The organism is Polynucleobacter sp. Tro8-14-1 (genome assembly GCF_018881655.1).
GTDB lineage: Bacteria > Pseudomonadota > Gammaproteobacteria > Burkholderiales > Burkholderiaceae > Polynucleobacter.
In genome coordinates this window covers 228,456-269,473 of sequence record NZ_JACVPX010000003.1, presented here as the reverse complement: position 1 = coordinate 269,473, position 41,018 = coordinate 228,456, and the positions used below count along the sequence as shown (strand labels likewise).

The following is a 41,018-nucleotide window of genomic DNA, read 5'->3' as shown; positions in this document are numbered from 1 at the left end:
GTTGCACGAGCAAGGCCGGCACGAACCGCAGCCTCACCTTGGCGAACGTGACGGGCAAGGCGTAAGGACACTAGGCATTGCGCTATTTCAGCGGATTGGCCAAGTTGCTTTGATGCTAGGGTCAGTTGTTGATCTACGCGCATAGTTGCCTCATGCTCTTCATTAAGTACGAGACACTAATATACCTGTTTATACGTCATTGGTCAATAAAAATGACTCATAAATAAGTCCTTAAGTATATTATGGACTCATTTATGAGTCATTAATTTATTTAAGGTATCTAATTGAAGGAGCTGCCATTTCGTAGGAAAAAGTGAGGATATGTTTAAAAATGTAAGAATCCATTGAAATATGTAAGAAAAAGTGTGAGGAAATAGTCATTCGAACGAAAAAGTGGGTTTGAGGGAAATATGAGCGATGCTGGGCGCTCATCATGCTTTGTGCCAGTCGGGTGCTTTAAAGAATGGCTTGCTATTGCCAGTATCTATTGCGATGAAGCGCAATGACACATCGGGCATCAACCTTGCAAAGTGTCCAGCCTATTCGGGCGTGAACAGCAACTCTAGGGGCGCCATTAGCCAATCCTGAGCAACCTATGGATAGGATTTCAGCACCCAGAAAATATGAGAATTTGATATTTATATTAATAAAATCAATTAATTAACATACTTTATTTATTATTAACATATGATATGTTAATAATTAAAAATAATGTTAAAATAGATGCATGACGAATGCATATGAGCTATTTAATCAAGCAGGCATCTACTTGCAGCAAGTCCTAGGAGAGGATTTACTGCAGGAGGGCGCTTGGGAGAAAGGGGTGCAATTACCACGCTATCTTGCCCAAACATACGAAATCGGCAAAGCTAAGTTGGGTGGGATCGAGGTTCTCTTGATGGCCAATAAGGATGGGGCTCAAGCATTGCCGGCGTTACTTAAACAAAGGGCACTTATTCAGAAAGAGGCTGGGATGCCGGTCATTTGGGTTGGAGATGCTCTTCAGGCTTATGCGCGTAAGGAAATGGTTGCAAGGCGCATGCCTTTTATCATTCCTTTTAAACAGGCCTACTTACCTCCATTGGGAGTGGAGTTCCAAGAACGCGCATTGGCAACAAGGGTCGAGGCCAAAGAAAAGCTACATGTGGCAACCCAAGTATTTTTGATTAATACGCTGCTTGGCAATTTGCCTGACATATTAAATCCAAAAGAGATTGCCATGTACTTGGGCTATAGCCTCATGACTATGACTCGTATTAAAAGCGAGTTGATGGAGCACGGTTGGTTAGATATGGATGCTTATAGAGGAGGACGACTCTGGCGACTGAAAGTTGAAGGGGGCGAGCTCTGGAAAGCCATTAAGCCTTATTTACAAACCCCGGTGCGAAAACGCCTGTGGATCCGAAATCCAAATCCACATATTGAGGGCTTGCCTCTTGCAGGATTGAGCGCCCTGGCTGAGCAAACAATGCTTGGAGAGTCTCAAAATAGTGTGCGGGCAATTGGAGAATTGGACTGGCGCAAATTAGAGCGCGAGTTGGATGCCGACCAAATAGTCCCAGAGGCGATCGATGGCGCTTTGGAATTAGAGGTTTGGCGCTATGCACCACAAAGAATTAAAGCCCTAAATGCCAAAGAGGGTGATGCGAATAACGGCATCGTAGATCCATACTCTTTGTTTTTAAGTCTTGAGGTCATGGATGATGATCGAGTTCAAGTGGCGTTAAAAGAATTATTGAGAGGGATAAATTAATGGCATCGCAAGTAGGGCTGAAGGTCTTTGAGGAAGCGTTTAAAGGGTTTGAGGATCAGTATGTGCTGATAGGCGGTAGCGCTACGCAGTTGGCTATGGAGAATGCCGGGGAGCTATTTAGCCGCACCACAAAAGACTTGGATATTGTTGTGATTGTTGATGCACTGACCCCTGAGTTCATTGAGAAATTTTGGGAATTTGTGAAGGCGGGTGAGTATGAGATTCAGCAAAAGAGCGACTCCGCTAGGCAGTTTTACCGCTTCAAAAAACCTAAGACCGCAACATACCCATTCATGCTTGAACTCTTTTCAAGAAAGCCAGACTTTCTTCGGGAGAAGGATGGCGGCGATATGCGGGCGATTCCTCTAGCGGAGGATGTTTCAAGTCTTTCCGCGATTTTGCTGGATGATGACTATTACGGTTTAATAAAAAGAGATAGAAAACCTGGTTTTATCTGGGTAGATGCCCCCGTTCTGATTCCGCTGAAAGCAAAGGCCTGGCTTGATCTCAGTGAGCGCAAGCGTGCTGGTGAAAAAATTGATTCAGATGACATCAAAAAGCACTTGCGGGATGTGTTGAGGTTGGTATCAATTCTGCCTGTTGATTTTCAATATGAATTGCCAGAATCAATAAGGCAAGACATGGTGAAATTTTTAGACCAAGCCAAGGATGAATCTATTGATCCGAGCGGCTTAAATCATCCAAAGGGATCAAATTTAGCGGATGTCTTGAGTCAGATTAAACGAGCCTTCCTATAAGGGAGGTTGTTCACACATTCAAAGAGTGATGCAAAGTATTTAGCCAATACACTCGAAAAAAATTCCGTCAAGGGCACCCCAAAGGGGTGGCTTGCGCACCCTTGACGGCCACGACCAAAGAAACGCTCTTTTATGCCCAAGGTGGCGTAAAGACACATTGGGCATAAAGACCCATAGCGAGTTCATTAAGTAACTCAACAAAAAACCCACAAATATCCCAAGCCCCTATCCGTCACGCCAATAATTGATCTCAGTGCTTCACACCATCGCGTTAAAGCTAGAGTCGCGACTAGCAGCGTAGCAATGGATAGGTTCACGCTCTATCAATTGGAATGAAGCCAACCAATTCATAAATAGATAAACACATTGATAGGGGTGGCATATGCCAATTTCAAATACAGACTTGCAAGAGTTAGCCAAGGTTTCCTTAGATGAGTACCTCCGCAATCTACCAGTCGATCAAATCGCGGTAGAGAGACCTTTCCTTAAAAAACTCATGGAAGGACGCAAAAGTCTATTAGGGGCCAAACAGAACGTAGTCGAGAACATCCGTAAAGAACACGGCAGCAACTTTAGCTGGGCCTTTGGGGAGGAGACGGTCAAGTTCAATAAACGCAATACGACTGAGCAAGCCTCCTTCCCATGGCGCAGGGCAGTAGATGGCCTCTATATCGACTATGACCGCCTATTTAGTAACGGTATCAAGGTACGCGAGGGTGGGGCGCGAGGGTTTCAATTGGAATATAACGAGCGCGTACAACTGATCAATCTCTTGGATGAGCAGTTAGAAGTTCTTAGGGAAGGCTTTCTCAATAAGCTGGACCTAGAGTTACACCGCGACGGCTCACACGGCGGAGATGCAGTAGTTGGCTTGGATAGCTTAGTGAGCCTAGCACCAGATGCCGGCACAGTTGGTGGCATCGATCGAGCCAAAGCAAGCTACTGGCGTAACTATGCAGTCAAAGACATCGCCTCAACATCGCCAGGTAACTTAGTAGGTGAGATGGAGACCGCATGGCGCCAATGCATTAAGCATGGCGGTAGTCCAGATTTCATCATTGCTGGTGGTAAGTTCATTGATACCTATCGTAAGCAGGTTACGGTGACCCATATCGCTAGTTCAGGTGAAACCAAGTACATCGATGCTGGCGTAGGGGCAGGAGTTAACACGGGCCTCGCGTTCAAAGGTGTAGAGATCGTCTGGGATCCCCAGTTTGATGAACTCGATGCCATGGCAAATAGGACAGTGGAGTGGAGCAAGCGTTGCTATTTCCTCAATACCCGCTTTATGAAGCTGCGCGATGACGACCTAGACATCGTTGCCCCAATTCGTCCGCACGATACCTTGGCTATGTACGCAATGGTGAATCTACGCTGCGCTTTATCCATCTCACGTGCTAATGCCCATGCGGTATTGGCTATTCAATAAGGAGGATCGAATGAACAATAGCGTGAACCATAAAGAACTTATCCATAGTGACTTCCAAATTAAAGAGGTGGAAGCAGTAGTGCGCAGGGATGCATTCACAACTATCCATGTGCATGTACCACCGTATGAGACCAACATCCTTCGCAACCTGTTTGGGCGCGAGAACGTCACGGTGTTCGAGCGCCCATCCAAGACCACCATTACGCCAGAGCAAGAATACGACCGTCTCTGTGCCAAGTATGGCCATGAAGTTGTTGCCAAAGTTTTTGGCGAAGACGATGGCGACCGCCTCATGGAGATCGTAGAAGGCTTGATGAAAGAAGGTCAGCTCCCAGCACAAGAGAAGGCATTAGAAGGAACTCTTGGGCAAGCAACACCTCAACCAGAGCCATTCGAAACTAAAGGAGCCAAGAAACGCTAGCAGTAGGGGAAGACCACCGCTATAGTCCTCTGGATTCTGAGTCGTGGTAAAAACCGGGTTCAGAGAGATTGGCAATACGACGTGCCGTAAAGCTAAATTTATCCGCCATTCGGCATCCCAAACTCAAGCAAAAATCACCTCTTTTGAACTCATCTTTAATCAACATATTTTATTGAATCTCAATGGGTTACATGGGAGTGTGGTTACAAAGAAGCCATATTGATGATGGGTCTAATGATGGAGTTTGAACCCTCATTTGTACCCACCATGCAGAAAAAAAATAGATTAAATAGATTAAAAAGTTAACCTTTTGTTGGTTATTCGGCAGTCGAACTCTCTAAGGTTTTAACGATGATTTTTTTCCCGTTTTTCACCCATCAGCAAGACATAGTCTCAGGTGGATTTAGGTGGTTTACTCGGGAGTAGGGTTACCCTTTAAAGCCATATAATTCAAGGGTTTATGGATAATGGTAGATTTCATTGGAGAGGCAAAATCTAGACACCTCTTCCGCCAATTTAAATGTAAAAAGCCCAGCAACTACTTGCTGGGCTTAAGTCTTTCTAGCTCCTGGAAAGGAGCAATTAAAGAACCACTGTATTTCTTAATTACTTCTTAGCTGGTGCGCTTACTACTGCAGCAATAGCTTCTGTGTAAACCACTTTTACTTGATCGTTTACAGCAATATCTTTCAACAAGTCAGGATTCTGAACCTTAACCTTGATGATGTTTCCTTGCGGACCCTTCAAAGAAACGATATTTTTAGCTGCATCAATCGCTTCAACATTAGCGGTTGCAGTAATGGTTTTGGTAGTAATCATGCCTGGCTTATCGCCTTGTGGGGCAGTTGTAGTACTAGTACTAACTTGTTCGCTAGTTGTGCCTGGATTTTTTACCTTAACCAACTCAATAGCTACAGCAAGTTCATAGACAACGTCGAAATGGTCGCCCACTTTAATTTCTGCAAAGTTCTTTACTTCAGGACCAGCAACGATAGAGGTTTCACCATCTTTGTTCTTGAGGGTAACTGTGCGAGTTGCAGCATCAATTTTAGTCACTTCGCCATCATAGATAAGCGCGGATTCTTGAGCAGCTACGCCAGCAATAGGAGCCTTTGGTTTAGTGAGGAATAAGTAGCCGGCAACTGCGATTGCAGCGATGACGACAGCAATGATAATTTTTTTCATAACGTTTGATCCTTAAGATGTTTAAAGTGCATCACCAATAGCGGGTAATGCGGTAATTGGTAAATACTATCGAAATAGTATTTGTGAACATTATTACTCATATTAATAATAGGAATCAACTTTCAGCCCCGTCCTTGTAAATATGGTCGGGGCGTTATTTCTCTTCTTTATAAAAACAATCCCACCTGTATGCTCAAGGAAGTGGTTCCTGAGCTTGTTGAAACTGTAGGCTGCAGGCTACCCACGTCATCGTATGGGAATCCATAAGCAAGTCCATTGGTATTAAATTGATGAAACTTTTGCGCCCAAGTATTGGATGGTGAGCTGGCATAGTTTCCGCCTAATGGAGGCGAAAAGCCCGCACCAAGCGTGTCATTCAATGAATAATTGGCATTGGCCATAGTTCCTCGTTGAAAGGCGGCAGCTAGCATCTTTTGCACATTCTTTTGATCACCAGTTCCACTGGCTAAAGAATTGGCGCATTGCCATACATCATAGGATGTGATTTGAGCATTCGTAAATTGAACGCTGCCACCACTGTTCCAACTGGAGGCGTTTGCAAGATTTCCTGTTTTAAAGGAAAGTACTCCGCCACTAACCATGCCTGAGTAGTAACCAGAGGCCGCATCATAAGTAACAACAGGAGTGCTTGTCCAGTTTGAATACCAAGCTGCAATAGTGCTAGTAAAGAAAGTGTCACTTACTGTGGCAACTGTTTTGGGTGAGACGGCCCGCAACGTATTTGCGGTGTATACGCTAGATGGGTATGCGTCTGCACTTACGCCATTGGTAGGTACAGCAACTGAGCTGTTGAAAAGTGAGTTAGAAAGGCCTGCTAAATTGGCCATGATAGAAGAGCGGCTTGTATTTAGTACACCTTGCTCTCCACCAGTCATTCCAGTGCCGGTCGCAGACATAGAGATAGGGAATCCAAATTGATCTACTTGGGTTGTATTGATATTCAGTGCTTGATTGCTATCAAATGAGAACTCTAACCAGTCATATAAACAAAGAGACCCAGGAGTTCCGGATGCTAATGCGGGCGCTGTGTAGCCGGTTGCCGGGTAACCAGTTGTTTGATTGGTATTCACTCCAGCAAGAGGAGTAAATGGAAGAAGTGGTTTTCCAACAGAAATATAAATTCGTCCACTAAAAGCGTTGGTGCCAGTCCCAAGGCCAGGCATATTGCTACCATTAAAACTAGCTAGATCAGCGACTAAGGTGGCGCAGCTGCGATCAAGAGGGATAGAGTAGTCAGCCCAAACGGTAGGGCAGTTAGTCAAAGCGCTAGAACCGCCTGTGGTCATCCCAGCGCATGTGCCTGCTGAGTTGGTATTGTCGGCCGTTGGATTCATCGGGACCGGCTTATTTTGTCCGGTAGCTGGGTTGTAACGATAGTATGTATTTCCCCCGGCGGCAGTCAAACCAACTATATAGGCATACATCGGAACGGTCGCTGGAATGCCGGTTGCACTGACGCTCGCATCAATTGTTAGTGGAATGCTGGCCGATGCACCTGAGCATGCTGGTGCACTTGCTCCTTTAGAGGATGTTCCACCAGTACTTCCGCCGCTAGAAGAGCTGCCAGATGAGCTGCTTCCACCGCCACAAGCGATCAAAATTCCAGAAGTTCCTAAGGCACCAACACCTTTTAATATAAGACGACGATGTGGATTGATGTTTGTCATGAACTTCTCCTGAGAACGGATCGATATATATGAATTAGCTATAAGGCTAATCTTGATCATCCTCTTCTTATGGGCAAGGGTCAACGAGCAACTTGATATAGATCAAGTCTGCATGCAATTTCGGGCAATCTAGAAGCTAGCAGCTAGGCCAATAGAGGTTCCGTGCACATTTTGACCAAATTGATACCTAAATACGACTCTAATGCGGGTAAAAATGGGGTCAGAGGCGCTGCGGTCTAATTCAATGCCGGTACCTACGGAGGAGAGGGAGTTAAACCCTAAGGCTCCTCGTAAATCGCCCAGGAATTCGGTATGCGCCACTTCAAATACCGCTCGTAATGGTCTATCTAACAATGTAATTGGGGTTGGGATACGACTGCGAGCCCAAAGCGCCAGACTTTGCGAATCAGCTGAACCTTGAACTGCAGTAGAGGTGTCAAATGTTTGCACCGGAATATTGGTGTAACGCAGCTCTACATCAATTTCTTGATCGGGTTGGTAGTTCTCGTAGTCCAGCATGACTGAGCCACCCAAACCATAAGAATTCATACGGCCGCCATTGAGAAACTGCAAGTCCACGCCTTTCTGATTTTGAATGACTCTAGACGCAATCGAAAGGTCGCTTTCTAAATGACCAAGCATGACATTGGCAATAGGGCGGAAGCGCAATTCATTGGTAATTGGAAAGTCCCAACCAATACCGCCGGTGCCTGTGATGCTGTTCCAATGAAGTGGTACCGTAACGGATGTATTGGCGATGCCATCGCTAAACGTTGGGTTGTAACGATTAACCGCTAAGGTACCCTCTAAATACAGGGGAAAGTTTGCGCTAATTCGATCACCACCCCCTAGAGAAACCATTTGCAAGTCGGAGTTATCGCCACCATTGTTACGGATCGATAACGAACCTGTTGTTACGTCTGGTGTAAGCGAATAACCCGTAATCGTCATAAAAGCATCAGCGCGCTTTTTGAGATAGTTGTTAGCAGCGTTATAGAACGCCGATTGAGCATGAGCAAAGCTAATCCCAGCGACTAATAGGGTGACAAAGAAAAGGAACTGGGATCTACTAAAAAGCCGCATGACACGCATTTTAGCGAATCAATTCAGTGGATGTACCATAGCAAATATGAAGCTGCTCATTTCTATCTACTTCTTTATTCTGGCCATCATTCAGATGGGCCTATTTTTTGGAATCTATCACTATTACCGCTCTCAGAACCTCCTGAGACCCAGTTTGTATTGGATGTCATCCCTGCTAGTGAATGTGGTGGGCTTATTTATTTTTGGTACGGGAATTATCACTCTTCAAAATATTGCAAATCCAGAATTTAATTTCACGGTAGCCAATACCTTCTTCTATGTAGCAACGATGTTGCAAGCTTTATTTTGTCAGTCTCTCAATCATGAAGTTTCTAAACGAGTAAAGATAGCTGCCTCAGTTTCGGTTCTCATTTTTATTGCCGTATTTGATTCCATGCGTCTGTATGGATCTTTTGAAAGTCGTACTGCAGTAATGGCAGGACTTGCTAGCCTTTTTTATTGCTGGCAAATCTATGAGCTAGGCAAGAAGAAAAAATCTTCCCCGTCTAAGCAATTGGTTTATATGCAATATGCCAATTTTGCTGAAATGTTTTTTGCTATGGGGCGATTCGTCATCATGGTTGCCTCGGCCTTTACCATTCGTCAAGTTGATCAGATCCCACAACTGCTGATTCTGTTTACCATTTCCCAGCTCGTGATGAATACCTTGTCATATATTGCGATTGGGGGATATTGGGCCGAGCAAATTACTATTGCGAATATCAAAACAGCGAATGAAAGTGAAGCTACTAAAGCCCATTTACAGGAACGAGAGCTCTTGATTGCCTCTCTATTAAAGGCCAATAAGACCGCCAGCACTGGGGCTTTGTCAGCTTCCATTGCACATGAGCTTAATCAGCCCTTGGGCGCCTCTAGTCTGAATATTCAATTTTTGCAAAAGAAGCTATCGGAAGGAGAATTGAATCCTAACTTACAGAGAGAAGTATTGGATTCTTTGTTGGCAGACAATCAGCGTGCAGCAAGTATTATCCGCTCCCTTAGATCGGTATTCGCTGATGAAAAGATGGCATCTGCCAAAGTTGACCTTACTGAATTAATTAATTTAGTACTCACCATTGCCCGCCCAGAAATTGTTAAGCAGAATATTCAGATGGTTCTCAAGTTAGATAAAAACTTGCTTATCACTGCTAATAAGGGAGAACTTCAACAAGTCCTATTGAATTTAATGAACAACGCAATTGATGCATTGAAGTCGATTGAAAATTTAAATAAATCAATCACGATTCGAGGCGAGCACACTAGTGCTGGCGTTCAAATATCGATCGCAGACACAGGCTCAGGAATTGATGAAAATGTGCAGGCACACATGTTTGAGCTACTTTCAACTACCAAGGGTTCCGGTATGGGAATTGGTCTTTGGTTGTGTAAGCATATTGTGATGAGGCATGGTGGATCTATCTGGTTTGAGTCATTCCCTGGCAAAGGAACTACGTTTTTTGTAAACCTACCTCTCGTGGCGGCTTACTCAATCTAGCTATCTATTAGCTATAGGGCTAATTGCCATGGTTTACCTCAAACATATCATTGATGTAATCAAAAAAACTTTTACTTAAGGCTTTTATGAAAATCAAACTCACACAATTTTCTATTGCAGCTGTATTAATAAGCTCAGGTTTTGCTATGGCGGCGGGGGGTGGTGGTGTGGTTGCTGATCCTGGCGCTATGCAGGGGAAGCATTTTGATCCAAAGGGTAAGGCGCCATCAAGCTATACAGTTGAGCTGCAAAGTGAATTGCGCAAGACGCTGCCTTTCGAAGATCAGCGTGATTTTGAGGAATCTAAAAAAGGATTCATAGCAGCACCTGCTTATAAAACCATCATGGCAGATGCAGGCAATGTGGCATGGGACATGGGTAGTTATGAGTTCCTTCTACAAGGCAAAGACTTTGATAGTGTGCATCCTTCACTGCAACGTCAAGCCATCCTCAATATGGGCTATGGCTTATATGAAGTTGTGCCTGGAAAAATTTATCAGGTTCGTGGCTTTGACTTAGCCAATATTAGCTTTATCAAAACAGATACGGGTTGGATAGTTTTTGATCCACTAACCGCTAAAGAAACTGCACGCGCAGCCCTAGAGCTCGTCAATGAGAAGTTGGGCAAACGTCCAGTGGTAGCTGTCGTGTATTCGCATTCGCATGCTGATCACTTTGGTGGTGTGCGTGGCGTAGTTGATGAGGCAGACGTGAAGAGCGGCAAAGTCAAGGTCATTGCGCCAGCTGGTTTTATGGATCATGCGATTGCTGAAAACGTCTACGCAGGCAATGCTATGACCCGCAGAATGTATTTCCAGTACGGTGTGTTATTGCCTCGCAGCCCATTTGGTCATGTCGACCAATCCATTGGTAAAAATACTGCTGCTGGTAATTTAGGTCTGATTGAGCCTAACGTCTATATCAACCAACCGTATGAAAAAATGACGGTTGATGGCGTGGAAATGGAATTCCAAAATACTCCAGGCACTGAAGCTCCTGCGGAGATGAATACCTACTTCCCACAATTTAAAGCCTTCTGGGCAGCAGAAAATATCACCGGCACCATTCATAACATATACACCTTACGCGGCGCCTTAGTTCGCGACTCACTGGCATGGTCCAAGAACATTAACAACGCTTTATATCGTTATGGCACTGAGAGTGAGGTCATGTTTGCATCGCATACCTGGCCACGCTGGGGTAATGAGCGTATTCAAGAGGTGATGCGTACCCAACGAGATAGTTATGCTCACCTGCATAACGAAGTGCTCCATTTAGCAAATAATGGCGTCACTATTAATGAAATCCAAAATGTATATAAACAGCCTGATAGTCTAAAGAGGCAGTGGGCAGCCCATAGCTATCATGGTTCCGAAGAGCACAATAGTCGTGCCGTGATAAATCGTTATCTAGGTTATTGGGACGCAAATCCAGCAACATTAGCGCCACTATCGCCAAAAGATTCGGCACCACTTTATGTAGAGATGATGGGTGGCTCAGCCAAGATCATGGCCAAGGGTAAAGAGCTTTATAAGCAGGGTAAATACCGTGAAGCGATGGAAATCGTTAACAAGTTAGTTTATGCGCAACCGAACAATACGGCCGCCAAGGACTTACTGGCAGATATTTTTGAGCAGATTGGCTACCAAAAAGAAAGCCCAAGTATGCGCAATAGCTTCTTGGGGGCTGCTTACGAGCTACGTCATGGTATGCCTACAGGAGCCTCGCCAAAGTCTAATGGCCCAGACATGATTAAGGGTATGACAACCGAACTCTGGCTCAATGCTTTGGCTATCAGTATGGACAGCAAGAAAGCAGCAGACATGAACTTTGTAATTAATCTTTCTACACCAGACAATGGTGAAAAATTTGTAATTGAGATGAGTAATTCTGCTTTGACCAACATTAAAGGTCAGCAGGCCAAGAACCCAAATCTCACTATCACCTTAAATCGCAGTGATCTCGAGCAGGTGATGGGTGGACAAACAACTTTTGAAAAGTTGCTGGCTGAAGGAAAGGTGAGGTTTGATGGTGATCGCAAATCATTCGATCAACTCAGAAGCACCTTGACGGTCTTTGTCCCTGATTTTGAACTCATGCCAGGCACTAAAGGTAAGGCCGCTCCTAAGCCAGCTGCTCCAGCCAAAGATCCATTTACGGCACAGGAGATGGCTATTACTGGTGGCGAGTAACCAGAGCAACCATGGTGATTAGGCTTCTCTAAAATTAAATAGGACTCTGCGGAGTCCTATTTAATTATCTTTTTACTTAATCATTATTTTTATTAAGCTGCAAACTAGGGCGCAAAAGCGCCACCCGCTTCAAGAGACTTCAGTTCATCACCCGCAATACCAAGCTCGGCAAGAAGCTCGCTCGTATGTTCACCCAATAGAGGAGGGTGGCGATACACCTGTTGTGGCGTGCCATTCATTTTGACGGCAAAACCAATATTGGGTACCTTGCCTTCAATAGGATGATCAATTTCCATCCGCATCTTACGATGACGGCCATGCTCACTATCGAATGCTTCTGGATAGGTATTGATGGGGGCTGCAGGGATGCCTGCGGTCAATAAGGTGTCTACCCATTCATCCGCAGTTTTGGAGATAAACGTTTTCTCAAGCTCAGAAGCCAGCTCCAAGCGATTGGCTAAGCGCAGTGGATTTGTTTTGAAGCGGGCATCTTCAAATAATTCAGGACGCTCAATCTTGTCGCATAGCAACTTCCACAGTTTTTGATTGGTTGCACCCATCACAAAATACCCATCAGCAGCTTTCATGGCTTGGTAGGGGGCGCTCATATGATTGGCCGTGCCAAGCTTATAAGGTTCAACTCCGGTACCCCAGTATTGAGCGGTATCCCAAATGGAGAATGCCAAGGCAGAATCAAAGAGTGACGCATCAATAAACTGACCTTCACCCGTTTTAGTTTTGCCGATGTATGCCGACAATATTCCGTATACCGCAAAAAGTGCGCAGCCAATATCAGCTACCGGAACGCCAGCTTTAACTGGAGGACCATCTGGATAGCCTGTAACGCTCATGACGCCAGACATTGCCTGAGCCATGAGATCAAAACCAGGGCGATCTGCCCACGGACCAGTTTGGCCAAACCCAGAAATACTGGCATAGACCAAACTAGGATTGATATCTTTTAAAGAGGCGTAATCGATTCCTAGTTTTTTCATAACGCCAGGTCGGTAGTTCTCCACCAAAATATCTGCAGTCTTGACCAGCTCGAAAAACACTTTCTTACCAGCCTCAGTTTTGAGATTTAGGGTGAGACTGCGTTTATTGCGGTTCATGTTCAGAAAGCCCATGCTGTCTGAGCCCTTCATCTTGAATCCCATTGCGCCGCGCGTCTGATCCCCTGTTCCAGGAGGCTCGATTTTGATGACATCCGCACCTAAGTCCGCCAACAGCATGCAGCAGTAAGGACCAGCCATAACCTGGCTGACGTCAAGCACACGGACTCCTGAGAGCGGTAATGGCCTTGATCCATCTCGCACGCTATTTAAAGCGTCATTTCTAGGTGTTTTCGTCATTGTCTCGTTGCTTCTTATATGTTTAGAATTAGCCTCTAATAGTATCAAACACAATAAAAACAATTTTGGAGACTTTATGTTGCTTAAATCGCCTCAGTGGGCTGTTCGTAGTTTGCTCGCAATTACGCTAGCCACGAGTTCTTTCTTTGCTTTAGGTCAGCAGTCTTACCCAACAAAACCAATCCGACTGATTGTGGGTTTTGCACCAGGTGGCGGTACCGATATTGTTGCTCGAGCCCTTGCTCCAAAAATGGGTGAGATTCTCGGTCAAAGCGTGATTGTGGAAAATAAATCAGGTGCAGCGGGCACTATTGCAGCCGATCAAGTTTCCAAGTCGAATCCAGATGGCTACACCTTGCTGGTAGGGCACTCCAATTCCAATGCGATTGCACCATTTGTTCTTACTAACGTTCAATACAATCCTGCAACGGATTTCACACCTATTACTTATTTGGGATATGTTCCTAACGTTTTATTAGTAAAGGCTTCATTGCCTGTGAACTCAGTATCACAATTGATTTCCCTTGCAAAAGCAAATCCAGGTCAGATGACTTATGGTTCGTCTGGTATTGGCAGTACTCAACACTTAGCAGGCGCTTTGTTTGCCAAGATTGCCGGCATTCAGTTAAACCATGTGCCCTATAAGGGTAGCGGTCAGGCCATCATTGATTTGCTAGGTGGTCAAATTACGATGAACTTTGATACCTTGCCACCGAACTTGCAGCAAATTAAAGACGGCAGCTTGAAGGCTTTGGCAATCTCCACTCCAAAACGATTATCTATTCTTCCTAACGTACCTACGTTTAACGAAGTGGGCATTACAGGATTTGACGTCACCAACTGGTACTCCATTATGGGTCCAAAGGGTATGGATCCAGCAGTAGTGAACAAGATTGACCAGGCTGTTAAAGCCGCCATGGTCGATCCACAAATTAAAAAGACTCTAGATTCTCAGGGCTTACAGCCTGAGGGACCGGCAACACCTGCTGCATTTAGTTTGTTCTTGGCTGGCGAACTGGCTAAATACCAGCGTTTAGTAAAGAGTCTGAATATTAAAGCTGAATAAGCGTTTTATGACTGAACAAAATAAGGTGGGCAATATTGCACAGGTCTCACTAGAGATGCGCGGCAATGTTGCTTACATTACCTTTGATCATGTGGCGGCGCGCAATGCGATGACCGTTAGCATGTATCAAAGTCTAAAGTCCATCTGTGAAGATCTTGCCAAGAACCCAGCTGTACGAGTAGCAATTTTTCGTGGTGCTGGTGGCAAGTCCTTTGTTTCAGGTAGTGATATTGCTCAGTTTGCTAATTTTCAAACCGGTAGTGATGGGGTGCGATATGAAGAGGGTATTGATAACTATCTAGCCCCACTAGCTGCATTACCCATCCCAACAATTGCCGTTATCGATGCTATGGCTGTTGGGGGCGGATTAGCAATAGCCAGTTGCTGTGATTTCCGAATCTCAACTCCTGATGCAAAGTTTGGCGTACCTATAGCCAAAACACTTGGTAACTGTTTATCTGCTGCAAATATTGCTTGGTTAGTCGCTCATTTAGGAATCAACATTGTTAAACGTATGCTGCTTCTTGCGGAAATGATTACTGCAAAAGAGTTGCTCCAACAAGGATATCTTTTAGCAACATACGAACAAGAGCAGCTAGGTCAAGAGGCCGTCAATCTCGCAGAGCGACTGAGTAAGTTAGCTCCCATTACGCAAAAATCTAGCAAGCTAGTATTGGCAAGATTAATTAAAAATAATCTGCCCGACTGTAGTGACCTCATTAGTGAAACCTATGGCAGCAATGATTTCCAAAACGGAGTTGCTTCATTCCTAAAGGGTGAGCCACCTATTTGGACAGGTAGCTAGCGCTCAACGCACAGCAGCCAAAACGGTTTAATCCAAAAACAGCTCTTGAAGATTGTTGAGGTAGCGCATGCCTAGTGGTGTAGCTTTAAGCTGACTGGGATTCTCATCCAGCAATTGCTTATTACTTGCCTCAGCTAAGCCTTTGCTAATCACGTTTAAAGGCAGACCAGTTCTCTCGCTGAAAGTATTGGTAGCAACCCCATCTGTCAGTCTTAGGGTATTGAGCATGAATTCGAAAGGCAGATCCTTAGCTTCAAGAACCCGAGATTCAATCAATGCATTACCTTTGGATTCCATTGCTTGCATATAGCTTTCTGGATGACGTTCCCTTACTTGGCGAGTAATTTTGTCTGGAAAAGAGATCTTTCCATGAGCGCCTGCGCCAATGCCAATGTAATCACCAAAGCGCCAGTAGTTCAAATTGTGTTTGCACTCTTGGTTTTTCTGCGCATAGGCAGAGACTTCATAACGTTTGTAGCCTGCCTTGGTAAGTAAATCTAAATTCTGCTCAAAAATGGCATCCACTTCATCATCGCTAGGTAATTGCGGAGGAAAGTTTGCAAAGTAGGTATTCGGTTCCAGCGTGAGATTGTAAAAAGACAGATGGGGCGTTTTAAAAGAAAGCGCGGTCTCAATATCCGCTTTGGCTAACTCTAATGTCTGCTTTGGGAGTCCGTACATCAGATCCAGATTCACCGATTTGAAGTGTTTCAGGGCAATGGCTATTGCGCGCTTGGCTTCCTCGCCATTGTGTATACGTCCCAAGGCTTTGAGCTGTTCATCCTGAAAGCTCTGAATTCCGATCGACACTCGATTAATGCCTGCCTTTGCAAATCCTGCAAATTTATCGGCCTCAATGGATCCTGGATTTGCCTCCATCGTAATTTCAGCATCGGGCTCAAGGTTCACTCGAGCGCGAACGGCACAAAGCAGTTGATCCATGCCTTCGGCAGATAGCAGGCTTGGCGTTCCGCCACCAATAAAGATGCTGTGGACTTGACGCCCCCAAATATTAGGAAGTTCGGTTTCTAGGTCAGCAATTAGTGCATTGATATAACGCTGTTCGTCAAACCCAGCCTTACTAATACCCTCTTTAATTTGATGTGAATTGAAATCGCAATAGGGACATTTCTTTTCACACCAAGGAAAGTGAATATACAAAGCCAATGGAGGCAATGCAGTCAGCGTTACTTTGGTGAGGCTCGAATTAAGCACGGCTTTTGAGTTGTGCAATCAGTTCACGTAGTGCTTGACCGCGATGACTGATTGAATTCTTTTTTTCTGGCTCTAGCTCAGCAGCAGTACATTGTTGCTCGGGCAAAAAGAAGTGGGGGTCATACCCAAAACCATTGTTACCAGATGCATGATCAATAATTTGCCCATACCAACGTGCTTGAACAATGATGGGTTCAGGATCATTTGCGCTATTTACGAAAACCAATGCGCACACATAATGCGCGCCTCGATCTGCCTGATCTTTTAAATCTTGAATGAGTTTTCGATTGTTCGCAGCATCATCACCTTGCTCACCCGCAAAGCGAGCCGATAAAACGCCAGGCTGGCCATTTAGAGCATGAGCACAAATTCCGGAGTCATCAGCTAATGCCGGTAAGCCTGACGCAGCGCTTGCATGCCTTGCCTTAGCAAGGGCATTTTCAACAAAGGTGAAGTGAGGCTCTTCTGCAGAAGGTATGCCCAATTCACCCTGGGGAATCACTTGAAAGTTTAAGGGCGCCAATAGCGCCTCAAACTCTTTGACCTTGCCGGTATTATTGGATGCGAGAACGAGCTTTTGCATGTCGATCTTTATTTCAATGCATCGCTTTGCATTTGGGTGAGCTCTTCAATACCTTGCTCGGCCAGATCTAGGAGTGCATTGAGTTCTGCTCGAGAGAAAGCGGCACCTTCTGCTGTGCCTTGAACTTCAATCATTCCGCCTTTGCCGGTCATGACCACATTCATATCGGTATCGCAAGAAGAGTCTTCTGGGTAATCCAAGTCCAACACTGGAACACCTTGATAAATGCCAACTGAAATTGCAGCAACGCTATCGATAATGGGGTCCTTGCTCAGGACGCCACTTTTAAGCAGTTGGTTTACTGCATCACGAGCCGCAACATAGGCGCCAGTAATAGATGCAGTACGTGTTCCGCCATCAGCCTGCAGTACGTCGCAATCGAGGTGAATAGTTCTTTCGCCCAATACTTTTAAATCAAAGACGCTACGCATGGCACGACCAATGAGGCGTTGGATTTCTTGGGTACGGCCTGATTGTTTGCCGCGGGCCGCCTCACGATCACTACGGGTATGGGTGGAGCGGGGCAGCATGCCATATTCAGCAGTAACCCAACCTTCGCCAGAGCCTTTCTTATGTGGAGGCACTTTTTCGAGAATGCTGGCAGTACACAGTACCTTGGTATCCCCAAAGGCGATCAATACTGATCCTTCAGCATGTTTGGTGAAGGCTCTAGAAATGGTAACTGGGCGCAAATCGGTGGGCTTACGGCCGCTAGGGCGGGCAATATTGGTTGGGTTTGCTGTGCTCATGGAAAGGGGGTCCTGTGGGGTTAGGGTCTGGATCGGGTCTAGTTCAATAATGAATCTACAATGTCCATATGATATCGAGCATGACTGGTTATGGCAGCGCTTCTCGCCAAGTCTCCCTAGGAGCTGGTGTAGTTGCTGATCTGCAGGTGGAATGTCGGGCTGTTAACAGCCGCTTTCTAGATCTAGGATTTCGTCTTCCGGACGAGTGTCGTGGGGCAGAGCCTGCCTTGCGAGAGCTGGCTACCCAAAGCCTATCGCGCGGAAAAGTCGAATTTAGAGCGGCATGGCGAGTCAATAGTGCCGCAGCAGGTGCTGCCAAAAGTAATCCCCATGCCCTAGGTGCGATTAGTCGAGATCGTCTTGATGCCCTTTATACCCTTCAAGAGAAAGCCCAAGAAGCTTTTCCAAAAGCACAAGAATTGAGTATTGCTGAAGTGTTGCGTTGGCCAGGCATTGTTTCCGAGCCTCGCGGCGAAGAGGATAGTTGGATTACTGCCACTGTCGAGGCTGGGCGTGCAGCCCTAGCGGCCCTCATGGAGAGTCGTCACGCCGAAGGTAAGGCCTTGGTTGGTGTACTTACCAATATCACTGGCAAGATGCGCGACATCGTTAAAGTAATTGAGCCCAAAGTTCCTGAATATGTAGCTCAGTACCAAGAAAAGCTTACAGAGCGTCTCGCTGAAGCGCTAGCTGCTCAAGAGCAAGCCAAGGCAGGTGCTGAACTGATGGAGCGCATTCGTCAAGAGGTTGTGCTCTATGCAGTGCGCATCGATATAGCCGAAGAGTTTGCGCGCTTAAAGACCCATCTTCAGGCAGTAGATAACGCACTTGCAGGCAAAGGTCCTGTTGGTAAGCGCTTGGATTTTTTGATGCAAGAGTTGAATCGCGAAGCTAATACCTTGAGTTCTAAATCGGTATCAGAAGAGTGCACACAAGCGGCTTTGGAGCTCAAGCTGTTCATCGAGCAAATGCGTGAGCAAGTTCAAAACCTCGAGTAATCCATACTATTGATTTATGACTACCTCTACACCGACACCATCTTATCAAGGCAGCATGTTGATGATTGTTGCGCCCTCAGGCGCCGGAAAATCCTCCTTAGTTAATGCCTTACTTAAGGACGAGGCCGGATTGAAGTTATCTTTATCAACCACTACGCGCACTCCACGACCTGGTGAAGTAGATGGCAAGGATTACCGCTTTCTGGCAAAAGAAGATTTTCTGCAAGAACGTGATCAGGGACATTTTTTAGAGTGGGCAGAAGTCCATGGTCATTTTTATGGGACTTCAAAGCCTTGGATTGAATCTCAAATGCAAGCGGGTAGTGACGTCATGCTGGAGATTGATTGGCAGGGCGCTCAACAAATTCGAAAGTTAATTCCCTCAGTGCAGTGGATCTTTATCTTCCCGCCATCCATAGAGGCTTTAGAAGAGCGCCTACGTAAGCGTGGTCAGGACGATGAAACAACGATTCAACGTCGCTTGGCAGCTGCCCATGTAGAGCTTTTGCATGCTCATGAGGCAGATTACATCGTGGTGAACGATTCTTTCGACCAGGCTTTGGTCGATTTAAAGCACATATTAGCTTCCAGCCGGCTGCGCTCTGGCCCAAGTATGGCCAGAAATCCAGCACTTTTGAAGCGCCTCGGGGTCTAATCAGTTATCCTATAGGTATTGAAGCTAAATTAAGTGAGTCCAGCATGGCACGTATTACTGTAGAAGATTGCCTTAAAACTATTCCAAACCGTTTTGAACTGGTTTTGGCTGCGACATATCGTGCTCGCCAATTAGTACAAGGTCACTCCCCACGCGTTGAGTCCAGAGATAAAGCTACCGTAGTTGCATTACGTGAAGTAGCTGCTGGTGTGACTGACCGTGACATGTTGACCAAAGTACCCCTCTAAGTAAGGAGTTCCGGTGTGGAGCTCCCTTTAGGACTAGCCAATACATCGGAAAAAGTAGGAAGCATCTCGCCTAAGGATGCTTCGCTTGATCCTAATCAAGCACAGTTGTTGGATAAGATTTCCGACACACCAATTCAAAGTGGTAAAAAATCCATCATTGCGAGTTTATTGGCGCAATCGAGTCGTCATTTGTTCGGCCCGACATCTGCGCCGATATTTCCGCTCAAACATCAAGTAGTTTCTATTGAGGGATTGCTGTCTAAGCTTTCCTATCTCAAGCCTGAAGAAATTGCACAGGTTAAAAAGGCATTTCAGTTTTCTGATGCTGCTCATCTAGGTCAATACCGTCATAGCGGCGAACCTTACATTACCCATCCAGTTGCTGTGGCTGAACTATGTGCAACGTGGCGCTTGGATGCGTCATCCATCATGGCCGCATTGATGCATGATGTGATTGAAGATACCGGCTGTACTAAAGCAGATTTGGTTGAAAAGTTTGGCAATAAGGTGGCAGAGTTAGTTGAGGGCTTAACCAAACTCGATAAATTAGAATTTCAAAGTCATGCGGAGGCGCAAGCAGAGAGCTTTCGCAAGATGTTTATGGCCATGGCGCGTGACGTTCGTGTCATCTTGGTCAAGCTTGCTGACCGCACCCACAATATGCGCACCCTGGATGCTGTACCCATGGAGAAGCGCCGTCGTGTAGCCGCTGAAACAATTGAAATCTACGCACCAATCGCCCATCGTCTTGGGTTGAACATCATTTACCGTGATCTACAAGATCTCAGCTTCCGATACTCCATGCCCATGCGTTTCCGAGTCATTGAGGGGGCTGTTAAGCGTGCGCGCGGCAACCGCAAGGAAATGGTTGAGAAGATTTTGCAGGCATCACGCATGGCCTTTGCTAAGGCCAATTTAGAGGTTGATCTGCGCGGTCGTGAGAAGACGCTCTTTAGCATCTATACAAAGATGCGCTCAAAGCATTTAAGCTTTTCGCAGGTGTTGGATGTGTATGCATTCCGGGTTACCGTGCATTCCATTGATGAATGCTATCGCGCACTCGGTATCTTGCATTCTCTATACAAGCCCATGCCAGGGAAATTTAAGGATTACATTGCGATCCCCAAATTAAATGGCTATCAATCTTTACACACCACTTTATTGGGTCCTTCAGGAGTGCCAGTAGAGTTTCAGATTCGCACAACTGAAATGCATGCGGTAGCTGAGGCTGGAGTAGCTGCGCATTGGGCCTATAAAGACGGCTCCCCTGATATGAGCGAGGTGCAAAACAGAGCCCACCAATGGCTGCAGTCCTTGATTGATATTCAGGATAGCAGCGGTGACTCTCAAGAATTTTTAGAACATGTCAAAATTGACTTGTTCCCAGATGCGGTTTATGTGTTTACCCCCACTGGGCAGATCAGGGCCTTACCAAGGGGCGCAACTGCTCTAGATTTTGCTTACTCTATCCATAGTGATCTGGGTAATACCTGCGTAGCTGTCAAAATCAACGGCCTGCAATTGCCCTTGCGTAGTGAGCTTAAGAATAGTGACATTGTTGAAGTCATTACTTCAGCAAGCTCACAACCTAATCCAGGTTGGTTGGCATTTGTGCGTACCGGAAAAGCACGTGCCTCCATACGACATTCCCTTAAAACAAAACATTATTCTGAATCACTTCAACTTGGCGAGCGTCTTTTAGCAAATGCTTTACGTCAGCAGGGCGTTGACGCTGCCTTATTAAGCCCAGAAATTTGGGAAAAGCTAACGCATTGGACGGGCGACAAAACCCGCGAAGAAGCGTGCGTCAATATTGCTTTAGGTAGGCGCTCTCCACAAGAGCTGGCAATTCGTCTCAAGATTTTGATTGATGATGAGGGTGGTGCAGAGCAAATGCGCTTGGGTGTTGCTGATTGGGTTGCGCCTAATCAAGAGACAAGTCACCATCATCAACGTCAAGCCATCCTAGTCGATGGGCGTGAGGGTAATTCGATTCATTTCCAAACTTGCTGCCATCCCATTCCGGGCGATAACATCATTGGTTATCTAGGTAAGGGTGAGGGATTACAAGTTCATACCAACGACTGTACAGTGGCATTGCGCATGCTCTCAAAGGATAGTGATAAGTGGGTCGAGGTTGAATGGGGCAAAGATCTGAATCGTGAGTTTGAATTGGATCTAGCAATCGATACGCGCCAGGGCAAAGGTGTTTTGGCTAGAGTGGCGAGCAGTGTTACTTCGGCAGACTCCAACATCATGAATGTATCCATGGAAGATCGCTTCAAAGAAGACTCGGTAACTATTCGCTTTACGATCCAAGTTTATGACCGATTGCATCTTTCTAAGGTGATGCGCAGTTTACGTGCCAATCCCGATGTCATGCGTGTAACCCGCACTCGAGCTGTTTGAGTTCTACAAGTATCGAACGTCTAAGATTTCAATTTCAGCGGGGCCGGTGGGTGTTTGTATAAAAACACAGTCTCCGATCCGAGACTTGATTAAGGCCTTGGCTATAGGTGAGACCCAACTGACATGCCCTTTATCGAGGTCAACCTCATCAACGCCCACAATTGTGATGAAGGTCTTCTTGTTGGCTTCGGGTCCTTCCAGGGTTGCGTAGGTCACAGTAGCCCCAAAGAACACCTGCTCAGAGTCATTTTCTCCTGATTTTCGAGCAGAATTATCGACAACCACGGCAAATTCTAGGCGTTTATTCAGGAAGCGGATGCGTCTATCTATCTCCCTTAAACGCTTTTTCCCGTAGATATAGTCCCCATTTTCAGATCGATCGCCATTGCTGGCAGCCCAGTGCACAACCTTGACAACCTCCGGTCTATCAAGGTTTAAGAGCTGAAGGAGCTCGGTCTTAATGCGTTCGTGACCAGCGGGGGTGATGTAGTTCTTCTCTTCCATGGCATAATTATGGCTGTTGCGGCTGTAGCTCAGCTGGATAGAGTACTTGGCTACGAACCAAGGGGTCGTGGGTTCAATTCCTGCCAGCCGCACCATACTACATAAGGGTCTCCCGTCAGGGAGGCCCTTTCTATTTGCATAATAAAATGAATTTTGCATAATAGAATCTACTTTTTAGGTCTCTATTGCCTAATTTACCGCCTGCAGAGCCATATAGAATATGAGCCCTCTATTAATCTTGCTTTAATTGTCTTGCATAATAGAATTAATCTGCATTTTAAATTTCCCACAATTATTTTCTTCAATCTCCCAAGAATTAAGTCCCATGCTTTGGTGATTATTTTTGTTATTTTTAATTGCATCACGACTACATATGGCCGCTTTTGTATCTACAGCAGTCTTTCAAAGTAGGTGATTTTTAGGGTTCTGACGGGCAGAGAACGGCCATTAGGAGTCCGTTAGTCAGTTATGCGTTTAATTGATAGCTCTCGCTTCGGATTTTGATTCAAGGTGATGTAATAAATGAACTCTGCAGCAGATTTATATAGGTCCTTATCATGTTGAGATTTTAGTAAATCTACCGATACTGATCCATCTGAATTTACTTCGCTTTTAAAAAAATAAATTGAGAACCCATTTTGAATGGAAAATTCAAATAGGCTTGGACTTATGTACCTAAACTTTTTTCCATCTGAGTAATCAACTGAGCAGACGCATAAATTGCCCTTTGTCATTGAATCCCTCAGGCGTATAAAGGAAAATAAGTCGCTCGGAATTACCTCAATATTTCCGCTTGGGCCTGAACGCGTCAATGTATCCCTGATTGATTCATCCGAAGAAATAATAGATATTTTTCGATTAAATTGAGCCATGATGCTAGGCAAAAATGCAAAGCCCGTATGTACGCCGCAAATAGTGGCCGAACCATTTAGCCGACCAAGCTCTTCAAATATTTTTTTATTGGAAAGGTGAATTATTGGATATGAATCAAAACCTTGCCGCCTAATGATTTGGATAATTAGGAGTAGTAATAGCTCATTTTTCGTTAACTGTGTATCGCAAAAAAGATTGCCATTTGGTAGAAGTTGGTGAGCCTCTAGATTATTGCCAACTAATTTCCAGGTCGCCGAAAATAGCTCTCCTCTAGCGGGGGTGGGGTTAGTTGAGAGTGCGCTACTTACTGCAGTCTCAATAATTGCAATAAGGGAGGAAAAGCCTTGGTAAGGATCCATGGGGCCTTAGATTACAGTGGTTTTAAATTATTCAGTAAGTCGCCTAGTGTGGATTTATCAGTCAAGCGATCTATATCTATAGTTAACTTACATGAATCTTCAAGTGCAACAGATAGGCTAATTAATTGCAATGAGTCAATTTCTAATTCTGAGATAGATTTCATAAGCGCAGCACAAGCTGGAATGCTGATCACTTGGGCTTGATCTACAATTTTTAAAAGCAAATTTTGATCAATACTTTCTTCTAATGACATTTTTATCTTAAGGTAAATGTTAAGTTAAAGTCTCTGGTGTATTTTACTGCGGCTATTTTTGGGTGACGCTCCACAAATAAAGACCATTCAGCAAAAAAAGAGTTGATAACTGCTGTTGAAATCACTTGGCCAATGCAAGTATGAGCGCCTTTTCCAAAAGAAAAGGAGTTGTTGATGTTGGCTTGATTCTTTGCATCCATATATCTATGTACTAAGGATGGACAAACATAGATCTCCTGGTTCTTTGATATCGTAAGATTGCCTATTGAGAAATTCTCCAGCGCTCTTCGTCCTATAAAATTTACAGCAGCCGCTTCTCTAAGCAGACTTTTTGCTTCCCAAGTTCCGCGGGATGCTGGCTCCTTCGTTAGCCCATACATCAGCGTTCCTTCAAGTGCTTCAAAGCCTGCAACGATAATTGCTAAAAGTATCCAAACCTCAGAGAGATCTCTCCCTTGATGCAACATAGTTTTTTCTAGATACTCTTTGAGCGCTCTTAATCTATCCTCAACGTCAATAACCTTGGCTAGCGGATGAGTCAAAAAGAAAAGCTTTGGCGGTAAAGATGGGATCTCGCTGACACTAACGCCTAAGTCTGTGGCTAAAATAGTACGAAAAATTCCTGCAATATAGTTCGCTACCAATTTAATTGGATTAATTTCTTCATCACCCGGGACTAATGAAAAAAACTCGGACGTAAAGCTTGGGAGCCAGTTTTGTAAATTTTCTTCAATTAGCTTATATTTTTTGGAAAAAGTCTTTCTCGACTGTGAATGTTCATCCCCATGAAGAAGCACGGGCGAGCACATAAAGATGGCGTCAATTGTTGGAAGGTTTTGATTGGATAGTTGAAGTAATTTTTTATAGTACTCGATGAAATTGGTTGGGGCGACCTTATCTGACTTGAGTAATGCAATGGATAGATCTTTGCCGTACACCAAAATTGCAGGGTGAGTAGACTTATCGAGCATTACCCACTCTTGACTCATGTCTAGTGATTCAGGGTGGTTAATAAATTGTCTAAGTCGCAGTAAGTAAGACATGTATTCGTGTATTAATTTAAAGGCTTTTATATATTAAAACTTCATTCACCAATTCTTCGACTGACTTATTCTTTGTAAATAATTCAATTTCTGGATTGCTGGGTATTTCATAGGGCGCATCTATACCTGTAAAGTTTTTAATCTCACCTTTAAGCGCCTTGGCGTAAAGCCCCTTAGGATCTCTTTGAATGCAAGTCTCAAGGGGGGTATTGATAAAAACCTCTAAAAATTGCCCTTTCTGAAAAAGCTGTCGCGCCTTTAGTCGATCCTGGGCATAAGGTGAAATCAACGCCACAATCACCATGTTTCCCTCGTCTAAGAGTGATTTGGCCAGCGCAGCTGTACGGCGCATGTTTTCTATACGATCTTCTTTACTAAAGCCAAGGTCTTTATATAGAGTAGCTCGAAGGACATCGCCATCCAAAATACTTACTGGGATATTTTTAGATTGCAATGCTTGTTCCAATCCTTTCGCAATAGTGGATTTTCCGGCACCTGAGAGTCCAGTCAGCCAAATGACTGTAGGCTCGGAACTGAGTAAATTTGCAGCCATGTGGGTTTATGCGCCTAAAAATCGAGAATTGAGGTACTTTTCATTGGTATTATTACCCTTAAAGCTTATACGACATTGGGCATACTTTGCATAACAATAAAACAATTCACTTTATCTCAGGGCTACCTCGCTCCGGCTCCACTCTGCTCGCTGCTCTTTTAAATCAAAATCCGCAGTTTCAAGCCAATATGAGTGGCCCGGTAGCGGGCATGGTTGGAGCTCTCTTAGAAAACATGAGCGGCAAGAATGAGTACTCTGTTTTTATTGAGGATGTTCAGCGTGAGCGAATTATCCGTTCTGTGATTGAGGGTTACTACGCTTATAGTAAAGCAGATGTTATTTTCGATACTAGTCGCGCTTGGTGTGCTCGCATGCCACTTCTCAATACCCTTTATCCAGCATTCAAAGTCATTGCTTGTGTACGACACATGCCTTGGATTATTGATAGCATAGAGCGCTTAGTTCAGCGGAATGTCTTTCAGCCTTCATCGATCTTTAATTACTTAAGCGGGGGTACTGTGTATTCCCGCGCCGATGGAGTTGCTGGTGGGGATGGTATGGTGGGTTATGCATATAACGCACTTAAAGAAGCCTACTTTGGAGACTATGCAGCCAACCGATTAATGTTGGTTCAGTATGAATCATTGGTCAAAGATCCCCAAAAAACATTGGCTGCTGTTTATGACTTTATTGGACAGCCACTATATAAACATGACTTCAATAATGTCGAATTTGATGCGTCTGAGTTTGATAAAAAGGCTGGTACACCTGGATTGCATGAGGTGAGAAGAAATGTTGCTCAAAATGAGCGAACTAGTATTTTGCCGCCTGATTTATTTAAGCGATTTGAAAATGATGCCTTTTGGAAAAATCAGACAGTTCACCGTAGTGGCATCACTATTGCCTAAAAAGCATTCAACACATTAAATCTTCCCATGAATAAAACGTATCGCCTAATATTTAATAAATCACTTGGAGTGATGCAAGTTGTCTCAGAGTTAGCTAGATCAAGAGGTAAAAAAGCAGCTGGCAGATCATTTTCTTCCAAAAAGAAGAGTGTTGCAGTTTCAATTCCATTCTCAATTAGGGCTATTCCCTTAGCCCTAGCAATTGGTTTTGCATTTATCTCGCCTCCAGTCATGTCCCAGGCCGCAAATGGAACAGCGGCAATTGGTGTCAACCCAGGCGTGGGTGGACCTGGGGTTATGGGCGCGGGTAGTGGTGGCAACGCGGGATACTACAACGGTTTTGCTGGCGGTGGCGGTGGTGCAGGTGGTAGCTTGGGTAATGGCTCTGGGGGTGCTGGCGGAGCCGGCAATGGTCGAAATAGTGCTGGAGGGGCTGGTGGTTCTGCGGGTGTTGGTGGACCAAATAGTCTGGGTGCCAATGGTGGCATAGGCAGTTTTTCACCTTCGAGCTCAGCTCAAGGCGGTGGAGGCGGCGGCGGTGCTGGTTTTGTTGGAAGTGTTATTTCAGGAAATATTACAGGAGGTAGCGGGGGTTCCGCCTCCGCACCTGACGCGGCTGGTGCAACTCAAGTTGGAGCAGGGGGTGGAGGTGGCGTTGGGCTCTTAATTATTGGAACCCCAACCTTAATCAATGCCTACAACATCGTTGGAGGAGCGGGAGGTAATGGTGGGATTACAAGGGGAGGACTCTCTGGAGCCGGCGGTGTTGGTGTAGATGGGAGCGGTTTTACTCTAACAAATAGCGGAAGCATTACTGGTGGCGCCGGTGGCGCAGGTGTAGCTGGTGCTGCCGGAGTTTATGGCAGCAATTTCACATTAATTAATAGTCAGAGTGGGGTCATAACCGGGGGCGCTGGTAGTTCTGGAGCTCAGCTGGGGCCAATACGTGGTGCAGACGCAATTGGGGGTAATGGTTTTTCACTATTAAATAGCGGAAGCATTACTGGTGGGCTTGGTGCTAGTTATGGAGTTGGTGGGTCCGGTGTATCAGGCACTAATTTCACATTGACAAACTATGGAACGGGAAATATCAACGGTACTTTTGGGGGCGCAGGCGTAAATGGAAATAACTTTACATTAACCAATAGTGGAAATATTACCGGGGGTGCTTCCAACTCGTATCCTGGCGCAGGTATTTACGGAAGCAGCTTTACAGTTACCAATAGCGGAAACGTGTTCGGTGGCGCTGCTCAAAATAATGCCACCGGTGGCGCTGGTATTTTTGGCTCGAGCTTTACGGTGGTAAATAATTTAGGCGGAGATATTGCTGGCGGCGTTGGTGCTAGCGGTTCCTTGGGCGGTTCCCAGGGTGGCGCGGGCATTAGCGGGGCAACAATTACGGTAAGCAATAACTTAGGCGGCACCATTGCTGGTGGTGCAGGCGGTCTTGGAGCGAGTGGTTACAGCGGCGGTGACGGCGGGTTTGGATTATCAGTTACTGGCGGCACATTAAACAATATTTCCAATCATGGAAGCATTAATGGTGGTGCAGGTGGCCCTGGCTATGCTGGTTCTGGATCTAATGGTGGGGCTGGCGGCACGGCGATAAGTGGTGCTGTATTTAATCTAGATAATGCCGTTGGAGGGGTTATCACAGGTGGTGCGGGAGGCTATAGCCAAAGCAGAATAGCGGGCGTAGGCGGCATTGGCGTATCCATTCTTTCAGGCAGCAGCGCATCAGCTATTAGCAATTCTGGCTCAATTGTTGGCGGTACAGGCGGAACATCTTTTGGCTGGCTAGGCGGTAATGGTGGGATTGGTTTGAGTGGCTCCAATTTCTCATTAACAAATTATTCTGGCGGATCTATTTTAGGAGGCTCTGGTGCCATTTCCTTGGGTGGAAGTGGCAGCGGTAATGGCGGTGTAGCCCTTAGTGGTAGCAGTTTTACGTTGATAAATTCCGGGGGTATCACCGGTGGGGGTGGCGGAAATGGTAGAAGCAATGTGCTTGGATTTCCTTTTCTCCAACAAATAACAACTGCTGGCTATGGTGCGGCTAGCATATCTATTTCTGGAGCGGGTGCAATCATCTCCAATGCTGGCTCGATTACTGGTGGTGCAGGTGGTGCTGGATACCAAGATCCTTCTGTAAATAGCTGGGGTGCAGCCGGCGGTGTTGGTATTGGTATTTCTGGATCGGGAACCACATCCATAGCCAATAGTGGCTTAATTACTGGCGGCGCTGGTGGTGCTGGATACACTACATCTGGTGGAGGAGGAGTTGGCGGAACTGCGGGCGCTGGTGTATCTGTTGCAGGATCAGGAAGTACGACCATAAACAACAATAGCGGAGGCTCCATTACTGGTGGCGCTGGTGGGGGTGGTTATTTTCCAGGGGGTAGCGGAGCTGGTGTAGCTATAACTGGAAATGGGGCAACAACAATTGTCAACAGCGGCAGCATTACTGGTGGCGCTGGTTACTCGGGTGGCGCTGGCATCAACATTGGATCTGGTGCGGGTGGGTCGATCAATATTATTAATCAAGGGATTATTTCCTCTGGCATGTCATCACGCGCTAGCCAAGCTGCAAATATTGTTAATAATTCATCTTCACTCACATCCTTTACGCTCTCAAATGCACAGTCAGACCTCACTTTCTCAGGTAACCTCCCTAAAAACTACAACATTATTCTTGGGACTAACGCCAATACTTACGGCAAGTTAGCTGCTTCCTCCGTAACTAATTGGGATGGCGGTACTGGTACAACTAACTTTGGAATTTATAGTGGACTGGTTAAGTCAACAAGCTATTTGGATGTCATTTCCGGTGTAAGCGCAAGCTTGTTCACGCCATCGAGCCTCACGGGCAACTATGGCGGATATCAATATAATTTAGTTCTAGAAGCAGGAACTGCTGGGACTACCAATATGTGGGATTTGCTATTCCCCGCATATGTTGCCTCTAGTAACATCGTTACTAATTCTGGAAATTATTTGAGCGATGTAGGCAATACATTAAATCCCGTCTTTGCAGGCGGAACTTTAACTTTGCTCAATGGCGATAACTCCAACCAAGCTTTTGCAGTCAATTCTAGTGGCGGCACAATTACCTCACCATCTGGCGGCTCAGCCACTTTATCTGGTGTGTTCTCGGGCCCTGGTGCAATGACTTTCAACGGTACTGGCACTACGTATATGAATGGTGTTAATACTTATACTGGTGGCACCACAGTAGCAGGCGGCACTTTAAGTGTTGGCTCTTCAGAAGCAAACAATACAGCACGTTTGGCTGGTGATGTCACTGTACAGGCGGCGGGCACTTTAGCCGGTCATGGCGGAATTGGTGGCAATGTCACCAATAACGGCAGAGTAGCTCCTGGTGGCTCTATTGGAACCTTGAGCGTTGCTGGCAATTATGTGCAAACAGCGGGTGGTACTTTATCCACCTCTATTACACCAACAGCGAATAGTGTTTTAGCGGTTGCAGGAACAGCAAGTCTTGCTGGTGGTTTTGTGATTGATGCCAGTAGCGGCACTTATACCAAGAGGACCTACACGGTTCTGACTTCATCTGGATTGACTGGCAAGTTCTCTGGTCTCACTGGCAATCTGGTCAGCTATAGTCCTTTGAACTCAGCGCTATCGTATGACCTTAATAATGCCTACCTCACCTTGAGTGCCGGTACAGTCGATACGCAACAATCCTTAGTCAATACCGCTGCTGTTTTGCAAGGCATCTACACACTACAAAACTCCGTATTAGCTAATAGCTTTGCTTATGACTGCAATGTCTTTGGTGCTAATGATGTGTGCGTTTCTGTTGGTGGACGCACTACCGCTGTGCAAGCAGAAGGAATTAACAATACGAGCGGTTTATTAATTGCGGCGTATCGCCCCCATGCTAATTACCGAATTGGTGCGTACGCAGATCAAAACCTTTCAACCAATAGCCCTGGTGGCACAGTCAAATTAGGGAATAACACCCCATTGATCGGCCTCTTTGGTGCTTGGAGTGAGCGCTTGGATGGTACCGGTACAGAGGTGAAGGTCTCTGCTGCTTATGGGCAAAAGAATGCAACTGTGACCCGTTCAGTAGTGGGAACTTCAGATCCTGGCGCTGGCTCGTCTAATTTGATAAGCCAAGGTGCTCAGATACAAGCCAAGTATGGTTTTGCAGTCCTGCCAGAGGTAATTGTTAGCCCGTATGTTGGCATGCGTTATACCCAAAACAACATGGGCGGCTACACCGAAGGTGCATCTTCAACGGTGACTGCCCCGCTGACTTACTCAGCCCTTAATACCAATGCCACTACCGCATTAGCGGGACTAGGTGCTTCATACCGTTTTATTCCTAGGGCAACGGTATACGCTAGTGCTGGTGTCGAGACTGACACCAATACTGCTAATGGTACTTACTCTGCTACTGGAGTAACTGGATTAACTCCAATCAACTTTAATGCTAATCCCGTTAAAACCAGACCTACCGCTACTATTGGTGCTTATTACGATGTAGAGAAGAACCAACGTGTAGGTATCAATGGCATTTATCGTCAAGAGCTATTCCAAGCGGTATCGACAACTACTGTGATGGCGACTTATACGATTGGCTTATAAGGAAGTTCATTTAGACTTAAACAAGAACCTGCTGCGGCAGGTTTTTTGTTGCCCCGAACGGCAGTTGTGGGTCGGACTCTGCCGATTAGACTTGGATAGGGTGATGGCCTGCTTTGGATTTAAAAGCCGCCCGATGTATTCTTTGCGCGTCCAACATTGAGTGTGAGTCTGAAGGAAAGGGCTAACTCTTACTGCCAATTTAAATGCACTAAAGAAAAGGGAATGCTTGCATAAAAAAGTGCTCTAAATCTGCATAATAGAACTAGTAGCAAACCAATAGAAACAAGGGGTTACGAGCCCCTGAGCGCCAATTCTATTATGCAAATTACTACTTGTAAGTCATTGATTCATATAGATAAAGTGTCACTCAAGAACATTGGCTACGAACCAAGGGGTCGTGGGTTCAATTCCTGCCAGCCGCACCAACCTACATAAGGGCCTAGTTGAAAAACTGGGCCCTTTTCTCTTTTTAGGCTTTTCTCGGCGCTTTCACAGAGATACCTTATAGTCTGCATATGAGCACTTCTGACACCATTTCTGCCGTTTCTGACTCCCCAGTGGCGGTTTGGTTGCAGATAGATGCCAACAATGCCAAAGTGCTTCTGAGTGGCAATGTGAACGTCTATTCCTTGGGTGGTGTTTGGACTCAAATCCGCAATGCTCAAGATATATGGCTAAAGCAGGGTGATGGTAAGAGTAAGTCACTGACATTTGATGCATCCAAAGTGACATTCTTGGATGGTGCAGGCATTGCATTTCTGATTGGAGTTGAAGAAGCGCAAACAACAGCTGGTGCAAAGTTCAATGTCGTTGGTTTGGATACCCGCTATGAGCCGTTATTGGGTGAGTTCAATCCGATCAGTAATTTATTTCCTCTGCCCGTTGTAAAACCCAAAAGAAGTTTTGTGGTCAGCACTGGAATGGCAACGCAAAATTTAATTGATGATGCCGCTGGATTAATTTCATTTACTGGACATCTTGCGGCTGATTTAGCTTGGTCTATTCGTTATCCCAAGCAAGTGCGCTGGGGTGATTTTGTAAATGCTGCAGTGCAGGCGGGTATTGCAGCATTGCCCATCGTTGGGTTGGTGGCGTTTTTGATTGGCGTCATTCTTTCTTTCCAGGCCGCCATCGGCATGCAGCAGTTTGGCGCAGTATCCTTTGTTGGTCCATTGGCGGCCTTGGGTATTGTGCGAGAAATGGGCCCATTAATTACCGCCATCTTGTTAGCGGGACGTTCCTCAGCCGCTTTTGCCGCTGAGATTGGCACGATGACAGTAAATAGTGAGGTAGATGCACTTGTTTCTGGTGGCCTAAGCCCCATTCGTTTTTTAGTCGTGCCACGCGTTTTGGCGGGTATTTTGGTTGCGCCTATTTTGACTTTGTTTGCCGATATAGTCAGTATTTTTTCCTCAATGTTGACGATGTTGATCTACGGTATTCCTTTTGTGAACTTCTACAACGGCATGCTCTCTGCTGTAGATATCGAAGACATTGGATCAGGTTTAATTAAAGCAACGCTTTTTGGCGTTGTTGTTTCAGCTGTTGGCTGTCTGCGTGGCATGCAAACCGGAAATGGTGCGGCTGCAGTTGGTATTTCAGCTACAAGAGCGGTTGTCAGTAGCATTGTTTTGATTGTGTTGGTCGATGGTATTTTTGCCTTCATTTCCTATAAGACAGGTTTCTGATGGACACGCCAAATAAATCACAATGCGCAATTGATGTTCAAAACCTCACTGTAGGTTATGGCTCTAACGTCCTGATGCAAAATCTGAATTTCAAAGTGAATTATGGAGAAATTTTTGTAATTTTGGGTGGTTCAGGTTGTGGCAAATCCAGTTTATTAAAAAACTTGTTCGGCCTCTATCAGCCCCTGTCTGGCGATGTTCTGATTGAAGGACAAAACATCACTACCGCAGTTGGAGCAGAGCGCCAGAAGATCATGACAAGCTTTGGCGTCATGTATCAACAAGGCGCCTTATTTGGTTCCATGAATTTGCTCGATAACGTGACTTTGTTTATGCAGGAATACACACAGCTAACACAAGCGCAAATGGATTTACTGGCGCGCTGTAAGCTAGATTTAGTCGGTCTGTTGCCTTATGAGTCTTATATGCCCAGTGAAATTAGTGGAGGCATGCAAAAGAGGGCGGCGATCGCTCGCGCCATGGCACTGGACCCCAAAATATTATTCTTAGATGAGCCATCTGCCGGCTTGGATCCTATTACGTCTGCCGATCTCGATAGCACGATTCAGGATTTATCAAAAAACCTAGGCATTACCTTTGTCATCGTATCCCATGAGCTTGCTAGCATTTATGCCATTGCTGACAAAGTGATCATGCTAGACAAAGGTGCTAAGGGAATCATCGCTGAGGGAGATCCAAAAGTATTGCGCGATACCAGTAAAGATCCACGGGTGCATCAATTCTTCAATCGTATTATGAGTAAGGACGCAGCATGAGTAATAACTCAAATCCCAATTATTTTCGCTTAGGCGCTTTTGTGCTCGCCGCAATTGGTGTACTGATTGCTGTGATCCTCATTTTCGGCGGAGGCAAATTCTTCCAAAAATCATTTATGGTCGAAACCTATATCAAGCAGTCTGTAACAGGCTTGGATGCAGGGGCGGCTGTACGGTTTCGCGGAGTCAAGATTGGTCAGGTCACATCGATTGGCTTATCTGGTGATATCTACGAAAGAGATTTACCTTTTCATGATCGCCGTCAGTATGTTGTCGTCAGAATGCAAATTTTTGGTGACAAAGTAAATGAAAATCAAATTAGCGAGTTTGTAAAAAATAATTTGCGAGCTCGCATCAAATCTATGGGTATTACGGGGGTAAATTACGTTGAGTTTGATTTTATTGCTCATGCATCCGATACTCCCGCCCTCCCTTTTTCTTGGAAGCCCGAGTATCCAGTAATCCCATCTATGCCAAACCAAGCGGATGAAATTATTTCGGGCATTCAGAATCTGATTGGTGCCTTGAATAATATGAATATTGATGGCACACAGAAAAAATTGGATGCCTTGCTAGGTAATCTTAATGTGCTGATGGCAGGAGATGGCAAAGGTAATGAAGGCGTTATTGAATCCGTTAAGCAGTTAAACGTCATCATGGCTCGCATTAATAAGGCAACCGATAAAGAAGAGCTAGGTGTTCTGATGCGTGAATTAGTGGCGGCCACCTCTTCTTTGCGCCAAACTATTACGAGTGTGCAGGGTGACACTGTTTTGACGATAGAAAATATTAAGCAGGCAAGCGAGAACTTGAACGAATTTAGCCGTATTGCCAGCCAATCGCCATCAAGCCTAATCTGGAGTGATCCGCCAAAGAAAATTACACCCACTAGTAGCGCAGGTCAGTCTGGAGCTCAGAAATGATGAAGCGTATTTTATTTACCTTTGCCATCTTAGGGTTGGCCTCATGTACCTTTCCCACGAGGCCACCAGTAGGGCCGACTACCTGGATGGTGTCCCCAGATAGAACTGCGGCACCGCGTCAAGCTCGCACAGATATTTGGTTGAAGATGGGTTCTGTATCGGTTACGCCACCCTTTGATGGCAGATCTTTGGTCTACCGTACTGGCGATCAACGTTATGAAAAGGATTTTTATAACGTCTACACAACTATTCCTGCTGAAATGATTGGCAATGCTGAGCGCCAGTGGATGAATAAGGCGAATATTTTCTCCTCAACAGTAGGTCAAAGTAATAGCCTCTTTCCTTACTATTATTTACAGGCAACTGTAGAGGAGTTTTATGGTGATTATCGTAAGCAACCAGAGGCGGTAGTGAGCGTGGAGTTTTTCTTGAGCGCTACTAGTGCTGGCAAAGTTAATCCCTTGATTGGTGCAAACCGCTACACTAAGCGAGTAGCCCTTAAGGACAATACTCCTGAAGCGCTGGTATTGGGCCTGCAAGAAGCACTGGCTCAGATTTTCCAGGAGTACGAGGCGCAACTTTATAAATACGCCGGCAATTTACCAAAACCTTTAGGTCAGTAACTTTATGAAATCCACTTCAGTAAGTATTATTAAATTCGTTGGCGCAACATTACTGATTGCCGTAAGTTCACTTACTGCGGTCCAAGCAGAAACTTTCCCTAATAAGCCTATTCGCTTAATCGTTCCATTTGCACCCGGTGGAAGTACAGACATCATTGCACGAGCCGTTGGTGATGCTTTGGGTCGTCAGTTAGGTCAACCGGTGATTGTCGAGAATAAAGCGGGCGGTGGTGGTTCTATTGGCGCGTTGGAAGTGATGCGCTCACCAAAAGATGGTTACACCATTGGTATGGCTACCGTTTCCACCACAGCAGCCAATCCAGCGATTAATCCAAAGATTGGCTACGATCCTGTTACGGACTTCACGGCCATCAGCAATATTGCTGCGACACCAAATATCGTTGCAGTAAATCCATCATTCCCGGCAAAGGATTTCAAAACTTTTATGCAGGTTTTGAAGGCTAACCCTGGAAAATATTCTTATTCTAGCTCTGGCACTGGTGGTATTGGCCACCTTCAAACTGAACTTTTTAAGAGTTTGACTGGGGTATTTATTGTGCACATTCCTTATCGTGGAGCTGGTCCCGCATTGGCCGATACAGTGGGCGGTCAGGTTTCGATGATCTTTGACAACTTGCCATCCTCCTTACCTTTCATTAAAGACGGTAAGCTAGTGCCGATTGTGGTGGCTGCACCTAAGCGCTTGGCTCAATTACCGAATGTACCTACTTTTGCTGAAGTGGGTTTAGCGCCAGTTAATCGGATGGCTTATTACGGTCTATTGGGACCTGCAGGAATGCCAAAAGATATCGTAGATAAATATACGGCTGCTTTACAAAAAGTAGTGACCGATCCTGCGGTTAAGAAGCGTATTGAAGATACTGGCTCAATCATCAATGTGAACGGTTCTGAGGCGTTTACAAAAGAAATTAAAGCCGAGTACACCGTTTACAAAGAGGTAGTTGCCAAGCAGAAATTGCAGTTAGATTAAAAATATAAAAATCAGTTTTTGGAGACGAGATGGACTTAGGATTAAAAGGTAAGGTTGCATTGGTCATGGCGTCTAGCCGTGGCTTGGGTCAGGCAATGGCTGTGTCATTGGCTAAAGAGGGCGTAAAGGTAGCCGTTACCGGTAGAAATGCTGAGGGTTTGAGTGAATCCGTAAGATTGATAGAGGCGGCAGGCGGACAGGCTTTGGCACTGAATTGGGATCTATCCGATTCTTCTGTGATTGATAGCTTGGTATCAAAAGTGGAGCAGGAGCTTGGCCCCATCGATATTCTGATTAATAACACTGGTGGACCACCGCCAACACCAGCAGCCGGTCAAGATCCTGCGCTCTGGCAAAAGAGTTTTAACGATATGGTTTTATCGCTCATTGCCATTACAGATCGTGTATTGCCCGGCATGCGCGAGCGCAAGTGGGGCCGCATTATTACCAGCACCACTTCAGGCGCAATTGCGCCGATTAAAAATCTAGCCATTTCCAATACCTTACGCGCGGCATTGCTGGCGTGGTCTAAAACATTGGCTGCAGAAGTAGCTGCTGAAGGCATCACTGTTAACGTCATCATGCCCGGAAGAATTGCAACTGCTCGTCTGCGTCAGTTAGATGAAGCGCGCGCAAAGCGGGAAGGCACCAGCTATGAAGATGTTGTTAAAGCTAGCTTAAGACAAATTCCAATGGGTAGATATGGCGATCCCAAGGAGTATGGCGATGCCGCTGCATTTTTAGCCAGCCAAAATGCATCATTCATTACTGGTACCGTCATGCGTATTGATGGCGGGCAAATACAGGCAATTTGATTAAACCATTACTTCGTTTCTTGGGTGGTTTGAGACGTGATTTACGTTCAAGCGAGTTAGCTTGGCTATTCTTTGCCTTAACTCTTTCGGTAACAGCGTTATCTAGTGTCACTTTTTTAGCAGATCGAATGCAAAGGGCTTTTGCATTCGATGCCCGCCAACTCTTAGCTTCGGACTTGCTGATCGTTTCTGACCAGCCTTTACCCAATCTCTTTTTAGATGAGGCAAAGAGCAGGGGCCTACAGCTAGCTCAGACGATCGTGTTTCCGAGCATGGCAACTGTGGGCTCACATAGCAAACTCGCTTCACTTAAGGCGGTAAGCCCTCAATATCCTTTGCGTGGCGCTTTGCAGGTTCAATCCAAGGCCCAAGACAAGGCATTCAGTACTGGGCCCGCCCAAGGATCTGTTTGGGTTGATCCTGCAATGTTGGCGAGCTTGCATTCAAAGGAAGGTGATTCGATTCAGCTTGGTCAAAAAGTCTTTGTGATCGGTGGAATTTTAGAGCGCGAACTCGATCGTGGGGCAGGGTTCATGAACTTTGCCCCTCGAGTCATGATGTCAATCGCTGATCTCAGTGAGACCGGTCTCATCGGCCTTGGTAGCAGGGTGACCTATCGATTGTTATTGGCAGGTTCTGATAAGCAAATCCATTCTTATAGTGAATGGGCAAGTCAATATATTGAATCCGAGAGCATTAAGGGTGTTCGCATTGAAACTTTAGAGAATGCACAACCCTTGATGCGCAAAACACTTGAACGCGCAGATCGTTTTCTCTCCTTGATTGCTTTATTAACTGCGATGGTATCTGCGGTTGCTATTGCTTTATCGGCTCATCGCTATACCCGCAAACAGGCAAATACCTGTGCTGTTCTGAAATGCCTTGGAGCCAGCTCTACCATGATCCTTAGGCAACAAGGGCAGACTCTTTTAGCGCTTGGCTTCATAGCCGCATTGATGGGCTCTATTTTGGGTTACCTTGGCCAATATGTATTAACTCTTCTTTTGGGTAATCTAGTCTTAACAGAATTGCCCCCCGTCTCTTTTGGGCCAGTTCTTTGGAGTGTGCTGGTGGCCTGGTTTTTATTGTTTGGTTTTGCTGGCCCGGCAATGTTCAGTTTGGTAAAGGTATCCCCAATCAGATTGATTAGAAAAGAATTTGATGGCCTCGGCATCCCTACTATTTGGACTGCTCTATGTGGATTAACTGCGGCGGTGATATTGATCATGCTTGCGGCACGCGATTGGAAGCTAGCGTTATGGACATGCCTAAGTTTTGGGCTTGCTATTCTGATTTTTGCCTCTGTATCTTGGGGTATCTTAAAGTTTCTTTGCAGGATACGCACCCAAGGTTTTTCTCTAGGATTTGTTATTCTTGCTCAAGGCAGAAGAACAGGTCTTGCAGTGGTGCAAATTACAGCGCTCGGTATTGCTTTGATGGCGCTCTTATTGGTACTGCTCTTGCGAGCTGATTTCTTAAGCGCCTGGCAAGGCAATATACCGAGTGATGCGCCTAATCGCTTCATGATTAATGTTCAAGGCGATCAGAAGCGGGGGCTTACAGAGTCTCTTCAGAATGCAGGCGTTTCGGCTCCGCAGTTTTATCCAATGGTACGTGGCCGCTTGATTGAGGTGAATGGCAAAGACATCACGCCTAACGACTATGTAGAAGAAAATGCAAAGCGCTTAATCGATCGAGAGTTCAATTTATCGTATACAGATCAATTGCCATCAGGTAATCAAATCCTAACGGGTAAGTGGATTGAGGGCGATGCGCCGCAGATTTCCATGGAAACTGGCATCGCTAAAACCTTGAAACTGAAATTGGGCGATCAGTTAACCTTTGAGGTTGCCGGAGAAAAAATTGTTGCCCCAATTACTTCCTTGCGAAAGCTTGACTGGGGTTCAATGCGCGTGAACTTTTTCGTGATCATGCCGCCTGCCCAGTTGCAATCATTGCCGCAATCTTGGATTACCTCTTACTACCAATCGCCCAAACAAGAATCTTTGGATTTTGATCTAAGCCAGGCCTATCCTAATTTAACTATTGTGGATGTTTCAGCCTCGCTGCAACAAATACAGGAAATATTGAATAAGCTTTCCTCAGTATTGGGTTTGCTATTGGCATTTACGATTGCAGCAGCGTTCTTGGTTTTAATGTCAGCGATCGCAGCTACTCAAGATGAGCGTTACAAAAATGCAGCCCTATTAAAGGCTTTGGGAGCCTCTCGAAATACCTTAGCTCAGATTGCGAATATTGAATTAGTCATGATTGGCTTGATAGCAGGGTTGCTAGCAGGCGTAGCCTCTGGTGCTGCAGCTTGGGCTTTAGGCTATTTCGTGATGGAGATTCCATTTAATGCCTTTGGAGAGGCCTTATTCATGGGTGTCGCATTTGGAATTAGCGCTTGCCTTGCTTCTGGATATCGCTTTCAGAGAAGAATTCAGAAGGCTACTGCAGTGGAATGTTTACGAGAAGCTTGAGTTAGAAAATCAAGACGCAGCTCTTAATTCAAGGTAACGAGGTTTTTGGGGAGCTCAACCAATCGTGTGCCAGCGAAGCGGTCTGGAAGGCTTTGTCGATATAGAAAACTCTGACGATCTAAATAGATGCTGAGTGGCCAAATTAACAAGGCTACAGTGAATAGCATTTCAATAATTTGCCATCTCTCCAAATGAAATGCCCATTGCAATAGCATGCAAGGAATAAGCCAGAGCGAACCATAGACATAACGCCAAAAGGCTTGTTGTTTAGTGAGATTGAAACCGCCGCGCCCAACAAGGCGAACCCGCCATGTTTGCATGGCGAGAGTTTGACCAGATTTAGTCCAGTACCAAACAAAATAAATCCCCAGTACAGCATAGAGATATAAAAATGTTAGCCAGCTGGGTAATGAGATGCCAAATAGCATACCTAAGCCCAGATTAGGGACTAGAAAAGTAAAGGCAATGACGCCAAGCAATACAAGCTGTTCATAGAGGCAGCAAGACACTCGTCGCCAAAATTGAGGTGAGGGTAAGGCGTCTAATTCAGCAGGTGTCATGCGACCGCTTAATAAGGGGAGCCGGCTTCTGCATTAGAACCGGCACCATCTGCTGGCGCAGGTGCGCTCGGAGCAATGACGGCGGCGGGGAGAGCAGCCTTAGGTGAAATAGGATGTTGCTGAAGTGTTGGGGCATTGGCGGCAGTAGGCTTTTTCTTGAGCTCAGATTCAGCCAACTTTTTCTTTTGCTCATCACTCAGTTTTTGGTAGGCATACCATGCCTCCGCTTTTTTCTCTGCAGGGAATTTGAGGCTGGTGAGGTAGTTTTCCCGAGCAATGCGACGATCCTTCTGCGAAAGATTGGACCAGCTTGTCATGCGAGACTGAAGGCGCTCTTGATCTTGTGCGCTCATCTTAGGGTAAATGTTAGCTACCTGAATCCATTTTTTGCGACTATCAGGCAGCATGTAATCCCAGTCGCTTTCTAGCGGTGCAAGAATTTTCTGTTGCGCTGGCTTTAAACCATCCCAAGTGCCATCAGGTTTCTTTTCAGGAATGGCCGTAGCCTTTCCATGTGGAGCGCTAGGCGCTCCTTGTGCTAGTGCTGGACTCACCTGGGCGGCGCAGAAAAATGCCAACAGGGCAGCGCAAAAAACTTGACCTGTTCTAGTTCTCATAGACATCAAACGAGGCAAGATTATTTGCTGCGTAATAAGTCGGATTGGCTATCAGATTCGGAGAGAGGGCCGTTTTTGAGGAAGGCCATAAATCCACTGTCTGCATATGCATCAGGAGGCACATCATCAGACAAAAGAGCGGCATCCACTTCGGCGATGTCATTAATACGAGAATCATCTTGCCATTGGGCAATGCCAATCAGGCCAAATACAAGGACTACTAGCGGAGCAATCCAGCCAACGCTATCCCAAAGGCCATTAGATCCAGAGGTCAAATTACGCGACGAACCAGCTAATACTTGCTTCTGAATGCGGATTTTTTCAGGTTTTCTAACAGAAAGGGCCTTCAT

Annotated in this window: 36 protein-coding genes and 1 tRNA gene (1 of these 37 only partly in view); 22 read left to right on the top strand and 15 right to left on the bottom strand. The window is 45.6% G+C overall.

Annotated elements, in window-relative coordinates:
• Positions 1-727 precede the first annotated feature (727 nt).
• The 4 genes from ICN34_RS05165 (at position 728) to ICN34_RS05150 (ending at position 4,361) form a co-directional block, all read left to right on the top strand.
• Positions 728-1,753: a hypothetical protein gene (locus tag ICN34_RS05165; RefSeq protein WP_071467604.1), complete on the top strand. Its 1,026-nt coding sequence runs from the start codon at positions 728-730 to the stop codon at positions 1,751-1,753.
• Positions 1,753-2,511: a hypothetical protein gene (locus ICN34_RS05160; RefSeq protein WP_071467605.1), complete on the top strand. Its 759-nt coding sequence runs from the start codon at positions 1,753-1,755 to the stop codon at positions 2,509-2,511. Before ICN34_RS05165 ends, ICN34_RS05160 begins: the two co-directional genes overlap by 1 nt.
• A gap of 382 nt (positions 2,512-2,893) precedes the next feature.
• Positions 2,894-3,940: a phage major capsid protein gene (locus tag ICN34_RS05155; RefSeq protein WP_216121198.1), complete on the top strand. Its 1,047-nt coding sequence runs from the start codon at positions 2,894-2,896 to the stop codon at positions 3,938-3,940.
• A gap of 10 nt (positions 3,941-3,950) precedes the next feature.
• The gene (locus tag ICN34_RS05150; protein ID WP_216121196.1) at positions 3,951-4,361 is read left to right on the top strand and encodes a hypothetical protein; all 411 of its coding nucleotides are present in this window, start codon (positions 3,951-3,953) and stop codon (positions 4,359-4,361) included.
• A gap of 606 nt (positions 4,362-4,967) precedes the next feature.
• Here ICN34_RS05150 and ICN34_RS05145 read toward each other — a convergent pair.
• The 3 genes from ICN34_RS05145 to ICN34_RS05135 all read right to left on the bottom strand — a co-directional run bounded on the left by ICN34_RS05145 (position 4,968) and on the right by ICN34_RS05135 (position 8,317).
• Positions 4,968-5,546, bottom strand: coding sequence for a hypothetical protein (locus ICN34_RS05145; protein WP_216121194.1), 579 nt, complete (start codon positions 5,544-5,546; stop codon positions 4,968-4,970).
• Between the two features lie 167 nt (positions 5,547-5,713).
• A complete protein-coding gene (locus tag ICN34_RS05140; RefSeq protein WP_216121192.1) occupies positions 5,714-7,234 on the bottom strand; it encodes a beta-1,3-glucanase family protein in 1,521 nt (506 codons plus the stop codon).
• Positions 7,235-7,363: 129 nt separating this feature from the next.
• The gene (locus ICN34_RS05135) at positions 7,364-8,317 is read right to left on the bottom strand and encodes a hypothetical protein (protein ID WP_216121190.1); all 954 of its coding nucleotides are present in this window, start codon (positions 8,315-8,317) and stop codon (positions 7,364-7,366) included.
• A 46-nt stretch (positions 8,318-8,363) separates the two neighbouring features.
• Here ICN34_RS05135 and ICN34_RS05130 point away from each other — a divergent pair, with 46 nt between their 5' ends.
• Positions 8,364-9,812, top strand: a complete 1,449-nt coding sequence (locus tag ICN34_RS05130) for a sensor histidine kinase (protein ID WP_216121187.1) — start codon at positions 8,364-8,366, stop codon at positions 9,810-9,812.
• 86 nt (positions 9,813-9,898) lie between these two features.
• The gene (locus ICN34_RS05125; RefSeq protein ID WP_216121185.1) at positions 9,899-12,004 is read left to right on the top strand and encodes an alkyl/aryl-sulfatase; all 2,106 of its coding nucleotides are present in this window, start codon (positions 9,899-9,901) and stop codon (positions 12,002-12,004) included.
• Positions 12,005-12,108: 104 nt separating this feature from the next.
• Here the strand turns inward: ICN34_RS05125 and ICN34_RS05120 are convergent, their stop codons facing one another.
• Positions 12,109-13,356: a CaiB/BaiF CoA-transferase family protein gene (locus ICN34_RS05120; RefSeq protein WP_216121183.1), complete on the bottom strand. Its 1,248-nt coding sequence runs from the start codon at positions 13,354-13,356 to the stop codon at positions 12,109-12,111.
• A gap of 76 nt (positions 13,357-13,432) precedes the next feature.
• Here ICN34_RS05120 and ICN34_RS05115 point away from each other — a divergent pair, with 76 nt between their 5' ends.
• Positions 13,433-14,422 carry a tripartite tricarboxylate transporter substrate binding protein gene (locus ICN34_RS05115; protein WP_216121181.1) on the top strand — a complete coding sequence of 330 codons (990 nt, stop codon included), beginning with the start codon at positions 13,433-13,435 and terminating at the stop codon, positions 14,420-14,422.
• Positions 14,423-14,429: 7 nt separating this feature from the next.
• Positions 14,430-15,227, top strand: coding sequence for an enoyl-CoA hydratase/isomerase family protein (locus tag ICN34_RS05110; RefSeq protein ID WP_216121179.1), 798 nt, complete (start codon positions 14,430-14,432; stop codon positions 15,225-15,227).
• A gap of 27 nt (positions 15,228-15,254) precedes the next feature.
• On the opposite strand, the gene hemW is transcribed toward ICN34_RS05110, so the two are convergent.
• The 3 genes from hemW to rph are packed head-to-tail and all read right to left on the bottom strand — an operon-like array spanning position 15,255 to position 17,774.
• Entirely contained in the window at positions 15,255-16,442 is a 1,188-nt protein-coding gene (gene hemW, locus ICN34_RS05105) for a radical SAM family heme chaperone HemW (RefSeq protein WP_216121177.1), read from the bottom strand.
• Positions 16,435-17,025 (bottom strand): RdgB/HAM1 family non-canonical purine NTP pyrophosphatase, encoded by a 591-nt coding sequence (gene rdgB / locus ICN34_RS05100; RefSeq protein WP_216121175.1) that lies wholly within the window; start codon positions 17,023-17,025, stop codon positions 16,435-16,437. The genes hemW and rdgB overlap by 8 nt, the downstream gene beginning before the upstream one ends.
• Before the next feature lie 8 nt (positions 17,026-17,033).
• Positions 17,034-17,774 (bottom strand): ribonuclease PH, encoded by a 741-nt coding sequence (rph, locus tag ICN34_RS05095; RefSeq protein WP_216121173.1) that lies wholly within the window; start codon positions 17,772-17,774, stop codon positions 17,034-17,036.
• A 68-nt stretch (positions 17,775-17,842) separates the two neighbouring features.
• Here rph and ICN34_RS05090 point away from each other — a divergent pair, with 68 nt between their 5' ends.
• From ICN34_RS05090 to ICN34_RS05075, 4 genes are read left to right on the top strand one after another with little or no spacing between them, the layout of a single operon-like run.
• A complete protein-coding gene (locus ICN34_RS05090; protein ID WP_216121171.1) occupies positions 17,843-18,772 on the top strand; it encodes a YicC/YloC family endoribonuclease in 930 nt (309 codons plus the stop codon).
• 16 nt (positions 18,773-18,788) lie between these two features.
• Positions 18,789-19,427 carry a guanylate kinase gene (gene gmk, locus ICN34_RS05085; protein ID WP_216121169.1) on the top strand — a complete coding sequence of 213 codons (639 nt, stop codon included), beginning with the start codon at positions 18,789-18,791 and terminating at the stop codon, positions 19,425-19,427.
• A 44-nt stretch (positions 19,428-19,471) separates the two neighbouring features.
• Complete coding sequence (gene rpoZ, locus ICN34_RS05080) at positions 19,472-19,675, top strand: DNA-directed RNA polymerase subunit omega (protein ID WP_011902918.1); 204 nt, start codon at positions 19,472-19,474, stop codon at positions 19,673-19,675.
• 15 nt (positions 19,676-19,690) lie between these two features.
• Positions 19,691-22,084, top strand: a complete 2,394-nt coding sequence (locus tag ICN34_RS05075; protein ID WP_216121167.1) for a RelA/SpoT family protein — start codon at positions 19,691-19,693, stop codon at positions 22,082-22,084.
• Positions 22,085-22,087: 3 nt separating this feature from the next.
• Here the strand turns inward: ICN34_RS05075 and greB are convergent, their stop codons facing one another.
• Positions 22,088-22,588: a transcription elongation factor GreB gene (greB, locus tag ICN34_RS05070; protein WP_216121165.1), complete on the bottom strand. Its 501-nt coding sequence runs from the start codon at positions 22,586-22,588 to the stop codon at positions 22,088-22,090.
• 18 nt (positions 22,589-22,606) lie between these two features.
• On the opposite strand from greB, the gene ICN34_RS05065 reads away from it, so the two are divergent.
• Positions 22,607-22,683: transfer RNA gene (locus tag ICN34_RS05065), tRNA-Arg, on the top strand.
• Positions 22,684-23,046: 363 nt separating this feature from the next.
• Here the strand turns inward: ICN34_RS05065 and ICN34_RS05060 are convergent.
• The 4 genes from ICN34_RS05060 to cysC all read right to left on the bottom strand — a co-directional run bounded on the left by ICN34_RS05060 (position 23,047) and on the right by cysC (position 25,670).
• Positions 23,047-23,820: a hypothetical protein gene (locus tag ICN34_RS05060; protein ID WP_216121163.1), complete on the bottom strand. Its 774-nt coding sequence runs from the start codon at positions 23,818-23,820 to the stop codon at positions 23,047-23,049.
• A gap of 11 nt (positions 23,821-23,831) precedes the next feature.
• Entirely contained in the window at positions 23,832-24,074 is a 243-nt protein-coding gene (locus ICN34_RS05055) for a phosphopantetheine-binding protein (protein WP_216121161.1), read from the bottom strand.
• 2 nt (positions 24,075-24,076) lie between these two features.
• Positions 24,077-25,063, bottom strand: a complete 987-nt coding sequence (locus tag ICN34_RS05050) for a hypothetical protein (protein ID WP_216121160.1) — start codon at positions 25,061-25,063, stop codon at positions 24,077-24,079.
• A 70-nt stretch (positions 25,064-25,133) separates the two neighbouring features.
• Positions 25,134-25,670 carry an adenylyl-sulfate kinase gene (gene cysC / locus ICN34_RS05045; RefSeq protein ID WP_216121158.1) on the bottom strand — a complete coding sequence of 179 codons (537 nt, stop codon included), beginning with the start codon at positions 25,668-25,670 and terminating at the stop codon, positions 25,134-25,136.
• An 86-nt stretch (positions 25,671-25,756) separates the two neighbouring features.
• Between cysC and ICN34_RS05040 the strand changes: the two genes are divergently transcribed.
• From ICN34_RS05040 to ICN34_RS05000, 9 genes are all read left to right on the top strand, one after another.
• A complete protein-coding gene (locus ICN34_RS05040; protein WP_216121156.1) occupies positions 25,757-26,578 on the top strand; it encodes a sulfotransferase in 822 nt (273 codons plus the stop codon).
• 27 nt (positions 26,579-26,605) lie between these two features.
• Positions 26,606-31,192: an ESPR-type extended signal peptide-containing protein gene (locus tag ICN34_RS05035; protein ID WP_216121154.1), complete on the top strand. Its 4,587-nt coding sequence runs from the start codon at positions 26,606-26,608 to the stop codon at positions 31,190-31,192.
• A gap of 515 nt (positions 31,193-31,707) precedes the next feature.
• Positions 31,708-32,880 carry an ABC transporter permease gene (locus ICN34_RS05030; protein WP_216121152.1) on the top strand — a complete coding sequence of 391 codons (1,173 nt, stop codon included), beginning with the start codon at positions 31,708-31,710 and terminating at the stop codon, positions 32,878-32,880.
• On the top strand, positions 32,880-33,656 hold the full coding sequence (locus tag ICN34_RS05025) for an ABC transporter ATP-binding protein (protein ID WP_216121150.1): 777 nt from the start codon (positions 32,880-32,882) through the stop codon (positions 33,654-33,656). The genes ICN34_RS05030 and ICN34_RS05025 overlap by 1 nt, the downstream gene beginning before the upstream one ends.
• Positions 33,653-34,579 (top strand): MlaD family protein, encoded by a 927-nt coding sequence (locus ICN34_RS05020; RefSeq protein ID WP_216121148.1) that lies wholly within the window; start codon positions 33,653-33,655, stop codon positions 34,577-34,579. Before ICN34_RS05025 ends, ICN34_RS05020 begins: the two co-directional genes overlap by 4 nt.
• Positions 34,576-35,202, top strand: coding sequence for a membrane integrity-associated transporter subunit PqiC (locus tag ICN34_RS05015; RefSeq protein WP_072582507.1), 627 nt, complete (start codon positions 34,576-34,578; stop codon positions 35,200-35,202). The genes ICN34_RS05020 and ICN34_RS05015 overlap by 4 nt, the downstream gene beginning before the upstream one ends.
• Before the next feature lie 4 nt (positions 35,203-35,206).
• Positions 35,207-36,193 (top strand): tripartite tricarboxylate transporter substrate binding protein BugE, encoded by a 987-nt coding sequence (locus ICN34_RS05010; RefSeq protein WP_216121146.1) that lies wholly within the window; start codon positions 35,207-35,209, stop codon positions 36,191-36,193.
• A 29-nt stretch (positions 36,194-36,222) separates the two neighbouring features.
• Positions 36,223-37,008: an SDR family oxidoreductase gene (locus ICN34_RS05005; RefSeq protein ID WP_216121144.1), complete on the top strand. Its 786-nt coding sequence runs from the start codon at positions 36,223-36,225 to the stop codon at positions 37,006-37,008.
• Complete coding sequence (locus ICN34_RS05000; protein ID WP_216121142.1) at positions 37,005-39,491, top strand: ABC transporter permease; 2,487 nt, start codon at positions 37,005-37,007, stop codon at positions 39,489-39,491. Before ICN34_RS05005 ends, ICN34_RS05000 begins: the two co-directional genes overlap by 4 nt.
• A gap of 23 nt (positions 39,492-39,514) precedes the next feature.
• On the opposite strand, the gene ICN34_RS04995 is transcribed toward ICN34_RS05000, so the two are convergent.
• The 3 genes in view from ICN34_RS04995 to ICN34_RS04985 are tightly spaced (at most 20 nt apart) and all read right to left on the bottom strand, a layout consistent with a single transcriptional unit that may run on beyond the window.
• A complete protein-coding gene (locus tag ICN34_RS04995) occupies positions 39,515-40,051 on the bottom strand; it encodes an RDD family protein (protein ID WP_216121141.1) in 537 nt (178 codons plus the stop codon).
• An 8-nt stretch (positions 40,052-40,059) separates the two neighbouring features.
• On the bottom strand, positions 40,060-40,668 hold the full coding sequence (locus tag ICN34_RS04990; RefSeq protein WP_255538578.1) for a DUF3106 domain-containing protein: 609 nt from the start codon (positions 40,666-40,668) through the stop codon (positions 40,060-40,062).
• A 20-nt stretch (positions 40,669-40,688) separates the two neighbouring features.
• Positions 40,689-41,018, bottom strand: the 3' portion of a protein-coding gene (locus ICN34_RS04985; RefSeq protein ID WP_072582502.1) for a DUF3619 family protein. The gene runs 129 nt beyond the window's last position; only the last 330 of its 459 coding nucleotides appear in the window; its start codon lies off the right edge, out of view — the gene reads right to left on this strand; the stop codon is at positions 40,689-40,691.

Coding starts and splice junctions, on each gene's coding strand:
- ICN34_RS05115 (WP_216121181.1), top strand. CDS start 13,433: ATGTTGCTTAAATCGCCTCAGTGGGCTGTTCGTAGTTTGCTCGCAATT.
- ICN34_RS05060 (WP_216121163.1), bottom strand. CDS start 23,820: ATGGATCCTTACCAAGGCTTTTCCTCCCTTATTGCAATTATTGAGACT.
- ICN34_RS05110 (WP_216121179.1), top strand. CDS start 14,430: ATGACTGAACAAAATAAGGTGGGCAATATTGCACAGGTCTCACTAGAG.
- ICN34_RS05035 (WP_216121154.1), top strand. CDS start 26,606: ATGAATAAAACGTATCGCCTAATATTTAATAAATCACTTGGAGTGATG.
- ICN34_RS05135 (WP_216121190.1), bottom strand. CDS start 8,317: ATGCGGCTTTTTAGTAGATCCCAGTTCCTTTTCTTTGTCACCCTATTA.
- gmk (WP_216121169.1), top strand. CDS start 18,789: ATGACTACCTCTACACCGACACCATCTTATCAAGGCAGCATGTTGATG.
- ICN34_RS05050 (WP_216121160.1), bottom strand. CDS start 25,063: ATGAGTCAAGAGTGGGTAATGCTCGATAAGTCTACTCACCCTGCAATT.
- rdgB (WP_216121175.1), bottom strand. CDS start 17,025: ATGCAAAAGCTCGTTCTCGCATCCAATAATACCGGCAAGGTCAAAGAG.
- rpoZ (WP_011902918.1), top strand. CDS start 19,472: ATGGCACGTATTACTGTAGAAGATTGCCTTAAAACTATTCCAAACCGT.
- ICN34_RS05030 (WP_216121152.1), top strand. CDS start 31,708: ATGAGCACTTCTGACACCATTTCTGCCGTTTCTGACTCCCCAGTGGCG.
- cysC (WP_216121158.1), bottom strand. CDS start 25,670: ATGGCTGCAAATTTACTCAGTTCCGAGCCTACAGTCATTTGGCTGACT.
- ICN34_RS05090 (WP_216121171.1), top strand. CDS start 17,843: ATGATATCGAGCATGACTGGTTATGGCAGCGCTTCTCGCCAAGTCTCC.
- ICN34_RS05025 (WP_216121150.1), top strand. CDS start 32,880: ATGGACACGCCAAATAAATCACAATGCGCAATTGATGTTCAAAACCTC.
- ICN34_RS05005 (WP_216121144.1), top strand. CDS start 36,223: ATGGACTTAGGATTAAAAGGTAAGGTTGCATTGGTCATGGCGTCTAGC.
- ICN34_RS05160 (WP_071467605.1), top strand. CDS start 1,753: ATGGCATCGCAAGTAGGGCTGAAGGTCTTTGAGGAAGCGTTTAAAGGG.
- ICN34_RS05165 (WP_071467604.1), top strand. CDS start 728: ATGACGAATGCATATGAGCTATTTAATCAAGCAGGCATCTACTTGCAG.
- ICN34_RS05150 (WP_216121196.1), top strand. CDS start 3,951: ATGAACAATAGCGTGAACCATAAAGAACTTATCCATAGTGACTTCCAA.
- ICN34_RS05155 (WP_216121198.1), top strand. CDS start 2,894: ATGCCAATTTCAAATACAGACTTGCAAGAGTTAGCCAAGGTTTCCTTA.
- ICN34_RS05140 (WP_216121192.1), bottom strand. CDS start 7,234: ATGACAAACATCAATCCACATCGTCGTCTTATATTAAAAGGTGTTGGT.
- greB (WP_216121165.1), bottom strand. CDS start 22,588: ATGGAAGAGAAGAACTACATCACCCCCGCTGGTCACGAACGCATTAAG.
- ICN34_RS05015 (WP_072582507.1), top strand. CDS start 34,576: ATGATGAAGCGTATTTTATTTACCTTTGCCATCTTAGGGTTGGCCTCA.
- ICN34_RS05145 (WP_216121194.1), bottom strand. CDS start 5,546: ATGAAAAAAATTATCATTGCTGTCGTCATCGCTGCAATCGCAGTTGCC.
- ICN34_RS05120 (WP_216121183.1), bottom strand. CDS start 13,356: ATGACGAAAACACCTAGAAATGACGCTTTAAATAGCGTGCGAGATGGA.
- ICN34_RS05125 (WP_216121185.1), top strand. CDS start 9,899: ATGAAAATCAAACTCACACAATTTTCTATTGCAGCTGTATTAATAAGC.
- ICN34_RS05010 (WP_216121146.1), top strand. CDS start 35,207: ATGAAATCCACTTCAGTAAGTATTATTAAATTCGTTGGCGCAACATTA.
- ICN34_RS04995 (WP_216121141.1), bottom strand. CDS start 40,051: ATGACACCTGCTGAATTAGACGCCTTACCCTCACCTCAATTTTGGCGA.
- ICN34_RS04990 (WP_255538578.1), bottom strand. CDS start 40,668: ATGAGAACTAGAACAGGTCAAGTTTTTTGCGCTGCCCTGTTGGCATTT.
- rph (WP_216121173.1), bottom strand. CDS start 17,774: ATGAGCACAGCAAACCCAACCAATATTGCCCGCCCTAGCGGCCGTAAG.
- ICN34_RS05055 (WP_216121161.1), bottom strand. CDS start 24,074: ATGTCATTAGAAGAAAGTATTGATCAAAATTTGCTTTTAAAAATTGTA.
- ICN34_RS05130 (WP_216121187.1), top strand. CDS start 8,364: ATGAAGCTGCTCATTTCTATCTACTTCTTTATTCTGGCCATCATTCAG.
- ICN34_RS05020 (WP_216121148.1), top strand. CDS start 33,653: ATGAGTAATAACTCAAATCCCAATTATTTTCGCTTAGGCGCTTTTGTG.